The following is a 57,671-nucleotide window of genomic DNA, read 5'->3' on the forward strand; positions in this document are numbered from 1 at the left end:
CGGATTGGCGACCAGATTCTCGTAATTGCCCCCGGAAACGCTGGTGATGCTGTTGGTGACTGGTGCGTGCCCTTGGTAGACGTCGTTGCTCACAGCACCGGTGGCCGTGCCGGAGCTTTGGCCGACTGGGATGGTGATGGTCTGGCCGTTGGCCAGGGTGACCACCACCGGACTACCGGTGACCGGTGCACCAACACACGCGGTGTAAATAATCGTGCCACCCTCGGCCACCGATGGCGTGGCGGTCAGGGTGACCGTGGTGGTGTCTTGAACATCGGTGACGGTGGTGCTCACCGGCGTCGGATTGGCGACCAGGTTCTCGTAGTTACCCCCGCTCACCCCGGTGATGCTGTTGCTGACCGGTGCCTGCCCTTGGTAGACGTCGTTGCTCACGGCGCCGGTGGCCGTGCCGGAGCTTTGCCCGACCGGGATGGTGATGGTCTGGCCGTTGGCGAGAGTCACCACGACCGGTGAGCCCGTCACTGGCGCATCGACCGTGGCGGTGTAGACGATCGTGCCGCTTTCGGCCACAAATGGGGTGGCGGTCAGGGTCACTGTCGATGTATCCCGGGTATCAGTAACGGTCGTCACCGCAGGTGTGCCGTTGATGGTGAGGTTCTCGAAGTCGCCGCCCGTGGCGCTGGTGATGCGCGAACTGACGACCCCGGCATCGATATAGCGATCATCGCTCGGCGCCGGCACGCTGACACTGCCTGAGGTCTGGTTGGCCGCGATGACGATGCTAACGCCATTGCTCAGGGTGACGGTGACCGCGGACTGGCCGGGGTTGCTGAGGGTCGCGGTGTAGATGATCTGGCCACCTTCGGCAACGTTTGGGGTTGCGCTTAGGGTAACCGTGGTCGTGTCCTGCACATCGGTGACCGTGGTGCTCACTGGCGTTGGATTGGCGACGAGGTTCTCGTAGCTACCGCCGCTCACGCCAGTGATGCTGTTGGTGACTTGCCCCTGCGATTGATACACATCGTTGCCCACCGGCACGCTGATCGTGCCGCTGCTTTGGCCAACCGGGACAGTGATGGCTTGCCCGTTGGCGAGCGTGACCACCACCGGACTACCCGTCACAGGCGCCGAAAGACTCGCCGTGTAGACGATGGTGCCGTGCTCGCTCACCGATGGTGTCGCAGTAAGAGTAACCGTGCTGTCGTCGGTCGAGTCGTTGACGACTGTCAGGGCAGGGGCCGGATTGACCTCCAGGTGTTCGAAGTTGCCTCCGCTCGCCGAGGTGAGGCTGGCACTGAGCGTCGTGCCGCCCTTGTACACATCGTTGGCGGTCTGCAGCGTTACGCTGCCACTGGTCTGTCCAGCCCCGATAGTGATGACTTGGCCGTTGGACAGCGTCAGTGTCACGGCCGTCTGCGCGGGGTTGCTCAAGGTTGCGGTATAAGTGACAGTCCCTCCCTCGGTGACCGCCGGGCTGGCAGTGAGGGTCGCGGTGGTGGTGTCCACCGTATCGACCACGCGCGTGGTGGCGGGGGTGCCATCGATGCTGACCGGCTGGCCACCTCCGCGGGTCCCGCTGATGCTCGCCGACACCGCGTGGTCATCGACATAAACCGTATCGTTGGCAGGAACCGCTACGCTCACCGAGCCGCTGGTTTGCCCGGCGGCAATGACGATGACCGCGCCATTGGACAGGGTCACTGTGAGGTCGCTGAGCGGTGCCTGGCCGACAGTGGCGACATAGACGATCGAACCCCCAGCCTCGCTGATCGAAGGAGTGGCGCTCAAGACTACGGCCGTGCCCGCAACAACTGGATCGGAAGGCGTCGTCGTATTCGAAGCCTGTAACCCTGCGAACTGCTCGAGGCTCAGCGCGTCGCTGAAGTCCAAGGGGCCGGTGGTATAACCCACGGTGGGTGCGACTGCGCCCGCAGTTGCCTCCAGCAGCACGAAGCTGTGTCCGCCACCGAGAGCGCCGCTACCGCCCGCGGCGCTTGGCCCGGCAGCGGTTGCCTCCAACGCAGTGGTCGGGTCGACACCAGCCTGGATCGCCTGCTGCAACTGTTCGACCGAGGGTGCTGCCTGCGCCGTTGCCTGGCTCAAATCGGTGCTGCTGTCTGGCGTTTCGGCGCTCCATTGGCTGTCACGCCCCAAGTCCACGTAGCGACCATCGGCCAGCTGCAAGGTGACGGCGCCACCCGGCCCGGTCAGCACTTGCTCACCCGCATACAGGCGGTCACCTTCGATCAGCAGGCGTCGGATGCCTTCTGGGGATACCGCGATGACTTGGCCAACTATGCTTTTGACGATGGCAACCACAGTGCTCATAGGGCTCTCCCGATAATCCCGATGCGTGTCTTCCATGACCGACCGATGGGTGAAATCAGCCGATGTCGAAGGTGCGGCGAAATGCAGTTAGTGTTTAATTATCAATGTGTCGAAGTCTTTCCCGTTCAAACGGCGGAACGTGGCGAACTATTGACTCCCCAGTCTCATCGCAGGACTTGGGCAATCTAATGTCATATCGTTAATTCGCTTGTTGCCAACTCTTACTTTTGTATTAGTTGGAATGTGAGCTCTTGGGCTTGGTGATCATTTAGTAACGACTTCCTGACCCGCACCCGGGTTGGTGCGCTGTATCTCAAGGGCGGCGATACCTTTTGTCATAGCGCTGTGTGGGCGATTTATATGTAACTTTTGGCTTGCGCCCATGGCGCCAGGCGTTAGTCTTTGAAGTAGTGTTGCCTGGCAACATGCGCCTGTACGAAATACTCAATGCACGCATGAACCTTTGGGTTGCCAAGGCGTCACCTGAAAGAACATCGGGCCATGGTTGACGGATTGTTACCCTCAACCACCAAGGAAGAGAGCGCCACGTGGAATCCGAAGTCGGTCGAGTCCAACTCAGTCACGATCCGCGTAGTCAGCACGACGATCCCCTGCTGGACTGTCTGCTGACCTTGTGTGTGTTGCATCAAAAGCCCGCCAGTCGGGTGATGCTGACCACCGGATTGCCACTGCCTGCCCAGCGCCTGTCCCCCGAGTTGCTACCCCGTGCCGCAGCCCGCGCCGGGTTGCAGGGGCGCTTGCTGCAGCGCAGGTTGGAGCAGATTCCCAGTATCGCCATGCCCGCCATATTGTTGCTCAAGGAGGGCCGCGCCGCTGTTCTGCTGGGCTGGGAAAACGCCGACACGGCACGCCTGCTGCTCAGCGAGAGCGACGGTGGCGAGGTCCTGGTCAGCCGCGAAGCATTGCTTAGTGATTACAGTGGCCGTGTGTTCTTCGCCCAGCCGCAGCACAAGTTCGATGTCAACCACGGCAACCTCATCCCACGAGCCCGCTCCTGGTTCCGCGATACGCTGCTGCGCAGCAAATGGCTTTACATCGACGCCATCGCCGCCAGCCTGGTCATTAACCTGATCGCTTTGGCCGCACCACTGTTCGTGATGAACGTGTACGACCGAGTCGTACCCAACCAGGCCACCTCCACCCTCTGGGTATTGGCGGTGGGCATCACCGGGGCCTATGTCTTCGACCTTATCCTCAAGGGATTGCGCAGCCTGTGCCTGGACCTGGCTGGCAAGAAGACCGACCTGATCATTTCGGCGACGCTGTTCGAGCGCATCGTCGGCATGGCGATGAAGTATCGCCCGGCGCGGGTCGGCAGTTACGCGCAGAACATCCACGAATTCCAAGGGCTGCGCGACTTCCTGGCCTCGTTGACGCTCACCAGCCTGATCGACCTGCCGTTCACCCTGATCATCCTCATGGTGATCGCGATCATCGGGGGGCACCTGGTATGGATTCCCGTCCTGGCCTTCCCGTTGGCCCTGGGTATCGGCTACGCCTTGCAGAAGCCCTTGATGGCAACCATGGAAAAGACCATGGCACTGGCCTCCGAGCGTCAGTCGAGCCTGATCGAGACCTTGGCGGGCCTTGACGCGGTCAAGGTCAACAACGCCGAAAGCGAACGTCAGTACATGTGGGAGCAGACCCTCGGCACCCTCAGCCGCCTGGAGCTACGGGTCAAGGTGCTGTCGGGTCTGGCCATGAACATCACCCTGTTGATCCAGCAACTGGCCGGGGTCGCGATGATCTGCGTCGGCGTCTACCTCATCATCGACGGCAGCCTCAGCATGGGTGGCCTGGTAGCCTGCTATATGCTCAGCGGCCGTGCGCTCGGACCGCTGGGCCAGCTTAACGGGCTGCTGGCGCGCTACCAGCAGGCGAAGGTGACCATGGCTGCCACCGACCAGATGATGGAGCTGCCTCAGGAGCGCAATTTCGAAGAGCGTCCGCTCAGGCGCCAGGTGCTGCAAGGCGCCATCGAGTTCCGTGGTGTTGATTTCACCTACCCCAACCAGCAGAACCAGGCACTGAAGAACGTCAGCCTTACCATTCGCCCAGGGGAGAAGGTGGGCATCATCGGACGCAGCGGCTCGGGCAAGAGCTCGCTGGCCAAACTCATCGTCGGCCTGTACGAAGCTTCCAACGGTTCGCTGTTGGTCGACGGGGTGGACATTCGCCAGATCGACGTCAGCGAACTGCGCCACAACATCGGCTACGTGCCCCAGGATATCCAACTGCTGGCCGGCACCCTTCGCGATAACCTGGTCAGTGGTGCCCGCTACATCGAAGACGAGATGATCCTGCAGGCCGCCGAGCTGTCCGGCGTGCATGAGTTCGCCCGCCTGCACCCCGATGGCTACGAGCTGCAGGTTGGCGAGCGCGGGCAGAACCTTTCCGGCGGCCAGCGCCAGAACGTCGCCCTGGGCCGGGCACTGCTGCTCAACCCGCAGATCCTGTTGCTCGACGAACCGACCGCGTCCATGGACAACACCGGCGAAGAGCGCCTCAAGCAGCGCCTGCAGGCGGTCATCGAAACCAAGACTGTGGTGCTGGTGACCCACCGCGCTTCGCTGCTGTCGCTGGTCGACCGGCTGGTGGTCATCGACCGTGGCCAAGTGGTTGCAGACGGTCCGAAAACCGCCGTCATGGATGCGCTGAAGAAGGGGCAGATCAGTGTCGCTTAGGCTCGATATCGGTCACCTCAAGGACCACCTGCGGCGTTACTTCAAAGGCTCGGATTCGCTCCGTGGGCAGCCGCTGCCCGAGGTCAACAAGGCGCTGATCGAAGATGCCCCGCGGGTGGTGCGCATGACCATCTGGGGGGTGATCACCTTCTTCATTTTCCTCATCGTCTGGGCCAGCTTCGCGCCCATCGACGAAGTGACGCGGGGCGAGGGCAAGGCGATTCCGTCGTCCAGGGTGCAGAAAATCCAGAACCTCGAAGGAGGTATCGTCGCCGAAATCTTCGCCAAGGAAGGGGAGATCGTCGAAGTGGGCGAGCCACTGTTACGCCTGGACGAAACCCGCTTCGCGTCGAACAAGGGCGAAACCGAGGCCGATCGCGTGGCCATGGCCCTGCGTGTCGAACGCCTGAGCGCCGAGGTTGAAGGCACGCCTCTGAACATCGACCAGAAACTGCGCGACGCAGCGCCCAGCCAGGCCGCGAGCGAAGAGTCGCTGTACCAGAGCCGACGTCAGCAGCTAAGCGATGAGGTGGGGGGCTTGCAGCAACAGTTGGTGCAGCGCCAGCAAGAGCTGCGCGAGTTCCAGTCCAAGCACGACCAGTACGCCAGAAGCCTGCAGCTGCTGCGTCAGGAAATCAGCATGTCCGAGCCACTGGTGGCCAAAGGCGCGATCTCCCAGGTCGAGATCCTGCGCCTGCGTCGTTCCGAGGTAGAAACCCGCGGCGAGGTCGATGCTACGGCCCTTGCCATTCCCCGCGCCGAGGCGGCGGTGAAGGAGATCCAGAGCAAGATCGAGGAAACGCGCGGCAAGTTCCGCAGTGATGCCCTGACCCAACTCAATGAAGCCCGGACCGAACTGAACAAAGCCACCGCTACCACCAAGGCGCTCGACGATCGAGTCAACCGCACCGTGGTCACCTCGCCGGTGCGTGGCATCGTCAAGCAGTTGCTGGTCAATACGATCGGCGGCGTGATCCAGCCGGGCAGCGACATCATGGAAGTGGTGCCGCTGGACGACTCCCTGGTCATCGAGGCCAAGATCCTGCCCAAGGACATCGCCTTCCTGCACCCGGGCCAGGAAGCCATGGTCAAGTTCACGGCCTATGACTTCACCATCTATGGCGGCCTGGAAGCCAAGCTCGAACAAATAGGCGCCGATACCATCCTCGATGAGGACAAGAAGACCACTTACTATCCCATTCGTCTGCGCACCGAGCGCAGTCACCTCGGCAGCGACGATAATCCGCTGCTGATCATCCCTGGCATGGTAGCCACGGTCGATATCAAGACCGGCAAGAAAACCATCATGAGTTACCTGCTCAAGCCGATCATCAAGGCGCAGACCGAGGCGCTGCGGGAGCGTTAGGCGCTGTGCAAGCGTCGGCGGAATGCGTTTGCGGGCGGCTGGCGAGATCTGGAATTACCGGCGAAATTTGACCTTGGTCACACAAATCGTTCGGCAAACGTGTGCGCCCGCGTCGTTACATATCATGTTGACACTACTTTTCCGAAGTGCTGTAGAATTGACGTCCTAAACCAAGCCTGCCTTCGCATATGTCGTTTTTTTGACGCCTCCTTTTCGTCATTAAGCCGCAGTTGCTCGTGTGCGGCTCTAACCCTCGAAATAGCTTCATCTAGAATTCAGAGTCAGAGTTTTGACGAAAAGCATTCCGTTGTTGGCTATTCCCGGATTAGGTGCCGAGCATAGTCAGTTTCATGAGCAAGGCCTGTATTGGTTGGCCTGTGACACCGCAGAAGACGCCACCACACTATGCCGGCAAGTCATCGAGGGCATGTCCGATCAGGGTCGGGCGGCTCTGATCGGTGACGGGCGTGGTGTGCGTGAGGTACTGGATGGGCTGGATGCGGCTCGCGGTCCAGCGGAGCTGGCACTGTACGAGGCCGAAGGCCAGGCTACCTTGCGCCTGCTCGATGACCTGCCCCGTATCGATATCCCCGGACGCGTTATCCTGGCCCTGGTACCCACCGACGTGTGGGAGGGTAGCAAGGTCGAGCGCTGGTGCCATGCGCTACGCCAGGCTGCCCTCAAGGATGGCGCATTGCTGCTGGTCGTCAGCACGGGGCAAAGCGTCTGGCTGGTGGAACGGCTTCGCGCGTTCAACCAGGCTATCGACGGGCTGGCACAGGTTTACCGTGGCAAAGGCGGCGTGCGGTACCTGCAGCATTTCTGGAGCAACATGCTCGGCGTGACGGGTACGCAGGACGTCGAGCTGGCGCGCCAGGAAGGGGGCTTCGCGGTTGCCGGTACCCTGCAATCGCTGCCTGATACCGGCGGCGATGAAATACTCTGCCTGGCCCAGCGCGAGGTGCTGGAAGGTGCGCCCGCGTTCTCCGAGCATTGGGAAGTGTTCGACAGTATCAGCGAGCTTGGCGCCAAAGCCAGTCGCGCCATCTCGGCCACCGTGATCTTCGCCATGGACGCTGGGCAGCGTCTCGATGTCCTGGCCCGTCAGCTGCATACCCTGCGCCAGTTGCGCGGTAATGCCCTGAAACTGGTCGTGCGCGAGATGGCCCCCACACTGCGCTATCAGGACGAACAGTTGCTGCTGGCCTGTGGCGCCACGCAGATCGTGCCGTTCGGTGCCAGCCTTTCGCGCTTCCTCACCATGGTCGACAGCATCCAGGGCTATGTCTGGCGCCGCAGCTTGCCAACCGATTTCGATGCCTTGCTTGCGCGCCTCCGCCCGCTCCCCGTGTGTGGTTTGGTTGCGCCCCGTACCTTCGCCGAGGCGGTGCAACAGATGTGGCATGGCGTGCGCAATGGTGAAATCGTCCACCAGTTGTTGGTGCTGCGCCCAGCGCCCGGCTTGAGTCCCTTGCAGGCGTGTTCGCGCACGGTGTTCCGCCGCGATGGCGACATAGCCTGTGTCGTGGGCGATGTGCTGTTCCTGTTCCTGTTCGCATGCCGCTCGGAAGGTGTTGAACAGGCGCTGGATCATATCTTCCAGCTGTCCTGGAAAGAGCTCTTCATCAGTCAGGATGTGTTGGTGGGTCTGGACAACCTGGCCACCCCGGCATTTCTCGACGAAACCATGCCGAAGCCTCCGCTGGCCGAATCGGTCGCCTTGCCATCGGCGCAGAAAAGGGCGGCCCTGGCGCCTCGTCAGATCGCCCTGCGTCAGTGGGGGGCAGTATGAATTTTGCGCAATTGCTGCAGGTCATTGGCCTCAGCGCACTGATGACCCTGCTGCTGGTTCTGTTCGTGATGCGTGTTCGCACCCTGGCGCTGGGCTGGCTGCGCCGTCATTTGCGCCCCCGCCACTTGCGACCGGTCGGTGTGCGCCGCCGAGTCGTGCGCCAGGATCCTGAACATGACTAGTTCGACACTCACCGCATCGGTACCCGCAGGCTGGCGCGGCCTGGGTGCCTGGAACCTGTATTTCCTGGCCAAGTTCCTGTTGGTCGCGCTTGGCATGCTCGACTTCCAGGCATTGCCGAACCTGCTGTTCGCGGCACTGCTGTTGGTACCGTTGCCGGGAAAGTGGCTGCGAATCGGTCGGCAGGTCGTCGCGATCCCGCTGGGTGCAGCGTTGTTTTATCACGACACTTGGCTGCCGCCGTTCCGCCGTCTGCTGGAGCAACCGGGGGTACTCGACTTTTCCTGGAGCTACCTGCTGGAGCTGATGGCAAGGTTCATCAATTGGAACCTGATCGGTGCACTGGTATTGCTGTTGGTGGGCTACCTGTTCCTGCGCCACTGGTTGCGCCTGAGCACCCTGAGCCTGGTCGGGCTCGCGTGGCTGGCCGTCGGCGGCCTGCCATCGCTGAACGTCGTGAGCAGCTCACCGACCCTTGCGGGAACCACCACGGCGGCTGCCAGTGCGCCCACGGCGGCGGTGGCTGACAATGCGACCCTCAATGCCTGGCTCGACCGCTTCTTTGCCAGCGAGCGCCAGCGGGTGACCTCATTCCCCGCTGTGAAAGAGGATGAGCAGCCGTTCGACTTACTGGTGATCAACGTCTGCTCGTTGGCGTGGGACGACCTCTCGGCCGTCGGCCTGCATGACAACCCGTTGTTCTCCCGGATGGACGTGATCTTCGATCAATTCAACTCGGCCACTTCCTACAGCGGCCCCGCCGCCATTCGTGTGCTCAGGGCCAGTTGCGGGCAGTCGTCCCATGCCGGCCTGTACCAGCCGGCTCCCGACCAGTGTCTGTTGTTCCAGAACCTCTCCAGGCTGGGCTTCCAGAGCCAGACCTTGCTCAACCACAGCGGCCGTTTCGACAATTTCATTGGCGACATCACTAGCCAGCACATGCCCCAACCTGGTTTCAGCACCGGCGATTTTCCAAGGGCGCTGGTCAGCTTCGACGGCTCGCCGATCGCTGGCGACCTGGATGTCCTGAGCGGATGGTGGGGCAAGCGCAAGGCCTCGGGAGAGCAGCATGTCTCGCTGTTCTACAACACCATCAGCCTGCATGACGGCAACCGCATGGTGACGGCCGACGGCGGTACACGCCCGGCTGACTATGCCACGCGGGCCAATCGCCTGTTCTCGGACCTTGGCAAGTTCTTCGATGAGCTCGAAGGCAGCGGCCGTCGGGTGGTGGTGGCCATCGTCCCGGAACACGGCGCCGCCTTGCACGGCGACCGCATGCAGTTGTCCGGTATGCGTGAGATTCCAACGCCATCGATCACCCACGTACCGGTCGGCCTCAAGTTCATCGGCATGGGCCAGCCTGCTCGTAGCGAGCCGCTCAAGGTCAGTTCGCCGACCAGCTTCCTGGCCTTGTCCGAGCTGGTGTCGCGCGTGTACGCAGGCCTCGGGGCTGGCCAAACCCTGGACTTGCCAAGCTTGCTGACAGACCTGCCGACCACCGAGCTTGTTTCGGAAACCTCCGGTGCCCAGGTCCTGAACTTCCAGGGCCATACCTACATGCGCTTGCAAGGCCAGCCGGATTGGCAGCCCATTCCCAAGGAGAGCCCGTGATGGCTGGTAAAGCTGACCCATCCGATCGCAGTGACGACATCGCTCAGCTTCGTCAGTTTCTGGACATGTCTACCCTGAGTTACCAGGACATCTCCATGATGGTGGGTGTGCAGCAGGCATTGCAGCGCTGGCCATTGCTGGGTGAAAGCTGCCGGGCTCGCCAGGAGCAGGCCCGGCATGATCGCGATCGTACAGTGCAGCCTGAGGCAGTCGTGCCATGATCAGCCTGGCGATGCACGGTTTGCGTGGTGGCCTCGGCCGCAGTGCTGTGCTTGCAGCGCTGGGTTATGCCCTGCGCGAATTGGGCGAGCGCGTGCTGTTGGTCGATCTGAGCCCGGATAATCTGCTGGGCCTGCATTTCAACCTGCCACTGGACCAGCAAGACGGTTGGGCACTTGCCGAACTGCAAGGGCGGCCCGTCGAAGAGCCTCTGTACGAAGTGCTCGATAGACTGTGCCTGATCCCCTTTGGCGACGTTGGCCACAGCCAGCTCAGGGGCCTCGAGGGTTACGACACGGCTGAGCGTTGGCGTCTGCGACAGGCCGTGCTGAGCAAGCATTTCGACTGGCTGTTGTTCGACCTTCCCCATCCTGTCAGTGCCGAGACCACCCGTGGTTTCGAGACGGACATGCGAATCTTGGTGGCCGAGGCCGAGATGGCAAGCCACGTCCTGCTCGGTCGCCAGCAGGTCGAGCGCTACGACCTGCTCATGGTCAATCGCTTCGACCCCGCGAGCAGCCTGCAGAGCGATGTATTGATGGTTTGGCGTGACCTGTTCCGCAACCGTTTGCCGATGCAGTTGGTGCACCGGGACGAAGCTTTCGTCGAAGCCTTCGCCTGCAAGGCGCCGGTGGGCCACTATGCACCGCAGAGCCTGGCATCCCGTGATGTGCAGAGCCTGGCGGTGCGTTGCCTGGCGAGGCGGCAAGCGTGAATCTGACGCCTCTTTCGGCCTACGACTACTTCACCGCTCGGGGCGCTCATCGCCCCGTCGCACTGCTGTTCACCCTGGGCGTATGGCTGGCATATCTGTTCCTGCGCCTTGAGTCGCCTGCCTGGCAAGCGTTGCTGGCTGAGCGTCAGCGACTGTTTCCGCAGTTCGTCGGCAAACGGCCCACGTTGGGCGACCCGCTGCGCCTGTTGATCCAGTGCCTGTGGTTACTGCTCAGACGCGTACCCTCACCTCGCAATCCAGGCCGATTGGCGCGTGGTTTGACCGCCGTGGCGAGTCGCCTGCGTAGCGTGTGGCAGGGTATACGCCGTTACCGCGCCCGATTGGCCGAAACCATGATGCAGGTCCCCGCGCGCTTTCGAGACAGTGCCTTGCAGCACGATGCGGCCCAGCGCTTGCGCCGCTTGAGCGTTTTCGGCAGGCGCCTGTTCTATACCGTTCTTACCCTGTGCGCCGTGGCGCTGGCCCTGCTGTGCGTGACGGAGCCCTTCGGGTATATGGCGCAGTTGGTGTTCATTTTCCTGCTGTGGGGCATCGCCATGCTGGTGCGCTACATGCCAGGCCGATTCCCGACGCTAATGCTCATCGTGTTGTCGACGATCATCTCGTGCCGCTACCTGTGGTGGCGTTACACCTCGACACTGAACTGGAACGACACGCTCGACCTGGTCTGCGGTGTGATTCTGCTGGCAGCGGAGACCTACTCGTGGTTCGTCTTGATCCTGGGTTATATCCAGACGTGCTGGCCGCTGCAGCGCAAACCCGCAAGCCTTCCGCAGAACCCCGGACACTGGCCCACCGTCGACCTGATGATCCCCACTTACAACGAGGATCTGTCGGTGGTACGCACCACCGTGCTCGCCGCACTCGGCCTGGACTGGCCACGTGATCGCCTGCGCATCTATATCCTCGACGATGGCCGGCGCGACGCGTTCCGTGCCTTCGCCGACGAAGTGGGTGTGGGCTACATCGTGCGCCCCGACAACAAGCACGCGAAAGCTGGCAACCTCAACCATGCCCTTGGTGTGACCGAGAGCGAGCTGATTGCCATTTTCGACTGCGACCATGTGCCGGTGCGCTCCTTCCTGCAGATGACCGTTGGCTGGTTCCTCAAGGATCCCAAGCTGGCGCTGGTACAGACACCGCATCACTTCTTCTCGCCCGATCCATTCGAGCGCAACCTGGGCTCTTTCCGCCGGCGGCCAAACGAAGGCGAGTTGTTCTATGGGCTGATCCAGGACGGCAACGACATGTGGAACGCCGCCTTCTTCTGCGGCTCCTGTGCCGTCCTGCGCCGCACCGCGCTGGAAAGCATTGGTGGTTTCGCCGTCGAAACGGTCACCGAAGATGCCCATACGGCCTTGCGCATGCACCGCCAGGGCTGGACCTCGGCCTACCTGAGCATTCCCCAGGCCGCCGGGCTTGCCACCGAAAGCCTGTCGGCGCACATCGGCCAGCGCATTCGCTGGGCGCGTGGCATGGTGCAGATATTCCGTACCGACAACCCATTGTTCGGCCGTGGCTTGAGCCTGTTCCAGAGGGTGTGCTACGCCAACGCCATGCTGCACTTCCTTGCGGGTCTGCCTCGGTTGATCTTCCTCACGGCGCCCTTGGCGTTTCTGCTGCTGCATGCCTACATCATCTATGCGCCTGCCGTGATGATCCTGCTCTACGTGCTGCCGCACATGATTCATGCCAGCCTCACCAACTCGCGCATGCAGGGTAAATATCGTCAGACCTTCTGGGGCGAGGTCTACGAGACGGTGCTGGCCTGGTACATCGCACGCCCCACCACCGTTGCATTGTTTGCGCCGAAGAAGGGCAAGTTCAATGTCACGGCCAAGGGCGGGTTGATGGAGCAGGAGCAGTTCGACTGGCGCATTGCCCAACCGTACTTGGTCCTGGCGGCGCTCAATGTCGTTGGTCTCGGGTTCGCCGTCTGGCGCTTGATCACAGGCCCTGCTGCGGAAATCGGCACCGTGATCGTCAGTTCGCTGTGGGTGATCTACAACCTGCTGATCCTCGGCGCCGCCTGCGCGGTGGCTGCCGAAGTGCGTCAGGTACGTCGGGCCCACCGTGTACAGATGCACTTGCCGGCTGCGCTGCTGCTCGAAAGTGGCCACGGCTTCCCCTGCACATTGGTCGACTACTCCGATGGCGGCATCGGCCTGCAACTGGGCGACGGTGTGACGCCAGCCCCAGGAGCGCGTGTACGCTTGCTGTTGACCCGGGGCCAGCGCGAGTTTGCGTTCAATGCCCGGGTCACCCGAATCGTCGGCCGTCACCTGGGCCTGACCTTCGACGGCCTGAGCCTGCAACAACGTATCGACCTGGTGCACTGCACCTTTGCCCGTGCCGACGCCTGGCTGGGCTGGCAGGACAAGCATGAAGTCGATCGCCCGCTGCGCAGCCTCGGCGAGGTGCTCAAGCTGGGTGGCATAGGCTACCTACGGCTGGTCGAACACGCCCCGGGCTGGCTCAGCGAGCGTCTGCAACCAGTGCGTGAACTGGCGCGTTGGCTGGCCAGCTACATGCCACGCACACCACAACCCCTTCCATCCACGAATCTTGTTGACCGAGACGCATGATGACTCGTTACCCCGCGCGCACTTGGGGCCTGGCGCTGGCGCTGCTCGCCTCCCTGTTCCAGAACGCAGCTGTCGCCTCCGTAGCCCCTCTCGTTATGCCGGCCGAGCCAACGGTCCCCAACTGGCCGGTGATCAAGACGTTCGAGCAACTCGGCCAAGCCTCCGACAGCCTGTTGCTGGGTGTGCGCAACAGCGAAAACATCGAGTTCGGCGTGCGTCGGGATCGGCTGGCCACCGAGGCGGTCCTGCAACTGGACTACACCCCTTCGCCAGCGCTGTTGCCGAACCTTTCCCACCTGCGCGTCTACCTCAACGACGAGTTGATGGGCGTGGTTCCGGTAGAGAAGGATCAGCTCGGCCAGCGTGTGCGGCGTCAACTGCCTTTGGACCCGAAGCTGGTGACCGACTTCAACCGCGTTCGCCTGGAGTTCGTCGGGCATTACACCGACATCTGTGAAGACCCGGCACACAGCGGCCTGTGGTTGAACCTCAACCGCAAGAGCCAGGTGCAGCTGCGCGAGCAGGCGCTGGCTGTGGAAAACGACCTCGCTTACTTCCCGCTGCCGTTCTTCGACGCGCGCGACACTAGCAAGGTCGAGCTTCCGGTGGTGTTCGCCGATTCGCCGACGCTGGGTGAGCAGCGAGCGGCAGCGATCCTGTCGTCATACTTCGGCAGCAAGGCCGGCTGGCGCAAGGCGACCTTCCCGGTATCGTTCGACAGCCTGCCTGCCAGCGGCGACAAGCCCAAGCCGGCCATCGTGTTCGCCAGTAACGAACGGCGCCCGGCGTTCCTCGCCGACCTGGAGAAATTTCCGCCGGTAGATGGTCCAGTGGTGCAACTGATCGACCATCCGACCGATCGCTGGAGCAAACTGCTGCTAGTGCTTGGGCGCAACGACGACGACTTGGTCAAGGCCGCCTCGGCGCTGGCGGTGGGCACCGAATTGTTCCGCGGGTCTCGGGTCAAGGTCGAGCAGATGGCCGCCCTTGAGCCGCGCAAGCCATACGACGCGCCGAACTGGACGCGCACCGACCGGCCGGTGCGTTTCTCCGAGCTGCTCGATTATCCGGAACAGTTGCAGGTCAGCGGCTTACAGCCACGGCCGATTACCCTTGACGTGAACCTGCCACCGGACCTGTTCGTCTGGCGCAACCAGGGTATTCCGTTGCAGACCCTGTACCGCTACACACCGCCGGCCGTTACCGACGAGTCGCGCCTGAGCATCAGCGTCAACGACCAGTACATCACCAGCATGCCGTTGGTGGGTAACGATCGTCGCAGCAGTACGCTCGAAGAAATGCGCTTGAGCGTGCTGTCCACCGACAGTACTGCATTGACCGAGCAATCGTTGGTGCCCGCCCTGAAAATCGGTGCGCGTAACCGCTTGCGCTTCGATTTCAGCTTCGCCAGCACCCTGGGCAGCGCCCAGCGTGACCATTGCCAGACCTCACTGCCCGTTGATGTGCGAGCGGCGATCGATGAGAACTCGACCATCGACCTGTCCGGTTACCACCACTACATGGCCATGCCAGACCTGCGCGCCTTCGCCCGCAGCGGTTTCCCTTACAGCCGCATGGCCGACCTTTCCGAAACCGTGATCGTCGTACCGAGCACGCCCACACCGATGCAGGTCGGTACCTTGCTCGACGTCGTCGGCAGCCTGGCTGGGCAGATCGGTTACCCCGCGCTGAACGTCCGCCTGAGTGACAACTGGAGAAACGTCGCGGATGCCGACGCCGACCTGCTGCTCATCGGCACACTGCCCGAGAGCCTGCACGACGTCCCCAACCTCGGGCTGTTGCTCAATGCCCAGCGAGACTGGATGGTGCAGGGGCGTACCCTGGATGTACCGGGCAGCCAGCGCTTCGATAACGCGCCGGTTGTGCCCAATAGCCGCGTCGAAGTCAGCGCGCAGGCGCCGCTCGCTGCAATCACCGGTTTGAAGTCGCCGTTCCATGAGCAACGCAGTGTCGTGGCGCTGCTGGCCCGTTCCGACGCCGATTACGCCTTGTTGCGCGACGTGCTGGCGGACTCCGGCAAGCTGGAAGCCGTGGCCGGTTCTGTCGCGTTGGTGCGCACCAGCGGCGTCAGCAGCCAGTTCGTCGGTGAGCATTACTTCGTCGGTGAGCTGCCATGGTGGCTGTTGCTGTGGTTCCACCTGTCCGACTACCCGATGCTGATCGCAGTGATCGCTACCGTCAGCGTGCTGTTGTTCGCCTTCCTTCTGTGGCGTGCGCTGCGTTGGGCCGGGCGTCGTCGCCTGGGTGAGGCTGACTGAACATGCGTCGGCTGCTGGGAGCATTGCTGGTGATGTGCTTGCCCACTGTCGCGGCGGCCTCGACGGCTTGTCCGTGGCCGGCCTGGGAGCGTTTCAAGACCGAGTTGGTCAGCGAAGATGGCCGGGTGCTCGACCGCAGTGACAAACGCTTGGTCTCGACGTCCGAAGGGCAGAGCTACGCGTTGTTCTTTGCCCTGGTGGGCAATGATCGCCAAGCCTTCGCCAACGTGCTGCGCTGGACCAGCAACAACCTTGCCGAAGGGAACCTCGCAAGGCATCTGCCAGCCTGGCTTTGGGGGCGTAGCCCGCAAAACCAGTGGCAGGTGCTGGACAGCAACAATGCCAGCGATGCCGACCTGTGGATCGCCTACAGCCTGCTCGAAGCAGGGAGGCTCTGGAGCGAACCCGGCTATGGCCAATTGGGCCAGAGCATGCTCTGGCGTATTGCGGCACAGAGCGTCCGCAAGCTTCCCGGCCTGGGCGTCATGTTGCTACCCGCGGACTACGGTTTCGAGAGCGACAAGGGCTGGCGGTTGAACCCCAGCTACCTGCCACCGCAACTGTTCGACCGCTTCGCCCTGGTCGACCCGTTGTGGGGCGAGATGGCCAGTAACGTTCGCCGAGTCTGGTTGCAGGCTTCGCCCAAAGGGTTCGCACCGGACTGGCTGTTGTGGACTCCAGCGGCCGCTATCCGCCCCGACCCTGAGCATGGAAGTGGCGGTGACTATGACGCCATTCGCGTTTACCTGTGGCTCGGCATGCTGGCCGAGGGGGCGGCGCAGCGCGACGAGATGCTGCGCCATTTCGCACCGATGGCTGCGTTGACCCTGCGCAGCGGCCTGCCGCCGGAAAGCATCGATGCCCGCAGCGGTCAGGAAAGTGGCCATGGCCCGATTGGCTTTTCAGCGGCCTTGCTGCCACTGCTGGCCAGCATTCCGAATGGCCAGGTGGCCCTCGAAGCCCAGCGCAAACGGCTGCATGAGTCACCGGCCGAGCCGCAAGCGTATTACAACCAGGTCCTCGCCTTGTTCGGCCAAGGCTGGGACGAAGCCCGCTATCGCTTCGACAAAGAAGGTCGTTTGCTGCCTGCCTGGAGTGCACCATGTTCCGAATGATCGGCGTGCTGACGCTGAGCGCGTTGTCCTGTGCCGTGGCCGCTCAACCGAAGGACAGCGACGGGCAGCGCCAATGGCTGCTTGAGCAGGTGCGAATCGGCGAGGCGTTGCACCGTGACGATCTGGTTCATAACGCCCTGGCCAGGTTGCGGTTGTTGGAGCCACGAAACCCCGACGCGTTGCTCGCCGCGCTGAGCCTGGCGCTGCGTGAGCAAAAGCCGCAGGAAGCAGAGCAACTGCGCGAAAGCATAAGCCAAGTCGCTCCCGGCAGCCCCCAGGAGCGCCAGGCCAGGCGTTTGCTGCAACTGCAGCAGCCGGAGCAGGTGCAACGCCTTCAGCAAGCCCGCCTCATGGCCGTGACAGGGCGCTATGACGAGGCACTGGTTGCCTATGACCAGTTGTTCGCGGGCGAGCCCCCTAGTCTGGAGTTGGCCCTGGATTATTGGCGCGTGCGAGGAAACCTCGCCGGTCAGCGGCCGGACGCGATCGAGCAGTTGCAGCAACTGGATCGACAGTACCCGGGCAACGCCGGTCTACGGCAAACCCTGGCCAGCTGGTTGTTCAGTGAAGGGCGCAACCACGAAGCGCTGGCGGTGCTCGAACAGCTGTCCCGCGACCCAGCGGCACGCGACGCTGCCGCGCAGCGCGAATTCGACTATCTGTCCGAACAACCTGTGAGCGCCAACAGTGTCGCGGGCTGGCAGGCTTTCGCCCAGCGCTATCCCGCTTCGCCGCTGTTGCCACTGGCCGGCGAAAACCTCAAGCAGCAGCGCACCCTCGTGGCTGACCCTGCCTGGCAGGCCGGCCAGCGGGGCAAAGCGTTGCTCGACCAGGAGCAGAACGTTCAAGCCGAGGCACAACTGCGCCTGGCGCTGCGTCGTTATGCGGACGATGCAAGCCTGCACGGGGCGCTGGGCGTCGCATTGATGCGCCAGCGTCGCTATGCGGAGGCGAACACGTCATTCCGCCAGGCGGCGTCCATCGAGCAGAACACTCGCCTGATGAGCAAGTGGAAAGACCTTGAAGCGTCCAGTCAGTACTGGGGCCTGCTGCAGAAGGCAGACAGCTTGCTCGAGAAGCAAGACCTGCGCGGTGCTCGTGCACTTTACCAACAGGCGCGTCAGCAACGTCCTGAAGACGAGTTCGCCTTGCTTGGTCTGGCCGATGTGGCATTTGCCGAAGGCGATCTGGCCGGTGCCGAGCGGCAGTACCTGCAAGTGCGGCGAATGGTGCCGGACAATGAAAGCGCGGTGCGCGGCCTGATGCGTATCTATCAGGCGCAATCCACGGCCAAGGCCGAAGCCTATCTGGACAGCTTGCCAGCAGCGCAACAGGCCCAGTTCGCCAGCCTGCGCCGCAGCCTTGTCCTTGGCCGCCTGCGCGAGCAGGGCGACGCGGCCCTACAGCGACAGGACTGGATCACTGCCAGCCAAGTGCTGGGGCAGGCTGTCGAGCTCGCACCGGATGAGCCATGGCTGGTTTATCAACTGGCCAACAGCCTGCGCCAGCAAGGGCGTGACGGCGAGGCGGACGCCGCGTTCGCAAGGTTGCTGCAGCGCCAGCCAGCGGATCCGGCTACCCGCTATGCCCATGGCTTGTACCTTGAGTCCAGCGACCGTGATGCATTGGCTCGCAATACCCTGCAGGCTGTCCCGCAAAGCGCCTGGACCGACGATATGCATGCGCTGGACAAGCGCGTGCGTCGTCGCATGACCTTGGCGCAAGCTCAGCGCTTGCAGGAGCAGGGCCGTACCGATGAGGCGACCGCCGTTCTGGAAGCGGGTCTGGCCCACGGCGAGGGTGACCCCGACGACCTCCTGCTGATGGCTGACTGGGCGGCAGAGCGGGGCGAGCATGGCAAGGCCCGTGGCTATTACCAGCGTGTGCTGGACGTTCAGCCGCAGCGAGCCGAAGCGCGCCTTGGCGTGATGGAGAGCTGGGTTGCCGAAGGTGACCTGGCGCGTGTGCGACAGGCATTGGCCGCACAGCCGCTGCAACTGAACGATCAGGAGATCGACTCCCAGCGGCGCCTGGCGACCGTCTGGGTCGCATTGGGTGAGAAGGACAAGGCCGCCAGGCTATTGGACCGGATTGCCGCGCGGCAGACCCAGCCCGACCCATTGCTGCGCCGAGATGCTGCCCGCCTGGTCGCGGCCAAGGACCCTCAGCGGGCGCTGGACTTGTATGCCGCAGCGATGGCCGACGCGCAGTTGCTCAGCCGCTCGGCGGTATCGCCACGCGACGACCGCGCCCTGACCTTGGCCAGTCGCGCCAAGGACGCGGACGACTGGTTGGTGCGCAGCCTGCGCAGCGATGTGGATGAGCTGTACCGCCAGCGCAATACCAACGTCACCCTGATGCATGACTACGGTTGGCGCAAGAACGACGGCACTCCTGGTATTTCCAGGTTGAGCACCCAATCGACCCTGCTGCATGTCGATACCCCCTGGGAAGACGGTAGGGCGTTTGCGCGCGTGGAGCGCATCGGCATGGATGCTGGTTCGTTCGATCTGGACGAGAATGGCAACAACACCGCTGATTTCGGTACTTGCCAGTTTGTCGGCGTCACCCGTAGCGGGGCGCTATTGCCGACCTGCCGCCCGGGCTCGCAAACGGCCAATGGAGGTGTTTTGGCGCTTGGTTGGCAGAACGAGCGCTGGGGCTTCGACCTGGGCACTACCCAAGGGTACGAGGTCAATAACTGGCTGGGCGGCGCAATCGTCAACGGCGACCTCGGACAGGTCGGTTGGTCGCTGGCTGCCTCGCGCCGGCCGATGAGCAACTCGTTGCTGTCTTTCGCAGGTGCTCGCGACCCGGCTACCAACGTCCGCTGGGGCGGTGTTACGGCCAACGGTGCCACCCTTGGCCTGAGCTGGGACCAAGGTGGGGACCATGGCGTCTGGGCAAGCCTCGGGCACCACTGGCTGTACGGTGAGAACGTTGCCGACAACCAGCGTACCCGCGCGATGGCCGGCTATTACTACCGTGCGGTCGAAAAGGCGGACGAGCGCGTGCGGGTCGGCCTGACCCTGATGCACTGGCGATATGACAAGGACCTGGGAGGCTACAGTCTGGGCCAGGGCGGTTACTACAGCCCGCAGCGCTATGAGTCGATCGGAGTACCGGTCAGCTATGCCTGGCGCAACTACGATTGGTCGTTCCTGGTGGAGGGGTCGGTCAGTTGGTCCCGTGCCCACAGCGACAGCAGTCGTGTCTATCCGAACGAGAGCCTGAACCGCAAGTTGCTGGCGCGTTACGACATCATCGCGTCGAACATCGACGCCATGACCGAAGCCAGCGACAGCAATGGCCTGGGCTACCGCTTGCATGGGGCGTTCGAACGGCGCTTGAGCGACCGCTGGGCATTGGGCGGTGGGTTCGACTGGCAACACAGCGATGACTACGCACCCAGCCATGCGATGCTCTATGTGCGCTACATGTTCGAACCATGGCGAGGCAACCTGGCGTTACCGGTCACCTCACTGGAGCCCTACAGCGAGTGGCGCTGATGGGCATCCAGCGCTTGGGGCGATGCATGAACGGCTTCATATGGTTATTCGTTAAAGATATTTAAATTATTTTTCTTATGCCCTTATAGTCGCTCCCACTGCGTACCCGCCGACCAATCGGCGCGCCGCACGACTTGAACCCACACGGGAAAACCCCGTGCGTTTCTGATCGTCGCGCGCCCTGAAGTCGCGCACTGCGTGGGAGTGAAACATGTCAGCCGCCTCGAACGCCTTGTCGTCCATCGACAGCGCCCAGCCGCAATTCTTCGAAATCCGTCCATTCTCCGGTGCCGTGGGGGCCGAGATCATCGGCCTGGACTTGGCCAAACCAGTCAACGCCGAAGATTTCCAGCGCATTCACCGTGCCCACCTTGACCACCATGTGCTGGTGTTCCGGGAGCAACGGATCAGCCCCGAACAACAAATCGTCTTCAGCCGCCGCTTCGGCGAGCTGCAGATTCATGTGCTCAAGCAGTTCCTGTTGGCGGGCCACCCGGAAATCCTGATCGTGTCCAACATCGTCGAGGAAGGTCGCAACATAGGCCTGGGTGATGCTGGCAAGTTCTGGCACTCGGACCTTTCGTACAAGGAACTCCCCAGCCTCGGCTCGATGCTCCATGCCCAGGAGCTGCCCAGCGAAGGGGGCGACACGTTGTTCGCTGACATGCACAAGGCCTGGGACGCGGTGCCCGAAGCCCTGCGCAAGGTGGTCGAGGGCCGCAGCGCTGCACACTCCTATACCGCGCGCTACGCCGAGACCAAGTTCGAAGGCAACTGGCGTCCGACCCTGACCGCCGAACAACTGGCTCAAGTACAGGAGGTCATCCATCCGGTGGTGCGTACGCACCCGGAAAACGGGCGCAAGGCACTGTTCGTCAGCGAGGGGTTCACCACCCGTATCGTCGGCCTGCCAGAGGACGAAAGCCGTGACGTGCTGCAGCAGCTCTACGCCTTGAGCGTGCTTGAGCAAAACATCTACCGCCATCAGTGGCAGCCCCATGACTTGGTGTTCTGGGACAACCGCTCGCTGATCCACCTAGCCACCGGCTGCCCCGCACACCTGCGGCGCAAGCTGTACCGCACCACCATCCAGGGCGATGCCCCGTTCTGACGACTGAGGAACCACATCATGCGCAAATCCATCAGCCGCCTGGCGGCGAGCATCGGCCTGGGCGCAAGCCTGGTCATCGGCAGCCTCGCCGCACCCGCGGTAGCCCAGGCCGAAGGCAAGATCCGCATCGCCGAGCAGTTCGGCATCGTCTATCTGCTGTTGAATGTGGTGCGCGACCAGCACCTGATCGAGAAGCACGGCAAGGAGCAGGGCATCGACATCGAAGTCGACTGGGCCCAGCTTTCCGGTGGCGCCGCGATCAACGACGCGTTGCTGTCTGGCTCGGTTGACATCGCAGGTGCCGGTGTCGGCCCGCTGCTCACTGTCTGGGACCGCACCAAGGGCCGGCAGAACGTCAAGGCCGTGGCTTCGCTAGGCAACTTCCCGTACTACCTGGTCAGCAGCAATCCTAATGTGAAGACCATCGCCGACCTTTCCGAGAAGGACCGCATCGCGGTGCCGGCCGTGGGTGTTTCGGTGCAGTCACGCTTCCTGCAGTACGCTGCCGCGCAGCAGTGGGGTGACAAGGAATACAATCGCCTGGACAAGTACACCCTGGCCGTTCCGCACCCGGATGCCACCGCAGCCCTGTTGGCGGGTGGCACGGAACTCAATGGACACTTCTCCAACCCGCCGTTCCAGGACCAGGTGTTGGCCAACAAGAACGTGCATGTAGTGCTCAACAGCTACGACTTGCTAGGGCCAAATTCGCCGACCTTGCTGTTCGCCACCGAGAAATTCCGCAAGGACAACCCCAAAACCTACAAGGCCTTCGTCGACGCGCTGGCCGAGGCGGCGGACTTCGCCCAGAAGAACAAGGCCGCCGCGGCCGATACCTACATCCGCGTGACCAAGGCCAAGATCGACCGTGACGCGCTGATCAAGCTCATCGACAACCCGCAATACGAATTCACCGTTACGCCGAAGAACACCTACAAGCTGGCGGATTTCCTCTACCGCGTCGGTGCCATCAAGAACAAGCCGGAGTCGTGGAAGGACTACTTCTTCCAGGATGAACGCCCGCTGCAGGGGAGCTGATCGATCATGACCGCCCCATTGCCAGGCCACACGGCCAGCAACCTGAGCCGTGCCGACGCACCCGCCTTGCTGCAGGTGAATAATCTCAGTCTCGAATACCGCACGGCGCAGCGCGTGGTGCGGGCTACCCACCAGGTCAGCTTCGAAGTCGATCACGCCGACCGATTCGTTCTGCTCGGCCCGTCTGGTTGCGGCAAGTCCACCTTGCTCAAGGCCGTGGCCGGCTTCATCGAGCCCCAGGAAGGGCAGATCCTGTTGCAGGGCCAGCCGGTCAAGGGCCCCGGCCCCGACCGCATCGTGGTATTCCAGGAATTCGACCAACTGCCGCCGTGGAAGACGGTGAAGCAGAATGTGATGTTCCCGCTGCTGGTGTCTGGTCAGCTCAAGCGCGCCGAGGCCCAGGAGCGCGCCCTGCACTATTTGAACAAGGTTGGCCTGGCGGCATTCGCCGATGCCTACCCGCATACCCTGTCGGGTGGCATGAAGGCGCGGGTGGCCATTGCCCGGGCACTGGCCACCCAGCCCAAGATCCTGCTGATGGACGAGCCTTTCGCCGCGCTCGATGCACTGACCCGTCGCAAGATGCAGGAAGAACTGCTGCTGCTTTGGGAAGAGGTGCGTTTCACCCTGTTGTTCGTCACCCACTCCATCGAAGAGGCGTTGGTGGTGGGTAACCGCATTCTGCTGTTGTCGCCGCACCCAGGGCGGGTGAGGGCGCAAGTGCACAGCCATCAGTACGACCTTGGCAGCCTGGGGGCTGCCGATTTCCAGGCCAGCGCCCGGCGTATCCATCGTCTGCTGTTCGACGAGGCGGACGCACCCGAGCAGGCGGCTGACCTCGGCTTCAACGATATTCGCATCGCCTACTGACAGGAGCTCAGCCATGACCACTACACCTGTACGCCAGGAATACGAGGTGCAGCTGGAGCCGCTGCTCAGTGTGCCTCTTGAACGTCGACTGCCACTGGCCCAGCGCCTTTGGCAACTGGGCGGGTTGCGCAAGGTGGTGATCCTGATCGCCATCGCCGCCCTGTGGGAAGCCATCGCCCGCTACCAGGGCAATGACCTGTTGTTGCCGAGCTTTTTGCAAACTGCAACAGCGCTCTGGGACGGCATGTTCAGTGGTGAACTGCCAGCCAAGGTCGGCGTGTCGCTGGTGGTGTTGCTCAAGGGCTACGTGCTCGGCATCGTCCTGGCGTTCGGGCTGACCAGCCTGGCGGTATCGACCCAGCTCGGACGCGACTTGCTCGGCACCCTCACCTCGATGTTCAACCCATTGCCGGCCATCGCCCTGCTGCCCTTGGCCTTGCTGTGGTTCGGTCTGGGGGACAACAGCTTGATCTTCGTGTTGGTGCACTCGGTCCTTTGGGCGCTGGCGCTCAATACCTATGCAGGGTTCCTCGGGGTATCGGACACCTTGCGCATGGCCGGGCGCAACTACGGCCTCAAGGGACTGCGCCTGGTGTTGCACATTCTGGTGCCGGCAGCGTTGCCGTCGATTCTGTCGGGGCTGAAGATCGGCTGGGCGTTTGCCTGGCGTACCTTGATCGCGGCGGAACTGGTGTTCGGCGCCAGCAGCGGCAAGGGCGGCTTAGGCTGGTACATCTTCCAGAACCGCAACGAGCTTTACACCGACAAGGTGTTCGCAGGCTTGGCCGTGGTGATCCTGATCGGCTTGCTGGTGGAAGGGTTGGTGTTCAACACCCTGGAGCGGCTGACGGTGCGGCGATGGGGAATGCAGCGGTAGATGACGGTGCAAACGACCTTTGCCAAGCCGCGCGGCGGGAGCCCCCTCCCTTGGCGCGACTGGCTTTGGCCTAAAGGCGCTCAATCCGCATCGGAGTCGAACAACCGCTCCAGCTCCATGCGCGCCTCCTTGGCGGTCTGCATGACTTTTGCCCGGTCATCGCGCACCTGTCCCTGAGCAACCAGCACTTCTTCATCATGCTGGGTGAATCGTTCGATGCGGTCAGTGGCCTGCTCTTCGCTCAAGCCCAACCCAACCAGAGCGCGGCGTGACATTTCCAGGCTCGAGTAGAACGTCTCGCGAATCGGTTCGGCACCCACATCCACCAGCTTGTGCACATGCTGACGGTTGCGTGCGCGTGCCAGCACCTTCAGGTGGGGGTACAGACGCTTCACGCGTTCCGCCGTGCGAGTGGTGATTTCCGGATCATCTGTGGTGATCACGAAGTACTCCGCTTCGCCGACCTTGGCCGCGTGCAGCACTTCAGGACGCAGTGGGTCGCCGTAGAACACCGGAGCCTGCTCGAACATGCGCGTCATTTCGATGGCGTCCACCGACGTTTCCAGGGCAATGAATGGGATCTTCTGGGCCCGCAGGATACGCGACACGATCTGCCCCATGCGGCCCATGCCGACAATCACCACGCGTGGCGTACCAGCATCGATGGACTTGTACTGCTCCGGCACTTCACGCGGTGGCTGCGGGCGTTTCAGTGCCCGAGCGCAACCGAGCATCAGCAGCGGCGTGATGGCCATCGACAGGGTGATGGTCATCAGCAGCAGGTCGTAAGTCTGGGCATCGAACAAGCCCTGGTCCTTGCCGAGCTTGAACACCACGAAGGCAAACTCGCCACCCGCCGCCAGGACCATGCCCAGGCGCAGGGCGCTGGCGCTGTTCAGGCCACCGGCCAAACGCCCCACCCCAATCAACAGCACCAGCTTCACTGCCACCAGCAACAGTGTCAGGCCCAGCAGTACCAGCGGCATGTCCAGCAGCAGGCGCAGGTTAGCGCCCATGCCCACGCTGATGAAGAACAAGCCCAGCAGCAGCCCTTTGAACGGTTCGATTTGCGATTCCAGCTCGTGGCGGTACTCCGAGTCAGCCAGCAGCAGGCCGGCAAGGAAGGCGCCCAAGGCCATGGAAATACCGGCTTGCTCCATCAGCCAGGCGGTGCCGATGACCACCAGCAGCGCCGTGGCGGTGGACACTTCCGGCAGTCCGGTACGGGCCACCGTGCGGAATACCGGACGCAGCAGGTAACGACCACCGACGATCACCACGGCGATACTGGCAAAAACCTTGAGGCCATGTTCCAGACTGTCGCCGTGGCTGGTGTCAGGGCCGCTCGCGGCCAACAGCGGTACCAAGGCAATCAACGGGATGGCGGCAATGTCCTGGAACAGCAGGATGGCGAACGCCAGGCGGCCATGGGGGGCATTGAGTTGCTTGCTTTCGGCCAGGCTCTGCAGGCCCAGGGCGGTAGACGACAACGCAAGGCCCAGGCCCAGCACCACGGCGGCGGGCAATGACTGGTCGAAGCCATACAAGGCAATGGCACCGATGACCGCGCCGGTCAGCAGCACCTGTGCAGTACCAACGCCGAACACCGATTTGCGCATCAGCCAAAGGCGCCGAGGTGACAGTTCCAGGCCGATGATGAACAGCAGCAGGACGACTCCCAGTTCCGAGATGTGGGCGACGCTTTCGGTGTCGCGAATCAGGCCCAACGCCTGCGGGCCGATGGCCACGCCGGCCAGCAGGTAACCAATGACGGCGCCCAGTTGCAGGCGCTTGGCCAAGGGCACGGCGACAACGGCGGCGAGCAGGAAGATGACGGCGGTTTGCAGCAGGCTGCTTTCATGTGGCATAGGCTCGGACTCCATGAGCTGCCTGGGCAGCGAGGTACAGGGTGAATACGCATTTTGCGGACTGTGGCCGGGTACGACAATCCCGCGGCGAGGGGACAGATTGTCCCATCATGGAAGACAATCAATGCCCGCCAAACTGCGCCCGATACTGCGCCGGCGTCATGCCGATTCGCTCGCAAAATACTTTGCGCATGTGCCGGTCGCTGCTGAATCCGCATTGTGCCGCCACGACTTTCAATGGCAGGTCGCTCTCTTCCAGCAGCTTGCGCGCCCGGTCTATACGGGCATTCTGCAGGTACTGCATGGGTGTGATGCCGACTTCGCGCTGGAAAGCACGGGCGAAGTTGCGGCTGCTCATGGCCACCCGCTCAGCCATTTTCTGCACCGTGAAGGGTTGCTCGATATGGTCGACGATGTAGGCCTGAGCGCGGGCGATGGGGGTGTCGTCCCGAGGTACAGCTGCCAACAGCGGCCCATACGGCGTCTGCCCGCCCTGGCGATGGCGGGCTACCAGCAACACCTTCGCCACCTCCAGGGCAAGCGACTTGCCGTGGTCTTCCGCCACCACGGCCAATGCCAGGTCGATACCCGCGGTGATGCCGCCGGAAGTGATCAAATTGCGGTCCATGACGTAGATCTGCTCGGTTTCCACTTTCGCTTCGGGAAAGGCCCGGGCCAGGCGCTCTACGTAGTTCCAGTGAGTCGTGCATCGATAACCGTCCAGCAACCCGGCACGCCCCAGCAGGAAGACGCCCGTGCAGATGGCACCGAACCGTCTGGCGCTACGCGCCGCCTGGGGTAACCAGCGCTCCAGTGCGGGCAAGGCGACATCGTAGGCCCCCGGTCCACCCGGCACCAGCAGCAGGTCGACCGCCTCGGGCAAGTCTTCGAGGGGCGCATCGGCCAGGGCCTTCAACCCACAGGATCCGCGAATCGCGGCGTGCCCTTCGGCCACCGTGATCAAGCGATAGTGTCGATCCTCCGGTAAGAACCGGTTGGCGATGGCAAAGGCATCCAGCGGGCCGGTGACATCCAGCAACAGCACATCATTGAACAACACCATGGCCACGGTGCGGTGAGCACGATTTTCCTGCATGCCTTTCTCGCCTTGATACGGGCCCGTTCAGGGGCCGACTACTGAACACGAAACTCATCTTAGGTTATCGGTCTGGCAGGGAGGGCCAGTAGTGCAGGTTTAAGAACTATTAAGGTTCGGCTCAGGACTTTGTCATGCTCCGGGCGCGAGACTTTCTCCATTGAACAGGAGAGTCGCCATGCACCCGGACCCTTGCCCTCCCGGCGCCCTGACCCCCGCCCGCCTGCATCAGGCCAAGGAGCTGATGCTGCGCAGCTCGTTGTCGATCATCGAGATTGCCGGGGTGTGCAACCTCACCCGCAGTCACTTCTCGCGCGCCTTCAAGGTCACCACGGGTCTCTCGCCCCAGGCATGGCGTTTGCTGGCGCGGATGGAAAAGGCCAAGCGCCTGCTGGCCACCGAGGCGCCGATCACCCATGTGAGCCTGGAGTGCGGTTTTTGCGATCAGGCCCACTTCACCCGTGCATTCAGCCGTCTGGTCGGACAACCGCCCAAAGCCTGGCGTCAGGCAGCCAAGGCCGAGCCCCTCGGCGCACATCCTTAAGCCGAAAGTATCCGTCGGTATAGCCACATAGGGACAGTACCGGCCCCGTTCACCCAACCCAAGGAGTCACACTCATGAGCCAACCAGACTACAAGCGCCTGAACAAAGACGACGCAGTCGTACTGCTGGTCGACCACCAGACCGGCCTGATCTCGCTGGTGCAGGATTTTTCCCCCAACGAGTTCAAGAACAATGTGCTGGCCCTGGGCGATCTGGCCAAGTTCTTCGGCTTGCCAACCATCCTCACCACCAGCTTCGAGCAAGGCCCTAACGGCCCGCTGGTGCCAGAGCTCAAGGAAATGTTCCCGGATGCTCCCTACATCGCACGTCCGGGGCAGATCAATGCCTGGGACAACGAAGACTTCGTCAAGGCGATCAAGGCGACCGGCCGCAAGCAACTGATCATCGCGGGTGTAGTGACTGACGTCTGCGTGGCGTTCCCGACCCTGTCGGCGCTGGCCGAGGGCTTCGAGGTGTTCGTGGTGACCGACGCCTCGGGCACCTTCAACGAAACCGTGCAGCAGGCTGCTTGGGTACGCATGACCGAGGCGGGCGCGCAGATGATGAACTGGTTCTCGGTGGCCTGTGAGCTGCACCGTGACTGGCGCAACGATATCGAAGGCCTGGGTAACCTGCTGTCGCAGCGTATTCCCAACTACCGCAACCTGATGAACAGCTATGCGGCCCTGAGCGCCCGCTGACCTTACCCAGTCGCCGGCTAGCCGGTGGCTACGCGAGGGGAGGCTGGATCGGTACGCTGAATCTGATCCGGCATCCCCCCAGCTCCGACACCAAAGCTTGCAAGCGCCCGCCGTGGGCCTGCACCACTGAATTGCAGATCGCCAGCCCCATGCCCAATCCACCCGACTTGGACGTGTAGAAAGCCCCGAACACACGCTCCCGTTCTTCTGGCGCTATGCCTGGGCCGTTGTCATCCACGCAGATTTCCACCGTATCGCCCACCACTGTCGAGACAATGCGTAGCACGCCGTCACTGCGGTAACCCGCCAGGGCTTCCAGGGCATTGGTGATCAGGTTGTACACCAATTGTTGCAACTGCACCGGATCTGCCATGACGCTCACTGCCGCGTGCAATTGGGTACTCACCTGCACCCCACACTTGAGGGCATCGGCGGAGGTCAGGCGGACCACTTCAACGACTAGCTCATCGAGATTCATGGCCTTGCGCTGCATCGGTGACTGTTTGGCCAACGAGCGCAACGCCTGGACGATGTTCGCGGCCCGCTCGCTGTCAGCACGGATGTCTTCCAGGCCGGCGATGGCTTCGGCCAGGTCAGGCTCACCGCGCTTGAGCCAACGAAGGCTGGCCGCGGCGTTGGAGGCTATGCCCAGCAGCGGTTGGCTGATTTCGTGGGCAATGGACGCCGACAGTTCGTTCATCACCTGCAGGTGCGCGCTGCGGGCCAGTTCGGCGCGCGACCGACGCAGTTCGGCTTCCATCTGGGCGCGGGCCTGATTGTCCTCGGCCAGGCGTGTATAGAACTTGGCGGTCTGCAGCGACACCGCCGCCTGTGAGGCGAGGATTTCCAGCATGGCCAGACGCTGGCTGCCGAACAGGTTGGGCACCAGACGGTTTTCCAGGTAGACCAGGCCGATCAGCACGCCCTGGATCACCAGGGGCAGGCACAGCACGGATCGCGCGCCGCGGGCCTGAAGCTCCGGGCGAAAGGCTTCCGGGCAATCGTTCGCTGCGTCGTTGAGCGTCAAGGGCTTCTTGGTACGCATGGTGGCATTGATGATCGACAGTGGCGCCTGGGTCCTGAACGTCTGGCAGTCATCCAGCCGGACATGCAGGCCCGCGTCGTCGATATAGGACAGTGCTGCCATCTGGAACTCGGCACCGCTGACGATCAGCAGGGCACCATGGTCGGCACCGGAATGCTGGGTCAGGTGGCCCATCAGGGTTTCGATCAGCCCTTCGAGCAGCACTTCTTCGGACAGCGCTCGCGCGGCTTCGATGCCCACTTCCAGGTCCAGCCGGGCCTGGCTGGAGGCGCGGTAGGTTTCCTGCACCGGTTGAGTTCGCAGGAATGGGTGCAAGGTCTCCAACTGGCGGACCTTGCCTGTCGCACCCCAAATGTGGAAGCAGTCGCGTGCAAGTCGCAGGTGCAGGTTGGCACCGGAGATCAGGCCGCTGGGGATGCACACTTCGGCCAACTGTTCGTGGGCGAGCGCCTGTTCGTGAATGAAGCCGGCGGCAGTGGCGGCGATCTGGGCCTGGTCGAAGCAGCGTATGGCTGCCAGGCCGTCACCGTTAAGCTTGGCGATGACGCCTTCGATCAACAACAGCTTGTTACGGAACGTGATGGGGTTGAACTCGGCCCATTGCGCGAAGCGCTCGCGCAGTTCGTCCAAGGTCTTGCGTTTCATCTCGGGTGTGCCAGGCGCTTCTGGGCTGCCCAGCGCCAGACCGCGAAACAGCTGGTAGTCGGCCAGGTTGATATGCGCCGGGGCAGCCCAGGCATGTGTTCCGGCTTCGTCCAGGCTTACGATCGCCTGGCGTATATCGCCCAGGTAGAACGCGGACATACCGTTGAACAGCGCCTGGAAGAACCGCGTCGTTCGGGAGGTGCCGAGTTCGTGCGTGAGGGTCGCTGTCGTGCCTGACGTCAAGCCACTGCGGCAAGGTTCGGCAGTGCTCATGTTGGCAACGAAGTGTTGTTGCGCCAGGAGGATGCGTTCGATATCCCGATAGCCGTAACGGCGCACGGTGTCGAGGCCCTGTTCTACCTCGGCAGCGACTGTTTGCAGATGGTGGCCCATGAACAGCGAATCCGACACCAGGTGGTTGCAGGCATAGCAGGCCATGGCCAGGTCGCCGCTCAGGCGCGCCGAATCGATGGCTTCGAGTGCGGTGCGTCGGGCGAACTCCATCGGGGCGGTCCAGGCACTGACTTGGTCCAGCGCGAGCAGGGCGCTGGTCAGGTCGGCCTCGAACCCCTGTCGCTCGATCAACTTGAGCGCGGCCAGGCAGTAGGCGTGCCCATCATGATAGGCGGCGAAGCGTTCGGCATTCATGACCCCGAACCAGGCCAGCCCATAAGTGCTGCCAGGGGCCACGCCATATGCCAGGGTCAGCTCCATGATCTTGGCCAGGTGCAGGCAGCACAGGTCATCCTCCACGAAGAACGACGAAGAGAGCGTCGCCAGCAGTTCTATCGCGACGATCGCGTGCTCGGCTTCGGCCTTGGGCAGCGATTCGAGGCAGTGGCGACCTTGCTGCTCGATCAGGCCGCGTATCCGTGCATATTCGCTCTCGACCATGTGCCTATCGTTGCCGCGTGCCAGCGAGATACCCAGCAGACCAAGGCCTGTCAGGGCTGCATCGATGGCGGTTTCATAGTCGGAACGCAAAGTGTGCAACCGTGCCTCCAGCCGGTAGGCGCGGGCGTGCAGCAGGGGTGTGCTGGCGCGTTGTCGGCATTGGGCGATGTGTGCTTCGGCTTCGGGCATGCGCGACATCAGCATGTCGCACTCCGCCGCCAGGGCGGCGAAGGTGAAGGCCTTGGCCCTGTACGTTGCTGATTCGCAGCTTTGCCTCAGCAGGGCTTCACCGGCTGCCAGGTAGCTGGCGGCTTGCGCGTATGAGGCGTCATCGCGGGCCCGAAGCGCGGCGTCCTCCAGCATCGTCAGGAACGTTGAGTATTCATCTGCTTCGAAGGCCTGCAGGCTGGCGCGTTGCACCTGGTTGGCGATATCGAGCACGGCATTGTGCAGGTCGTCCTGCCAAACCTCGCGCATGGCCTTGGCGATACGTGCATGTTGCGCAGCTCGTTCGCACTCTGGGGTCAGTTCGTAGGCAGCTTGCATGACCCGGTCATGGGCGAAGCACAGGCCTTTCTGGCTGGGCAGCAGAAAGCCCGCGTCGACCAGTGCCTTTAGCCGTTCACCGAGACGGGGTACGCCGCAAGGCAGCGTCTTTTCAAGCAAGCGCTCGTCGCAACGGCCGCCTGCAGCACTGGCAAGGCGCAGCACATCGCGTTGGGCAACCGGCAGGCGTGTCAGGCGATCGACCATCAGGTCGGCGACGTTGTCGGCGTAGCGATGCTGCGACACGGCCTGTAAGGACCACGTCCAGCGCATGGTCTGGGTGTCGAAGGTGAGCAGGCCATCTTCGACCATGACCTGCAGGATCTGGTTGATGAAGAACGGGTTGCCGGCGGTCTTGGCGTGCACCAGTCGTGCGACCTGTATCGCCTCTTCGGGCGGCACATGGTAGCGCTCGCCGATCAGATCCGACACCGCCGCAACGGAGATCGGGCGTAGCTCGATGGTCGTGATGCGCACTTCCTCGGGGCGAGTCGGTAGGGCATGGGCGGGTGCTGGATCGTTGCGCCGGGCGAGGATCAACAACAGGCTGTCGGGCGGCTGCGCGAGCAGTTCTGCTAAAAGGTGCAGGGTTGCGCTATCGGCCCACTGCGCATCATCGAAAAACAGCACCAAAGGCTGGCCGGGCCGGCTGAACACCCCTAGAAACTCGACCACCGCCCGCAGCTCTTTCTGCATCGCAAGGCGGGTGGGTTTTTCCGGCAATTCCGCCATGGGCCCGATGATCAATTGCAGGTCAGGGGCGAGCTTGCCCAGCAGCCGTCCGCGTCCCTTGAGGCGACGCAGGATCTTGTGTCGCAAGGAAGCCAGGTCTTCGCTGTTCTTGGCCAGCAGCTGCGTGGCCAACGAACCCAGTATGTCCAGCCACGGCGCATAAGGCGCGCCTTGTTCCAGGCAGGTGCACTTGCCAGATGCCCAATACCCCTCGGCGTAAGTCTTCAGTGCGGCATGGACCAGGCTGGACTTGCCCATGCCGGTGGCACCGTTGACGAACAGCACTTGGGGCTTGCTGTCCCGGCGCAGGGCCCTGAACAGTAGGCCGATGGTTTTCAGCTCGGCCGTGCGTCCATGAAGTCGCTCGCGGGTGGGTGATATCGGTTCGGCGCAGCCAGGCGTGAAGTGATCGAGGGGCTCTTTGGCTGGGTAATGTCGGCGGCAATGGGCAAGGTCGATCGCCAGCGCCCGTGCACTCTGGTAGCGGGCATCGGGTTCCTTGGCCAGCGCCTTGTTCAGCACTTGGCTAAGTGCCCGTGGCACCTTGGCGTCGACTTCGCAGGCCGTTCTGGGCTGCACGCCAGCATGCAGTTGGCGCCAGTGCGACATGTCACGGCCTAGCAGAGGCAGTTCGCCCAGCAGCAGCTGGTAGAGGATTGCGCCCAAGGCATAGATGTCGCTGCGCCGGTCGCTGACGCTGCCATGGGGGCAGACCTGCTCTGGGGCGAGGTAAGCCCAACTGCCTACCGGTGTCTGCTGTTCGCCGACCAGCTCCGGTGGATCGGCATGGAAGCCGCCGATCTTCACGCCCAGGTCGTGCTGGACGAACACATGCTGAGGTTGCAGGGCACCGTGCAGCACGTTGCGCTCGTGGGCCTGAGCCAAGGCCGTGGCGGCGTTGGTCGCCACGTCGAGGAACGTCGATAGCGTGATCGGGCCAAGCTCCGCAAGGTCATTGATCGAGCGACCTGCCGGATAGATCAGCAACGGGCCTTCTGCGGAGCGGACGAAGGCTGAGGGAAGTACAGCCCATTGCGGGTCCAGCTGAAGGCGGTAGTTGCGTTCGAGGCGCCGGCAGGCGGCAGGGGCTGCGAGGGCCGCGCGAATCGCTACCCAGGCCTGTCCCGTCGCACTGTCGCGCAGACGGAAGTAGGTCAGGTCGCCTTCCTGCCCCAAAGGCGTGATGTCGCAGCGGCCCAGCCAGCCGTCGTCGATCGACTGGTCATAATCGATGGGCCTGTAGGCAAGGCGTTCATCGAGCATAAAGCACCCCTGCTAGCGACATCCAAGGGCGCGAGTATACGCAGCGCGAATGCCCCGCACGCTCTGGCTGGCCGGTTTGGCAGGATCGGGAACCATCTTGACCGTAATCGGCCCCAGGGTGGCGGCGCTGGCTTGTATAGTCCAAAGGCCAACCTATCCCTCGGGATAATTGTATGAATGTGGATGCTGGCCTAGATTGCACGGGGCTGCGCAACCGCCCGGACTCGCGAGATTCGAAAAGATCATGATCCGTATAGGCAATGCCCAGGTGTCGCTGGAGCGGCGGGAAGTGTTTCTGGACGGCAAACCGCTGCCCTTGGGTGGGCGTGCGTTCGAGGTGCTGGCGACGCTGATCCGGGCCAACGGCCGGGTGGTGTGCAAGGACGAGCTGTTCAGCCAGGTCTGGGCCGGCACAGTGGTGGAAGACAACAACCTGCAGGTGCAGATTTCGCTGCTGCGCAAAGCCTTTGGTGACCGGGGCCTGATCCAGACCGTTCCCCGCAGGGGTTACCGGCTGGCGGCGCAAGTGTCCAGCGATGTGGCTGCGTTGGCGCCAGGCAGATCGCCGCTTTCAGCCACTGCTGGGCCGCCGCAGGACGACATCGAAGCCGTGATGGTGCTGGTGGTCGATGACGACCCGTCGGTACGCACGGCCCTGGGCCGGCTGTTCCGTGCCGAGAATATTCCTCATCGGTTGTACGCCTCGGCGGAGGAACTGCTCGAACAACCCTGCGACACACCCTACGCCTGCCTGTTGCTGGACATGAACCTGCCGGCTGCCAGCGGCCTGGACGTGCAGCAGGCGCTGCGCAGGCTCGATGTTCCCTGGCCGGTCGTGTTCATGACCGGTTACGGCACCATCCCTATGACCGTTCAGGCCATGCGTGCGGGTGCTGTTGAATTTCTCACCAAGCCGTTCGATGAGTACGAGCTGCTGACGCTGCTGGGGTCGGTACGTGCGCGCGCCTTGGCGCAGGGGCGCAAATGGTGGGATACGCGTCAGGTCCGGGAAAAGTACCGGCGCCTGACCCAGCGCGAGCGGCAAGTGTTCTCGCTGGTGGTAGGGGGGCTGACGCACAAACAGATCGCCAAGACCATCGGTACCAGTGAAGTGACGACCAAGGTTCACAAGAAGAACATCATGAACAAGATGCAGTCGCGCTCGCTGGTCGAGCTGGTCGCCATGCACCATGTCATCGATGCCGGCCCCCGCCTTGAAGACCAGGGCGTTGCATGAGCGCAACGGTATGCATCGTCGATGACGATGCTTTCGTGCGCAGAAGCCTGGCCAACCTGTTGCGTTCGGCCGGCTTCGACACCTTGCTGTTCGGGTCGGGTGCGCAGCTGCTGGCTTCGCCCCAGGCGCGTGGGGCGGGGTGTGCCTTGCTGGACTTGAGAATGCCTGGACTGACAGGTTTGCAGGTCCAGGGCGAGCTGGCCCGGTTGGGTTGGCAGCTGCCCGTGATCTGCATGTCGGCGCATTGGGATGATGCGGCCTTGGAAGCTTCCCAGCGCAATGGCGCGGTAGCCTGCCTGGGCAAACCGTTCAATGAAGACGTACTGCTGAAGGCGGTCGAGGCTGCGTTGGCCTTGAACGTGCGTTGAACGTTCACGAGCCAGGCCGCCCAAGCGGCCTGTCCGTGCGCGTCGCCTCAATTCTGGTTGGCCAGGTTGGTGTTGGGTTGGCTGTAGCTCAAGGAGCGGACTTGGCCATTGCTGTCGCGGTAGGTCAGGGTGGCTTTAGTGGTGTGGCCTTGAGCGTTGGCTGGCGTTTGCACGGCGATCACCTGGGCAATATCCAGCGCCATGCCGTAATGGTAGGGCGTGGCTTCGACGGACTGGGCGAAAGCGCCGGTGCTGGTGACCAAGGCGAAGGTGGCGGCGGTGAGTGCTTTGCTGAGGGTCATGATCGTTCTCCAGGTTCAGTGAGGTGGGTGACGACTGCTTGCTGCCTGGAGTTAATATTGCGCTCAATTAATTAGCGCGCAAAATAAAATACCACTATGGCCTGCATTGACTTCGCCCATCGGCGAATCTGCACACGTCGATGAGTCAGGTGCCAGGGCGATACTGGAGGGCTTCGGCCAAATGAGCCCTGGCTATCGAGTCGGTTCTGTCCAGGTCAGCCAGCGTCCGCGCGACCTTGAGTAGGCGGTGCGCAGCCCGTAGCGACAGGGTCAGCCGTTCGCAGGCGCTTTCCAGCCAGGCCTGGTCAGCTGCAGTGAGCTCGCAGTGACGGCGCAAGCCATCGAGGTCGAGGAAGGCATTCGCGCAGCCCTGGCGGCGCTGCTGCCGTTCGCGGGCCTCAGCCACGACACGGGCGACCTTGGCGCTGGTGTCGCCACAGGGGTGGTTGTCGAGTGTGGTGGCTTCGCGCGCCACAGTCAGGTGCAGGTCGATGCGGTCGAGCAACGGGCCTGACAGTTTGTTGCGGTAGCGCTGGATCTGCTCTGTGCTGCAGCGGCAGCGGCCTGAGGGATCGCCGAGGTAGCCACAAGGGCAGGGGTTCATCGCCGCTACCAGTTGGAAACGGGCAGGGAAGCGCACTTTGTCCTTGGCACGGGCGATGACGATCTCGCCGGACTCCAAGGGTTCACGCAGAACCTCAAGCACCCGTCGCTCGAACTCTGGCAACTCATCGAGAAACAACACACCATGGTGCGCCAGCGTGATTTCGCCGGGTTGCGGCCGGCTACCGCCGCCTACCAGCGCAGGCCCGGATGCTGAGTGATGGGGGTGGCGGAACGGACGCTGCGGCCAGCTTTTCAGGGGCGTGTGCCCACTGATCGACTGGATAGCCGCGACCTCCAGGGCTTCGTGCTCGTCCAGCGGCGGCAGCAGCCCTGGCAAGCGACTGGCCAGCAAGGTCTTGCCGGTACCGGGTGGCCCGGTGAACAGCAGGTTGTGCGCGCCAGCGGCTGCCAGCAGCAGTGCCCGTTTGGCCGCGACCTGGCCTTGTACTTCGCTCAAGTCGGGGTAGGGCCGACTTTGCAGCAGCAGGCCATTGGCGGCATATGGCGGCAACACCACCTGGCCGTTGAGGTGGGCGACCAACTCTAGAAGGTGCCCCACTGCGTAGACCACCAGGCCACCCGCCAGACTGGCTTCTTCAGCGTTTTCCTGCGGGACCACCAAGGCCCGACCTGCTTCGCGCGCTGCCAGGGCGGCCGGCAGTATCCCCTGCACAGGCCGTAATTTGCCGGACAACGCCAGCTCACCCAGGCACTCGATGTCGTTCAAGGCGTGCACCGGTACCTGGCCGTTGGCGGCGAGTATCCCCAAGGCGATGGCCAGGTCATAACGGCCGCCATCCTTGGGCAGATCGGCTGGGGCAAGGTTCTGGGTGATACGCCTGGCGGGATAGTCCAGGCCGGAATTGACGATGGCGCTGCGTACTCGATCCTTGCTCTCCTTGACCGTGGTTTCGGGTAAGCCGACCAGAGTGAGATTGGGCAGGCCGTTGGCCAGATGCGTTTCGACACTGACTGCAGGTGCCTGCACGCCCACCTGGGCGCGACTGTGGACGAGGGCTAGGGACATGGACGCTCCGTTGTCGTTTAAGGCGCCGCATCCTGCGGCATCTGCCAAGCATAGTGAGCCGGCGCAGGAGAGGCGGCAGAAGAGTGCGTCGAGGTTTTGCAGGGTGGCCGAGCACCTGCCGGGCCACGATAGGTTGCCTGTGCCGTCGTGGCATTCGGCAGGCACAGCAATGTGCTCGAAGGAAAATCGAAATGAACCCTCACAGCTGGCCGGGACTCAATCGAATACATGCCAGCAGGAGAGTGCTTATGGAAATCGGAACGATCTGGATCATTGTCGCGGCCTTGGTCATCATCCTTGAGATCTTTGCCATCTGGCACATCATCGGCAGCGACCGGCGCGCAGAGCGCAAGATGCTGTGGATCGTGTTCGTGGTCTATGCACCGTTCCCAGGGTTGCTTTTCTGGGCCTGGCGGGGGCCGCGGGCGGTGAAGGGCAGGGCGGTGCTGCAGGAGAAATGATTGAGCGACCAGGATGAAATCCCTTGACCCGGTAGCGCAACGCCATGAGCAAGGCTCAGCAGGCTCTCTCTTAGGGCTCGCTATGCTCAGTTACTTGCTTGACCGCTTCGATCTTGAATGCTTTGGGGTTGCGTTGACCCGTCATGACACCTCCTGGGCCTCATCATGTGGGCCTGGAGTCTCCGAAAGTCAGGGCGTTTTAATCCGCAACTTAAGGATCCAATAATTTTGCGCAGGGCTTGCCAATGGCTTAGTGTTCAACGATCACTGACGTTGTCACCGGACGACAACGCGGCTTCGTCAAAATGGACTTACAAGGTAAAGCCCTGTGCAAACGCTCACTCGCACCCGTCAGGACATCCACGAACTGGTGCAGGCCAATGCATTTCCTGAACTCAACGATTACTTAAACGTTCTCGAAGCGCGCTGGTTGCAGGCGTCCCCTGGTGAGTGTCCTGCTTATCTGGAGGCATTCGAATGGCACCTGCAGGCCCGTTCGGGCATCCAGGGTGGCAAGGCTCTCACCCAGTTCCTCAAGGCCTGGATCCAGGCCTGCCCCAATGCCTATCACCCGCGGGTGGCCATGGGTTTTCACTGCCTTGATCGTGCCCGCCATGTACAGGGGGGCGATGGCACCGACGAAGTGAGCGAAGCGCGTTGGCTGGCGGCCGAGCAGGTCTGCGAAATCGGCGCGGTGCACCTGCTGCGGGCCATGGCGCTGTCCAACGTGCCGGTGGCAGCGGCCATCTGCATGCTGCACATGAGCGCGCATTTCCGTGAACCGGGGTGGCTGAACGAGCTTCTACATGGCAAGCCCGCACGCTACAGGCCCAGTGCCCACCCTGACGTGGAGATCCAGGAGGCAGCGGCACCGTTTCTGGTCCGATTTGGCTTCGCACCTTTAGTCGACCTGCCACAGTACCTGCCACCCTGCCTGGCCATGCGGTCTGCGCGCTGGGACGAAAGTGCGCAGCAGTATTGGCTGGGCCATGCTCTGCGCTGGTTTGCCGGCTGCTTCGAGGCGGTCGAGGCATATGCAACCTACCTGCTACCCCGTTGGGGTGGGAGCCTGCAGGCGCTCGAAGATTTGGTCAGCGGCCCGTTTTGCCAAGGTTGGGGGGACGCCCAACGTAACGCCATCCGCGCGCTGCAGTTCGAAGGCGACTTCCGGCTATCGGGCCCCCTGCAGTCTCAGGAGACCGGCCAATGGCAATGTATCTTCGACCACTGGTGGCCGCGTGAACTCAGGCCGAGGGAGCGTGCCATGCTTCTGGCACGACGGGGTACATGGCGCTGGCACACGTCGCGTGACCATGCCGGTGCCATGGACGACTTCGTAGCCTGTGTCGACCTGAGCCCTGACCACTGCTTCGAGCGCGGCGGGGCGCAGTCGTTCTACACCTTCGCCTGCCTGGTCGTGCAGCACGGCATGCAGGACGACAGGCAGTCGCTGCGCATCGCCATCGAGCATCTGTGCGAGAGCCGCATGTTTGCGGCCGCCTGTGCGCTGCGGGCTGTAGGGTGTCAGTTCGGGCTGTGGGGCTTTGTCCGGTCCCTTGAGCAGGCCCGCGAATGGTTGGAGGCCGCTGTAAACCGGCAATCGGAATGCCAAGGGCAGGGCTTCGACATGCAGGAAGTACCGCGTCTGTTATGGGCAGCCCGGTTGTACGAGCCCGCGCGTTTCTTCGACGAGCAATGTGCCGAATGCGGGCTGTCGGACGCTGCCATGCGCCTTCACGATCTGCATCGGGGAGGGCTGGAGGGCACGCCGGAATGCTATCTGGACGCCGGGGCCGCGCAGCGCTGGTTGATGCGTGCGCTGGCCTTGGGCAGCCCGCGGGCTAGCTACGAGGTGGCTTGTCGGCGCATGGCTGATGAGGACCTGAGTGAGCGCGGTGCGATGCTGTCGGTCAAGCGATTGTTGCTCGATGCCATGGGCCACGCGCAGACAGATGCCCATGCGCGGCTGCAACTGGGAAGCTTGTTGCGCCAGTTCGGTGAACCTGTCGAGCGCGAAGAGGCCGTCGGATACTTGCTTGAACTGGTACAGCACGAGGATCCCTGCATCGCCGGGCGTGCCTGCGCGCACATGGGGCTGGCCTGGATGCAGGGACACGGCACACGCAAGCAAAGCCGCTTCGCCGCCATCGAGTGGGTAAGCAGGGCGGCCGTGCTGCAGCCGGACGACCCGGAAGTCGAAGGTATCCGCAGCGCGATACTCAACTCGCACAACGTGTTCAGGACACTGCTCACGTTCTGCGGCGCAACGCTGTTTCGCGGAACGCTTTACCCCAACGAGTTACCGCCTCCGGCATCGACCGCCAGGCGCGAGCGCACGCGCGCCTTGGTGTAGAGCAAGGCCAGCAGGGCTGGCCGGGGGTTATTCCTGGGCGTTAGACGCCATGCGGGCTTCCAGCTCGGCGACCTGCTTTTCCAGGGCCTCCAGGCGAGCACGGGTGCGTGCCAGAACGACCATCTGGCTGTCGAATTCGTCGCGGCTGACCAGGTCCAGCTTGCTGAAAGCGCCTTGCATCAGCACCTTGAACTGGCTTTCCAGTTCGGCGCGGGGTTGGGCAGTGTCGCTGTTGAACAGGCGCGAGGCCTGGTCGCTCAGTGCGTCGAGAAAAGCTTTTGGCGCGAGCATGTTCGGCTTGTCCGGTAATCGTCGAGAAAGAGCGGCAGTGTAGCACGCGGGCGTTTGGCTGCTTCAGGGCGCCGTCGATCGCTGCCGAGCATGACCCAACAGAGGGCGGGGATGAACTGCTTGGGTTGCACGCTTTTTGCGCAGTGTGCGAGGGCTGCGCGCACCGAAATTGTGCATCTTTTTAGTGCTGGCGACTGGCCAATTCCGACTGTTTTACGCAACACGCTGTTTTTTGGCGGTTTATCGGAACTGGCAAGGTTTCTGCAAAGACCACTGCGAGCCATGCACTGATGCAGTTCCTTGTGACCAGGCAGTGCGCACGCGGAGCCGGAAGGTCTTGCGTCACAACCGAAACGTCAGTCGGTTGCAAGAACGAGCCGACGACGCGTTACAAAGCCAACCGCTGCGCTTAGACTTGAGACGGGTTTGTTTTCCTGGGGCAAGTCCACCAAATCGGGAGAGAGTTTCATGAAGCTAGTCACAGCCATCATCAAGCCGTTCAAGCTGGACGACGTGCGCGAGTCGCTGTCGGAAATCGGCGTGCAGGGCATCACCGTCACCGAGGTCAAGGGCTTCGGCCGGCAGAAAGGCCACACCGAGCTGTATCGCGGCGCCGAGTATGTCGTCGACTTCCTGCCCAAGGTGAAGATCGATGTCGCCATCGACGACAAGGACCTTGATCGAGTGATCGAGGCCATCACCAAGGCCGCCAACACCGGCAAGATCGGCGACGGCAAGATCTTCGTTGTGAATCTGGAGCAGGCGATCCGTATCCGTACCGGCGAAACCGATACCGACGCGATCTAAAGCGACAAAAAAAGCCTCACCAAACCCAACGCCCCAGGAGAAAACAAATGACTCTGCGTAAGATCGCAGGGCTAGGAGCCCTATTGTCCCTCGTAATGCCCGGTCTCGCCCTGGCAGAGGAGGCTGCCCCAGTGCTGAACTCCGGCGACACCGCGTGGATGCTGACCGCGACGGCGCTGGTGCTGTTCATGACCATCCCAGGCCTGGCCCTGTTCTACGGTGGCATGGTGCGTTCCAAGAACGTGCTCTCGGTGATGATGCAGTGCTTCGCCATCACCGGCCTGATGAGCATTCTCTGGGTCGTCTACGGCTACAGCATGGCCTTCGATACCACAGGTATGGAAAAGGGCGTGCTCAACTTCAATTCCTTCGTCGGCGGCTTCTCCAAGGCGTTTCTGAGCGGTGTCACGCCCAGCAACCTGACCTCGGCCGCTGCGCTGTTCCCTGAGGCAGTGTTCATCACCTTCCAGATGACCTTCGCCATCATCACCCCGGCGCTGATCGTCGGTGCGTTCGCCGAGCGCATGAAGTTCTCCGCCATGCTGATCTTCATGGGCGTCTGGTTCACCCTGGTCTATGCGCCGATTGCGCACATGGTCTGGAGCGGTGACGGCGCGCTGATGTGGGACTGGGGCGTGCTGGACTTCGCGGGCGGCACCGTGGTGCACATCAACGCCGGTATCGCCGGTCTGGTGGCCTGCCTGGTGTTGGGCAAGCGCAAAGGCTACCCAACCACTCCGATGGCACCGCATAACCTGGGCTACACCCTGATGGGTGCTGCCATGCTGTGGGTCGGTTGGTTCGGCTTCAACGCAGGCTCCGCCGCCGCTGCCAACGGCACTGCCGGCATGGCCATGCTGGTTACCCAGATCGCTACCGCCGCTGCCGCGCTGGGCTGGATGTTTGCCGAATGGATTGGTCACGGTAAGCCGAGCGCCCTGGGCATCGCCTCGGGTGTGGTGGCTGGCCTGGTGGCCATCACCCCTGCCGCCGGCACCGTTGGTCCGATGGGCGCACTGGTGATCGGCCTGGTCGCTGGCGTGGTCTGCTACTTCTGCGCCACCACCCTCAAGCGCAAGCTGGGCTACGACGACTCGCTGGATGCTTTCGGTGTGCACGGTATCGGCGGCATCATCGGTGCACTGCTGACCGGTGTGTTCGCAGCCCCGGCCCTGGGGGGCTTCGGCGCGGTCACCGATATCGGCGCACAGCTCTGGATTCAGGCCAAGGGCGTGATCTTCACCGTGGTCTACACCGCTATCGTCACCTACATCATCCTCAAGGTGCTGGACGTGGTGATGGGCCTGCGGGTCAACGAAGAAGAAGAGTCGGTCGGCCTCGACCTGGCTCAACACAACGAGCGCGGCTACAACCTGTAACCGCGACGCTGGAAAAACTTGCCCGGTTCGCCGGGCATTTTTTTGCCTGAAATTCGTCATTTCCAGCAGTGCAAACGGTTTATCGTTCACGTTCGCGACGTAGGGCGAATACTTACAAGATGCAGGGCATTCATGGTGCTTTGCTTTTTCTGCGAGCGCGCTAGAATGCGCGCCGAAGGGTGTTTGACGAGCAGTCCACACGCTTCGCCAGCCTTTGCTAGGCTTGCCAATAGCGTGTGGCCAGCAGGGTCCGGAAGAATTTGTCAGTCCCTGCCAGGAGTAGGGTCTGTTTGGTACCGCCTCCCATCAGGAGCGGGTGCCACAAGGGCAGTGGCCAACCCACGGCCAGTTGAATTTTCACTGGTGACAGCCGGTCTACGGCTGCGCACTGGTCTATAACTAACCTGCTTTTCGCAAGTCATGAGGTAGAACATGAGCGACGACGATCTGGAAAACGATGACCTCGAAGTAGGCGACGAAGACGAGGGTGATGAGGGCCTCGAAGCTGCGGCTGACGATGGCGCCGAAGATGCTGGCGATGACGACAGCAGCCCGGCACCCACTGCCAAGGGCAAATCCTCCAAGTCGGCTGTCTCGGTAGACGAGATGCCGAGCATGGAAGCCAAGCAGAAGGAACGTGACGCCCTGGCCAAGGCCATGGAAGAGTTCCTGGCCCGTGGTGGCAAGGTTCAAGAGGTCGAGGCCAACGTGGTCGCCGATCCACCCAAGAAGCCGGACAACAAGTACGGCAGCCGCCCTATCTGAGTGGCTGACGCAAAAAAGCCCGCCGTCGCTGCGGGCTTTTTTGTGGGCCGTGGTCAGGCCTGAAGGCGCGGGCGAGCGTCAGCGCCAGCGCGCGATCACGTCGGGCAACTGCGACAGTCGTTGAATTTCGGCATCCGGTGCGTTTTCTCCGGCCCAGGTCTTGCCCTGCGGGTTGAACCACACAGCGCGCAATCCAGCACGCTGAGCCCCGGCAATGTCATCGCCTGGGTGGTCACCGATATGCACCGCCGCGCTCGCGTCAACCTCGCCACGGCGCAGCGCTTCCACGAACGGTGCGGGGTCCGGCTTGCCGATGCCAAGGTCTTCGGCGCACAGGGCAAACTTGAAGTAGTCCGCCAGCCCCAGGCGGCTCACGTCGGCATTGCCGTTGGTCACCACTCCCAGGGTGTAGTGGTGACGCAGGATTTCCAGCACGGGCTGCACCTCGGGGAAAACCTCGACCTGGTGCCGCGCGTGCAGGAACACTTCGAACCCTTCGTTTGCCAGCTCCTGGGCGTGCTTTTCGCTGTAGCCGACTTCTTCAAGGGCATGGAACAGTACGCGCCGACGCAACGCGCTGATGCGGTGCTTGAGGCCTGGTTCGGCCGCCACCAGCCGCTCACGGATGGCGAACAGGTGTTCTACAGGCACACCGCCGAGGATTGGGGCATTGGCTTCGAGCCAGTCGCGCAGGACCACCTCCGCGCTGGCGATCACCGGCGCGGTGTCCCACAGAGTATCGTCAAGGTCGAAGGTGATCAGCTTGATGCTCATGAGTCTGTGCCTGTGCTGCGTTTGGCCCGAGGGTGGGCGCTGTCGTAGACCGCGGCCAGGTGCTGGAAGTCCAGGTGGGTGTAGATCTGCGTGGTGCTGATGTCGGCATGGCCGAGCATCTCCTGCACCGCGCGCAGGTCCTGGGACGACTCCAGCACATGGCTTGCGAAAGAATGGCGAAGCATGTGCGGATGCAGGTGTTGGCCAAGCTCGCGCTCGCCAGCGGCTTTTACCCGCATCTGGATGGCTCGTGGGCTCAGGCGGTTACCTTGACGCGTGATGAACACCGCGCCGTCGCGAGGGTTGCCGATGCCGCGCAGTCGATACCATTCCTGCAAGGCCTCACGGGCCTTGCGGCCTACCGGCAGTACGCGCGCCTTGCCGCCCTTGCCGAGCACTTGCACTAGGCCGGCGGCCAGGTCGAGGTGTCCGAGGTCGAGGTTGGTCAGCTCGGACAGGCGCAGGCCAGAGGAATAGAACAGCTCGAGAATGGCCTGGTCGCGGCGGGCGATGAAGTCATTGTCCACGCCTCCTTCCAGCAACTGCAGGGCGCGGTCGGTGTCCAGTACCTTGGGCAGGCGTCGCTCGGTCTTGGGCGGTGCCAGGCCGTTGGCGGGATCGTGCTGGCACAGGCCTTCACGGACCAGATAGCGATACAGTCCGCGCACCGCTGAAAGCAAGCGCGCCAGGCTGCGTGAGGATTGGCCATCGTGATGCAGGCGTGCGATCAGCTGTCGAAGCTGCTGGATCTGTAGTTCATTCCAGCTGGCGATGCCTTGGTTCTTGCAGTATTGGATGACCTTGGCGAGGTCGCGGCGATAGCCCAGCAGGGTGTGGTCGGACACTTGGCGCTCGTTGCGCAGGTACGCGCAATAAGCCTCCAGCTGGCGCTCCATCAGCGCACCGGGCGCAGGGTCTGGGTGACACGGGGAACCACGCGGCCAAGCACCTCAGCGATGTAGCCGAGGAACAGCGTACCGACACTACTCTTGTAGTGTTGCGGGTCACGGCTGCCGATTGCCAGGACCCCATGCAGCCCCTGGTATTCAAGGGCGGCCACGGCGCTGGAGCCGACTTCGTGACGCTGCTCCTCACCGAACAGAAAGGCCAGTTCGTGTTCGCGCAGGTTGCCGCTGACGGTCTTGCCACCGCCCAGCAGCCCGCCAATGGCCTGCTGGGCCTCGGCATTGCTGACCCAGCGTCCGACTGGGGCGACGTTTTCCCCGAACAGGATCAGGCTCACGAAGGGCACCTGGAATTCCTGGCGCAGGCTGTCTTCGACGGCCATCACCACTTCTTCGAGGCTGGCGGCATCCAGCAAGTCGAGGATCAGCCGACGGGTCTTGTCGAACAGTCGGTCGTTGTCCCGTGCCACGTCCATCAGTTGCGACAGGCGATGGCGCATCTCGATGTTGCGGTCGCGCAGCAGCTTGAGCTGACGCTCTACCAGCGACACGCTGTCGCCACGCTGATGCGGAATGCGCTGCTCCATCAGCAACTCATCGTGCTCGGCGAAGAAGGTCGGGTGGGCGCGCAAATACGTGACCACCGCTTCGGCATCGAGCTCGCTGGGTTGCTGGGGTACAACGTTAGGCTGTTCGGTCATGGCGGTTACTCGTTTAGAGACGAACCTGTCCTTCGTAGACACGCACGGCGGGGCCGGTCATCAACACAGGCTTGCCGGGGCCGGCCCATTCGATGTTCAGGCGTCCACCAGGCAGGTCGAGGGTGATCGGAGAATCCATCCACCCCTGACTGATTGCAGCGACCGCCGCAGCGCAAGCACCGGTGCCGCAGGCCTGGGTTTCCCCCGCGCCGCGCTCCCACACTCGCAGGTTGGCACGATGACGGTCGATGACCTGGAGGAACCCGGCATTGACCCGTTGTGGGAAGCGAGGATGATTTTCGATCTTCGGCCCCAGCTCATGCACCGGTGCCGTTTGTACGTCATCGACACGCAGCACCGCATGGGGGTTACCCATGGAGAGGGCGGCAATCGAATAATCGCGGCCGTCGACCTCCAGCGAGTAGCTCAGCGCCTGTTGCTCGGCGATGAAGGGAATCTCGGCCGGGATGAACCGTGGCGGGCCCATGTCGACGCATACCTGGCCATCGTTCTGCACGTCCAGCTCGATGATCCCGCCTTTGGTTTCGACGCGGATGCGCTTCTTCGCAGTCAGGCGCTTGTCCAGCACGAAGCGGGCGAAGCAGCGCGCGCCGTTGCCACACTGTTCAACCTCGGACCCGTCAGCGTTGAAGATGCGGTAACGGAAATCCACTTCCGGATTGTTCGGCGCCTCGACGATCAGCAACTGGTCGAAACCGATGCCGGTATGGCGGTCACCCCATTGCTTGGCGTGCTTAGGCTGGATGTGGGCGTGCTGGCTGACCAGGTCCAGGACCATGAAGTCGTTGCCCAGCCCATGCATCTTGGTAAAACGCAGCAGCATGGGCTCACTCCGGCAGCAGGCTTTCGCCAGCGTACAGTTCGGCGATGGTCTCGCGGCGGCGGACTTCGAAAGCCTGATCGCCGTCGACCAGGATTTCCGCGCAACGGCCACGGGTGTTGTAGTTCGAGCTCATGACGAAACCATAGGCGCCCGCGGACTGAACGGCCAGCAGGTCGCCCTCGGCCAGGTTCAGCTCACGGTCCTTGGCCAGGAAGTCGCCGGTTTCGCAGATCGGCCCGACCAGGTCATAGGCCCGGCCTTTGCCCTCGCGTGGCTTGACCGCGCTGACACCCATCCAGGCCTGGTACAGGGCGGGGCGGATCAGGTCGTTCATCGCCGCATCGATGATGGCGAAGTCCTTGTGTTCGGTGTGCTTGAGATATTCCACGCGGGTCAGCAGGACACCTGCGTTGGCCACGATGTAGCGGCCCGGCTCGAACACCAATGCCAGGTCGCGGTCGCCCACGCGCTCACGGATGGCTTTGATGTAGTCGGCCACCCGCGGTGGCTCTTCGTCACGGTAACGCACGCCAACACCGCCGCCCAGGTCCAGATGGCGCAGGTGGATACCACACTCGGCAAGGCGGTCGACCAGCACCAGCAGGCGGTCGAGGGCATCGAGGAACGGGTCGACGGTGGTCAGCTGCGAACCGATATGGCAGTCGACGCCGACCACTTCCAGGTTCGGTAACTGCGCGGCGCGCACGTAGATGGCTTCGGCATCGGCAATGGCGATGCCGAACTTGTTCTCTTTGAGGCCGGTGGAGATGTACGGGTGGGTACCGGCATCGACGTCCGGGTTGACCCGCAGCGAGACCGGGGCGACCTTGCCCATCTCGGCGGCCACCACTTGCAGGCGTTCGAGTTCGTCGGTGGATTCGACGTTGAAGCAGTGCACGCCGACTTCCAGTGCCCGGCGCATGTCTTCGCGGGTCTTGCCGACGCCAGAGAACACCACGCGATCGGCGCGGCCGCCCGCGGCCAGCACACGCTCCAGCTCACCGCCGGAAACGATGTCGAAGCCCGCGCCCAGGCGCGCCAGGACGTTCAGTACGCCCAGGTTGGAGTTGGCCTTGACCGCGAAGCACACCAGGTGCTCGACGCCTTGCAGGGCATCGGTGTAGCTGCGGTACTGAGCCTCGATATGGGCGCGCGAGTACACGTAGGTAGGGGTGCCGAAACGTTCGGCAATGGCCGACAGGGCCACGCCCTCCGCGAACAGTTCACCGTCGCGGTAGTTGAAAGCGTTCATCTGATTTCCTTACTGCTCTGGCGTCTGCTCGGGCTCGATTGGCTGCTCTGGCTGCTGCTCTTGCATTGGCGCAGGTTGAGCGTGCTGGTGCTGATGCGATTTGTGGCTGCCTTTGCCGTCCTTGCCTTCTTCAGGCAGGTACAGAGGGCCTTTCTGACCGCAGGCCGAAACGAGGCAGGCAACAGCGACCAGCGCCGCAAGTGAGGAAATCAGGCGCTTCATGGGTGAAATCCTTTGAAATAAGCAGTATTGCGACCGAGTATACCGAGCGACCAGCGGATTGCCTATGCAAGAGCCGGTCCGTCGGGCGGGCTATCCTTGTGTGCTGCCGGTGCCGGAAATCGCCTTGCGCAGGCACTGTAGGAGCCGGCTTGCCGGCGATGAGGCCAATGAAGGCCACGGCAAACCTTTGCATTCAACGGCAAGCGCCCGTATCTTGCCCGCCTTGCCTGTAAGCAGCCAATTTCGAGGTTCCTGCAATGAGTTTGAGCGAAGCGCGTTTCCATGATCTGGTCGACGCGACCCAACAGGCCCTGGAAGACCTGTTCGACGAGAGCGACCTGGACTTGGACATGGAGAATTCCGCAGGGGTGCTGACCATCAAGTTCGACAACGGCAGCCAGCTGATCTTCAGCCGCCAGGAGCCGCTGCGCCAATTGTGGCTGGCCGACCGTTCCGGTGGGTTCCACTTCGATTATGACGAAGAGAGCGGCAAGTGGGTCTGCGAGAAAAGCGAAGAGCTGCTCGGCGAGATGCTCGAGCGCATTGTCTGGGAACGGGCCGGCGAGAAGCTGGACTTCGACGAGATCTGACATGAGCGCCCAGGTGCGGCCGCCCAAGCCGCTGTACAGCAATGTCAGTCCCGCAGTGCCGTCGCCATGCATCAGCGTTTGCCGACTGGATGAGCACAAGGTTTGTACCGGCTGCCACCGCCATGTCGAGCACATCCGTGAATGGCGCTCGGCGGACGACGAACGGCGCCGGCAGATCTGCCGCGAGGCCCAGGCGCTGCGCGAGCAGGCACAGGCACATTGACCCCACGGGGTTGAGTATTTGCCCGTCTGTGGTAGTGTCGGGGTCTGCGTCGGTGACGCCAAAGCATCCACAAACCCCGCCCTTGGGCGGGGTTTTGCTTTATCTGTCCGATGAAAACAGCCTGTTCACAAGGAGCCTGACTGGATCATGAGCACCAAGCCTTCCCTCATCCTCACCCGATTGGACGTACAGCGTCTCGAGCGCCTGATCGACAGCCTCGACGAAAGTACCCCGGGTGTGCTCGCCCTCCAGGGCGAGCTGGACCGCGCCGAGCAGGTGGTCGGTCATGAGGAAGTGCCAGCCGGCGTGGTGACCATGAACTCCCGCGTGCATTGCCGCGAGGAGGCCAGCGGCAAGGACTACCACCTGACCCTAGTGTACCCGAAGGATGCCGGTGCTGACGGCAAGGTCTCGATCCTGGCGCCCATTGGCTGTGCGCTGTTGGGCCTGTCGGTGGGTGAGCAGATCGACTGGCCGGCGCCGGGTGGCAAGACCCTCAAACTGAAGCTGCTGGCAGTCGAGTACCAGCCGGAAGCTGCGGGCGACTTCGACCTCTGACGTTCATCGCGGCCGTTCAGGGCTCCAGGGCCGCCTGTAACTGTGCCAGGCCCTCGTTAAGCGACTGTTCCAGTTGGCGCTTGTAGCGCAAGTAGAGAATGGTCGACCCTAGTTCGTCGCCGAGCAGCTCCGAGAGGTCCAGGTCGGTGATGTAGCACCGGTACTGCCCGGCGCTACGACGCTGGCCGAGAATCTGTCGGGCGACCACGGCATACAGCTCATCGCCGTGGTCCAACTCGGAAAATTCCAACTGGTCGCAATAGAGCGTCACATGCACGTCGTTGTCAGTGCCTGCCTGAAGAATGGCCTGGACTTCGTAGCAAGGCTGATCGAGGCCTTCGTTCGGTGCGGGTCGTGGCTCGATGCCGCGTGCCTTGCCAGGCCCGGACGGCAACAGCTGCGCATAGTGGATTTGCAGCGGCACTTGCCTTGAGTAATCCAGGGGTAAGCGGGCATCACGGCGCATCACCACCGAACGCAGAAAACGCTGCAAGGGCAGCAATAGATGACGCTCGTCCTGCAGCGGCAGGCGTTGCTGCCACAGGGCGTTGTACTCGTCGAGCACATACAGGTCAGCCCAGCCATCGAACAATCGGTAGAACACCTGGATGCAGTCGGGGCGGCCTTGCTCGAGCACCAGTGGCAGATCGTGGTCCTGCAGGGCATTGGCGTCCAGGTACAGTGGGCTGTAAGCGCTGCGTTCCTCGCCCAGGTAATCGAGCACGGCCTCCTGGCTATCCAGCGTGACCAGGGCGACTTGGCCGGGTTGCAACTCCAGGGCATGCGTATGCTGTGCTACTTGCAGCAGGTAGCGATGGTTCTGGCCTTGATCGAGCAGCAGTTGCACCGTGTCGAAAATCTCTTCGACCCGCTGGCTGATGGCCTGGGCGCGGTTGTGGCAGAAACAGCGCACCCGCACCCGTGGTCGATGGCTGCGCTGGCCGAGTGTGTTGAGGAAGTCGCGTAGGCAACGCAGCAGCGCATGCTCGCCGTCGTAACGCTGCACCAGCACTTCGTTCCAGCTATTGAGGGTGATTTGGTCAACGGTCAGCACCAGGTTCTCGCGCACCCCGGCGTAGCTCAACGAGTCGGTGCGCTCGGTGGTCATCAGGATGTTCAGGTCACGGTGATGGCGCAGCGGGTCGACCCCGACGTTGACCAGCAGCAGAATTTCATCGGCAACGCTGGGTTGCAGCAGGCGCACCTCGCTGACACTGCCCAACGGCAGGGGGAGGCTCTGCTGCAGGCTGCCCAGCAGGTTGAACAGCTCGAATTCCGTCAGGTCGCTGACCCCAGGGTGCAGCGCCAGGCGCGTGCTGCTGTCGATGACGCCGTTGCGGTGGGCCCAGGTCAGCAGTTCGAGCAATTCGCGGCAGCGCTTGATCGGGCTGAAGTGTTCCCACTCGTGCACACCGAGATTGCCGTTGTACAGGCCCCAATGGTGGCTGCCAGGCTCCTTGCGATTGGGCGACTGGACCAGCGTCAGGGTGTCCTCGGCCAGGTCCGGGGCAATGCCGGGGTTGATTACCTCGATCTTGCCCGCCCGGCGCTCGAAGGCGGCATACAGGCGTCGGCCGAGCACGTTGAGGTCGCGCTGGTCAGCGCGGCTGCTGGCATTCTGGTTGTGTGCGAACTGGCTGAGGAAGCGGTAACTGTGGTTGAGTTCGGCAACCAGTTCGCGGCGTTCGAGGGCGACCTGGCGCACTTTCCACTGGCTACGGCTGTCGAGCATGGCCAGTTGTCGTTCGTCCCAACCCCACTCATCGGTCAGGCGCTGCAATAGCCGACGCTGCCAGCCACTGTTGCGTGAGCGGTCAAGTGTGCTGATTTTCTTGTTTACCTTCAGGTAGAGGCTGCGCCGCACCAGTTCGAGGCGGGCGGTTTCTCCCCGTTGCAGCAGATAACGCTCGATTCGCCGGTACACCATCACGTAGGGGTCCAGTTCATCGAGGTTGAGCTGATTGGCGAAGACAGATTGCTTGTAGTCCAGGCTCAGGCAGCGCCCGCTCGGGTGTTCACTGGCATAGACCTCGGTCAGCAGTAACTTGAGCAAGGATTTGTAGGGTGAGTCGATCCCCTTGAACAGCTGCCACAGGCCGGCGCCGACAAACTCACCGGGCGGAATGTGCGCCAGGTTGCCCAGGTCCAGGGCATCGGTGCTACGAATGAATCGCTTGGACAACAAGGTTTCGGTGTAGCCGCGATAGTTGTGTTCCTCATACACGGGCACGAGCCACCACAGCGGCGTACGTCCGGCCAACCAGATAGCGGTGCGGTAAAATTCATCGAGCAGCAAAAAATGCTGGGTGGTACCGCAATCGTCCGAGCTGAGCTGGCTGTCTCGCTGGCCCTGGGCGAAACCTTGCGGGTCGATCAGGAAGAAGTGCGCTTCGGCGCCCTGGCTGTCGGCCCAGGTTTCGAGCAACTGGCATTTGCGCCGCAGCTCCTGGAGCTGATGGTCGTTCAGGCCTGGTGCATGGCACACCCAGAGGTCCATGTCGCTCTGTTCGGCCTGGGCCAGGGAACCCAGGCTCCCCATCAGGAACAGGCCATGAATCGGCCGATGCGGGTTGCCCAGGCGCGTCTTGTACGAGAACGAGCGGGCCAGTCGTTGGCCCTCGGCGACCAGTTCTGCATCGGGCTCGAAGCCCGAGACACCGGCCGGTGTGCTGCCGGAGACATAACCGGGCAGCAACGGATGGTTGACGTGAAACAACAGCGGCAGAAGGGTCAGCACCTGTTGCTGGCGCGTCGAAAGCCCGTCCTTGGCGCGCTGCAGCCTGCCTTCGTTGACCTGCAGGAACCGCGCACGCAATTTCGCCAGCACCTTGCGGTCGATGCCTTCGTCCAGGTCGGGGCGGATTTCGTGGGGGTGGTTCATTCAGCGCTCAGAGCAGGCCAGGGTAGCTGCGGCGAGTTTAGCCTGAGTATCGCAGTCGGATAAGTCGAAAAGCGCAAAATTTGACGCCATTTTGCCAGCGCATGGGCCCCCACCAGCGGCGCGCCGCTGATGGGGCCCATGCCATCAGGCCGGTTGCGCAGTCTTGAGGATGGTCAGCAGCTGCTGGACACTCTGGGCGGCATCGAGCCCCAGGCTAGTCAGGTAGCCGCCGTCAGGCTGGTCGGTCAGTTGTTTGTCGAACAGCCGCTTGGCTGCCGCGACAAGGGCGGGCGACGCGTTGCTGTGGACCTTGATGCCTTCCTGATGGCTGTCCAGGTTGAACAGGGCGAGGACTTCCAATTCGGCGATCAGTTCGGGGGTGAAGGACATGGCGACTCCTGACTTCCAGACGAGGATGGCGGCACCGGCAGCGGTGCCTGATCCTGGAGTGTAGTCGGCTTATTCGTCGTCGCCTTGATACGCCTCAGGGGGAAGCTCCGGCAACGCGCGCAAGGCTGTTTCGTACCACTCACCGTCGAACGGACGGTCTTCATCGAGCATGTTGTCGATTTCAATGGCCAGCACATGGGCCATGAGGTTGAGGATGTCTTCGCGCGCGTAACCCACCAGGGTCAGCTTGTTGAACGTGGCCTTGGCAGCGGGCGGCTCGCCGCTTTCGATCTGGTTCTCGATAGCCTGGGTCAGCGTCGCTTCGGCGAACGCTTCTTCGTCGTCATTGTCGATGTCGGTGGGCTCGCTCATGGCGGTACTCCTGTAGTGGGGCGTACAGTTTGCCACGCCTTGGCTGGTCATGCCTGGCTGTTCAGTCTATAAAAGCCGGGCCAACCCCACACGGCCTGGAGGCTGTCAACCAATGCTCAAGCTTCATGGATTCTCGGTCAGCAACTACTACAACATGGTCAAGCTGGCGCTGCTGGAGAAAGAAATCCCCTTCGAAGAGGTGCCGTTCTTCGGCGGCCAGCTGCCCAATGCCTTGGCCATCAGCCCGCGTGGCAAGGTGCCGGTGCTGGAGACTGAGCACGGTTTCCTGAGCGAAACCAGCGTCATCCTGGACTACATCGAGCAGACGCAGGGCGGTAAGCCATTGCTGCCTGCCGATGCGTTTGCCCAGGCCAAGGTGCGTGAGCTGCTCAAGGAAATCGAGCTGTATATAGAGTTGCCCGCGCGTACCTGCTATGCCGAGTCGTTCTTCGGTATGGCGGTCGAGCCATTGATCAAGGAGCGTGCGCGCGCCGATCTGCTGGCGGGGTTCGCCACACTCAAGCGCAACGGGCGTTTCGCGCCCTATGTCGCGGGCGAGCAGATGACCATCGCCGACCTGATGTTCTGCTTCTCGGTGGACCTGGCTTGTGCCGTGGGCAAGAAGGTGCTGGGCATCGACTTCCTGGCGGACTTCCCGCAGGCGAAGGCGTTGCTGGGTCAAATGAATGAGAACCCGCACATGGCGCGGATCGTGGCGGACAAGGAGGCGGCGATGCCGGCGTTCAGGGAGATGGTGCGCAGCGGTAAGCGCTGAAAGCAATCGCCGGCAAGCCGGCTTCTACAGGTCGCACATCCACTGTAGGAGCCGGCTTGCCAGCGATCGAGTGCCTTAGCGCGAAGCCAGCAGGGCCTTGCCGCGCGCCACCGCAGCACGCACCTGGGCAGGTGCGGTGCCGCCAATGTGGTTACGGGCATTCACCGACCCTTCCAGGGTCAACACGGCGAACACGTCCTGTTCGATCTGGTCGCTGAACTGGCGCAGTTCGTCCAGGCTCATCTCGGCCAGGTCCTTGCCAGTGTCGACGCCGTACTTCACGGCATGGCCCACGATTTCGTGGCAATCACGGAACGGCAAGCCGCGGCGTACCAGGTAGTCCGCCAGGTCGGTCGCGGTGGAGAAGCCGCGCAGCGCCGCCTCGCGCATGATGGCATGGCGTGGCTTGATGGCCGGGATCATGTCGGCGAAGGCACGCAGCGAGTCGCGCAGGGTGTCGGCAGCGTCGAACAGCGGCTCTTTGTCTTCCTGGTTGTCCTTGTTGTAGGCCAGCGGCTGGCCTTTCATCAGGGTCAGCAGGCCGGTCAGGGCGCCGAACACACGGCCGCTCTTGCCGCGCACCAGTTCCGGCACGTCCGGGTTCTTCTTCTGCGGCATGATCGAGCTGCCGGTGCAGAAACGATCGGGCAGGTCGATGAACTGGAACTGGGCGCTGGTCCATAGCACCAGCTCCTCGGAGAAGCGCGACAGGTGCATCATGGCCAGGCTGGCGGCGGCGCAGAACTCAATGGCGAAGTCGCGGTCCGAGACGCCGTCCAGCGAGTTGCCGGCCACGGCCTCGAAGCCCAGCAGCTTGCAGGTCAGTTCGCGGTCGATCGGGTAGGTGGTGCCGGCCAGCGCCGCGCTGCCCAGGGGCATGCGGTTGGTGCGCTTGCGGCAGTCGACCAGACGCTCGTAGTCGCGGCTGAGCATTTCGAACCAGGCCAGCAGGTGGTGGCCGAAGGTAACGGGCTGGGCCGTCTGCAGATGAGTGAAGCCGGGCATGATGGTTTCGGCTTCGCGCTCGGCCTGCTCCAGCAAGCCCTGCTGCAGGCGGGTGATCTCGGCCAGGATCAGGTCGATCTCGTCGCGCAGCCACAGGCGAATGTCGGTGGCGACCTGGTCGTTGCGGCTACGGCCGGTGTGCAACTTCTTGCCGGTGATGCCAATACGATCGGTCAGGCGAGCTTCGATGTTCATGTGCACGTCTTCCAGGTCGACGCGCCAGTCGAAGTTGCCGGCCTCGATTTCAGCCTGGATGGTTTTCAGGCCATCGACGATGGCATCGCGCTCGGCATCGGTGAGGACGCCGACCTGCGCCAGCATGGTGGCGTGGGCGATCGAACCCATGATGTCGTGGCGGTACAGGCGCTTGTCGAAATCGACCGAGGCGGTGAAACGGGCGACGAAGGCGTCGACGGGCTCACTGAAGCGGCCGCCCCAGGACTGATTGGTCTTGTCGGTGCTCATGGATTCACTCATTGAAGGCGTGAACGAAAAAAGTGGCGCCGATGATAACAGGGTTGGGCTGGCCGCCGTAGGACGCCGGTCGAGAGAAATATCGAGAAAATACCCGCAGGCGGGGAGGCCAGCGATATTTGACGATTGAACGGCAGTGTTCCACGGACCGTCTACAGTTGGACAAAGGACTGGCAACGAATATGCCGGCCTAGTGAATCTTTGGCCATCGCACCGGTCTAGAGCGTGACCGCAGTGTCGCTCGAACCATACCTGTCTACGCTATACCTGTGCGAGACTCACTCAGGAATCCAGCGCAATTATGAATGTCCTGATCGTTGATGACGAACCCCAGGCCCGCGAACGCCTAACACGGCTGCTTGGCGAACTGGAGGGTTACACCGTGCTGGAGCCCAGCGCCACCAACGGCGAGGAGGCCTTGGCCCTGATCGAAAGCCTCAAGCCCGACGTGGTCCTGCTGGACATCGGCATGCCAGGCCTTGACGGCTTGCAGGTGGCCGCCCGCCTGTGCGAGCGCGAGGCTCCGCCGTCGGTGGTGTTCAGCACCGGCGACGATGAATACGGTAGCGAGGCGTTCAAGGGCAGCGCGCTCAGCCATGTGACCAAACCGATTCAGCCCCAGGCGCTGCGCGAGGCGCTGCGCAAGGCCGAAAAGCCCAACCGCGCCCAGTTGGCAGCGCTTACCCGACCGGGCAGCGAAGGGGGCGGCCCGCGCAGCCATATCAGTGCGCGAACCCGCAAGGGCATCGAGCTGATCCCTTTACCCCAGGTCATCTACTTCATTGCCGACCACAAGTACGTCACCTTGCGTCATGAAGCAGGCGAGGTGCTGCTCGACGAGCCCCTCAAGGCACTCGAGGACGAATTCGGCGAGCGGTTCGTACGCATTCACCGCAACGCGCTGGTCGCCCGCGAGCGTATCGAGCGCTTGCAACGCACGCCGCTAGGGCACTTCCAGCTGTTTCTCAAGGGGCTGGAAGGCGATGCCCTGACAGTCAGCCGCCGCCATGTCGCTGGCGTGCGCAAGATGATGCAGACGCTCTAAGCGCGTCTCGTCGGCAAGTCGGCTGCGACCACGCCCAAGCCGGCTTGCCGACGATAGCCCCGCAACAGGCAGCGCCAGACGAGCGATTGACCCGCATCTGCTAGCGAAGCCGGCGGAGCTGTTATCATCGGCGGCATTTCTCTGGTTCGGGGCGTTCCATGTCCACTCGCGAAATCCGCATTGCCACCCGTAAAAGTGCCTTGGCCCTGTGGCAGGCCGAATACGTCAAAGCCCGTCTGGAGCAGGCCCATCCAGGTCTGCTGGTTACGCTGGTGCCCATGGTCAGCCGGGGCGACAAGCTGCTCGACGCGCCTTTGGCGAAAATCGGCGGCAAGGGCCTGTTCGTCAAGGAGCTGGAAACCGCCTTGCTGGACAACGAGGCCGACATCGCCGTGCATTCCATGAAGGATGTACCGATGGATTTCCCCGAGGGCCTGGGCCTTTATTGCATCTGCGAGCGCGAAGACCCGCGCGATGCCTTCGTTTCCAATACCTTCGCCAGCCTGGAGGCACTGCCGGCCGGCAGCATCGTCGGCACCTCGAGTCTGCGCCGTCAGGCGCAATTGCTGGCGCGTCGTCCTGACCTTCAGATCCGTTTCCTGCGCGGCAACGTCAATACTCGCCTGGCCAAGCTCGACGCCGGTGAGTACGACGCGATCATCCTCGCCGCGGCGGGTCTGATTCGCCTGGGCTTCGAAGACCGTATCACCTCGACCATCAGCGTCGATGACAGCCTGCCGGCAGGCGGCCAGGGCGCGGTTGGCATCGAATGCCGCAGCGCCGACAGCGAGATTCATGCTCTGCTGGCACCGCTACACCACGTCGACACCGCTGACCGCGTGGTGGCCGAGCGGGCCCTGAACAAGCGACTCAATGGCGGTTGCCAGGTGCCCATTGCCTGCTACGCGGTGCTCGAAGGAGAGCAGTTGTGGCTGCGCGGGCTGGTCGGCCAGCCAAGCGGAGGTACCTTGCTGGTGGCCGATGCCCGTGCTCCCCGCTCCCAGGCCGAGACGCTCGGTGTTCGGGTGGCTGAAGACCTGCTGGGCCAGGGTGCCGAGGCAATTCTCAAGGAAGTCTACGGCGAGGCGGGTCACCCGTGAGCCCCTGGCGCCTGTTGCTGACCCGGCCCGAAGAGGACTGCGCGGCACTGGCGCAGAGCCTGCTTGCCGCAGGAATAGCCAGTAGTTGTCTGCCGTTGCTAGCGATCGAGCCAGTTGCGCTGGATGACGGTCGACGTCAGTTGCTGGCCGATCTGCACCGTTACCAGGCAATCATCGTGGTCAGCAAGCCGGCGGCCCGGTTGCTGCTCGAACGGTTGGCGGAGGTCGGCTTGCCCCTCCCGGAGCGCGGCTGGTTCACGGTAGGCGAGGCGACCGCTCAGGTGCTGCGCGAGGCGGGGGCGTACGTGACTTGCCCGCCACGGGGCGATGACAGCGAGGCCTTGT

At 62.8% G+C, this 57,671-nt stretch carries 48 protein-coding genes (1 of these 48 running past the window's edge); 31 read left to right on the forward strand and 17 right to left on the reverse strand.

Annotated elements, in window-relative coordinates:
* Positions 1 to 2,289, reverse strand: a 2,289-nt coding sequence (locus H620_RS25990) for a retention module-containing protein (protein WP_155950814.1), incomplete at its 3' end; no start/stop codon positions are given.
* 548 nt (positions 2,290 to 2,837) lie between these two features.
* On the opposite strand from H620_RS25990, the gene H620_RS0118965 reads away from it, so the two are divergent.
* From H620_RS0118965 to H620_RS0119035, 15 genes are all read left to right on the forward strand, one after another.
* Positions 2,838 to 4,994 (forward strand): type I secretion system permease/ATPase, encoded by a 2,157-nt coding sequence (locus tag H620_RS0118965; RefSeq protein WP_023378075.1) that lies wholly within the window; start codon positions 2,838 to 2,840, stop codon positions 4,992 to 4,994.
* Positions 4,984 to 6,360 (forward strand): HlyD family type I secretion periplasmic adaptor subunit, encoded by a 1,377-nt coding sequence (locus tag H620_RS0118970; protein ID WP_023378076.1) that lies wholly within the window; start codon positions 4,984 to 4,986, stop codon positions 6,358 to 6,360. The genes H620_RS0118965 and H620_RS0118970 overlap by 11 nt, the downstream gene beginning before the upstream one ends.
* A 301-nt stretch (positions 6,361 to 6,661) precedes the next feature.
* Positions 6,662 to 8,152, forward strand: a complete 1,491-nt coding sequence (locus H620_RS0118975) for a BcsE family c-di-GMP-binding protein (RefSeq protein WP_027907871.1) — start codon at positions 6,662 to 6,664, stop codon at positions 8,150 to 8,152.
* Positions 8,149 to 8,334: a cellulose biosynthesis protein BcsF gene (gene bcsF, locus H620_RS0118980; RefSeq protein ID WP_023378078.1), complete on the forward strand. Its 186-nt coding sequence runs from the start codon at positions 8,149 to 8,151 to the stop codon at positions 8,332 to 8,334. The genes H620_RS0118975 and bcsF overlap by 4 nt, the downstream gene beginning before the upstream one ends.
* Positions 8,327 to 9,946 (forward strand): cellulose biosynthesis protein BcsG, encoded by a 1,620-nt coding sequence (gene bcsG, locus H620_RS0118985; RefSeq protein WP_027907872.1) that lies wholly within the window; start codon positions 8,327 to 8,329, stop codon positions 9,944 to 9,946. The genes bcsF and bcsG overlap by 8 nt, the downstream gene beginning before the upstream one ends.
* Positions 9,943 to 10,167 carry a cellulose biosynthesis protein BcsR gene (bcsR, locus tag H620_RS0118990; RefSeq protein ID WP_027907873.1) on the forward strand — a complete coding sequence of 75 codons (225 nt, stop codon included), beginning with the start codon at positions 9,943 to 9,945 and terminating at the stop codon, positions 10,165 to 10,167. Before bcsG ends, bcsR begins: the two co-directional genes overlap by 4 nt.
* A complete protein-coding gene (bcsQ, locus tag H620_RS0118995; protein ID WP_027907874.1) occupies positions 10,164 to 10,880 on the forward strand; it encodes a cellulose biosynthesis protein BcsQ in 717 nt (238 codons plus the stop codon). The genes bcsR and bcsQ overlap by 4 nt, the downstream gene beginning before the upstream one ends.
* Positions 10,877 to 13,486: a UDP-forming cellulose synthase catalytic subunit gene (bcsA, locus tag H620_RS0119000; RefSeq protein WP_023378082.1), complete on the forward strand. Its 2,610-nt coding sequence runs from the start codon at positions 10,877 to 10,879 to the stop codon at positions 13,484 to 13,486. The genes bcsQ and bcsA overlap by 4 nt, the downstream gene beginning before the upstream one ends.
* Positions 13,483 to 15,765: a cellulose biosynthesis cyclic di-GMP-binding regulatory protein BcsB gene (gene bcsB / locus H620_RS0119005; protein WP_081669736.1), complete on the forward strand. Its 2,283-nt coding sequence runs from the start codon at positions 13,483 to 13,485 to the stop codon at positions 15,763 to 15,765. Before bcsA ends, bcsB begins: the two co-directional genes overlap by 4 nt.
* 2 nt (positions 15,766 to 15,767) lie before the next feature.
* A complete protein-coding gene (gene bcsZ / locus H620_RS0119010; protein ID WP_027907875.1) occupies positions 15,768 to 16,880 on the forward strand; it encodes a cellulose synthase complex periplasmic endoglucanase BcsZ in 1,113 nt (370 codons plus the stop codon).
* Positions 16,868 to 20,389: a cellulose synthase complex outer membrane protein BcsC gene (bcsC, locus tag H620_RS0119015; RefSeq protein WP_027907876.1), complete on the forward strand. Its 3,522-nt coding sequence runs from the start codon at positions 16,868 to 16,870 to the stop codon at positions 20,387 to 20,389. The genes bcsZ and bcsC overlap by 13 nt, the downstream gene beginning before the upstream one ends.
* Positions 20,390 to 20,600: 211 nt before the next feature.
* The gene (locus tag H620_RS0119020) at positions 20,601 to 21,500 is read left to right on the forward strand and encodes a TauD/TfdA dioxygenase family protein (protein ID WP_023378086.1); all 900 of its coding nucleotides are present in this window, start codon (positions 20,601 to 20,603) and stop codon (positions 21,498 to 21,500) included.
* Between the two features lie 18 nt (positions 21,501 to 21,518).
* Positions 21,519 to 22,538: an ABC transporter substrate-binding protein gene (locus H620_RS0119025; protein ID WP_023378087.1), complete on the forward strand. Its 1,020-nt coding sequence runs from the start codon at positions 21,519 to 21,521 to the stop codon at positions 22,536 to 22,538.
* A gap of 6 nt (positions 22,539 to 22,544) precedes the next feature.
* Positions 22,545 to 23,408, forward strand: a complete 864-nt coding sequence (locus tag H620_RS0119030; RefSeq protein ID WP_023378088.1) for an ABC transporter ATP-binding protein — start codon at positions 22,545 to 22,547, stop codon at positions 23,406 to 23,408.
* A gap of 13 nt (positions 23,409 to 23,421) precedes the next feature.
* Complete coding sequence (locus tag H620_RS0119035) at positions 23,422 to 24,285, forward strand: ABC transporter permease (protein ID WP_023378089.1); 864 nt, start codon at positions 23,422 to 23,424, stop codon at positions 24,283 to 24,285.
* Positions 24,286 to 24,365: 80 nt separating this feature from the next.
* Here the strand turns inward: H620_RS0119035 and H620_RS0119040 are convergent, their stop codons facing one another.
* Entirely contained in the window at positions 24,366 to 26,153 is a 1,788-nt protein-coding gene (locus tag H620_RS0119040; protein ID WP_023378090.1) for a monovalent cation:proton antiporter-2 (CPA2) family protein, read from the reverse strand.
* Between the two features lie 121 nt (positions 26,154 to 26,274).
* A complete protein-coding gene (locus tag H620_RS0119045) occupies positions 26,275 to 27,249 on the reverse strand; it encodes a GlxA family transcriptional regulator (protein ID WP_023378091.1) in 975 nt (324 codons plus the stop codon).
* Between the two features lie 160 nt (positions 27,250 to 27,409).
* Between H620_RS0119045 and H620_RS0119050 the strand changes: the two genes are divergently transcribed.
* The gene (locus H620_RS0119050; protein ID WP_256584464.1) at positions 27,410 to 27,793 is read left to right on the forward strand and encodes a helix-turn-helix domain-containing protein; all 384 of its coding nucleotides are present in this window, start codon (positions 27,410 to 27,412) and stop codon (positions 27,791 to 27,793) included.
* A gap of 74 nt (positions 27,794 to 27,867) precedes the next feature.
* Positions 27,868 to 28,494, forward strand: coding sequence for an isochorismate family cysteine hydrolase YcaC (gene ycaC, locus H620_RS0119055; RefSeq protein WP_023378093.1), 627 nt, complete (start codon positions 27,868 to 27,870; stop codon positions 28,492 to 28,494).
* A 28-nt stretch (positions 28,495 to 28,522) separates the two neighbouring features.
* Here the strand turns inward: ycaC and H620_RS0119060 are convergent, their stop codons facing one another.
* Positions 28,523 to 33,619: a trifunctional serine/threonine-protein kinase/ATP-binding protein/sensor histidine kinase gene (locus tag H620_RS0119060; RefSeq protein WP_027907877.1), complete on the reverse strand. Its 5,097-nt coding sequence runs from the start codon at positions 33,617 to 33,619 to the stop codon at positions 28,523 to 28,525.
* A 244-nt stretch (positions 33,620 to 33,863) separates the two neighbouring features.
* On the opposite strand from H620_RS0119060, the gene H620_RS0119065 reads away from it, so the two are divergent.
* Positions 33,864 to 34,856 carry a response regulator gene (locus tag H620_RS0119065; protein WP_023378095.1) on the forward strand — a complete coding sequence of 331 codons (993 nt, stop codon included), beginning with the start codon at positions 33,864 to 33,866 and terminating at the stop codon, positions 34,854 to 34,856.
* Positions 34,853 to 35,224, forward strand: coding sequence for a response regulator transcription factor (locus tag H620_RS0119070; RefSeq protein ID WP_023378096.1), 372 nt, complete (start codon positions 34,853 to 34,855; stop codon positions 35,222 to 35,224). Before H620_RS0119065 ends, H620_RS0119070 begins: the two co-directional genes overlap by 4 nt.
* Positions 35,225 to 35,271: 47 nt before the next feature.
* On the opposite strand, the gene H620_RS0119075 is transcribed toward H620_RS0119070, so the two are convergent.
* The gene (locus H620_RS0119075) at positions 35,272 to 35,526 is read right to left on the reverse strand and encodes a DUF2790 domain-containing protein (RefSeq protein ID WP_027907878.1); all 255 of its coding nucleotides are present in this window, start codon (positions 35,524 to 35,526) and stop codon (positions 35,272 to 35,274) included.
* 145 nt (positions 35,527 to 35,671) lie between these two features.
* Positions 35,672 to 37,159 carry a YifB family Mg chelatase-like AAA ATPase gene (locus tag H620_RS0119080; RefSeq protein WP_023378099.1) on the reverse strand — a complete coding sequence of 496 codons (1,488 nt, stop codon included), beginning with the start codon at positions 37,157 to 37,159 and terminating at the stop codon, positions 35,672 to 35,674.
* A 248-nt stretch (positions 37,160 to 37,407) separates the two neighbouring features.
* Between H620_RS0119080 and H620_RS0119085 the strand changes: the two genes are divergently transcribed.
* Both H620_RS0119085 and H620_RS0119090 read left to right on the forward strand, forming a co-directional pair.
* On the forward strand, positions 37,408 to 37,620 hold the full coding sequence (locus H620_RS0119085; protein ID WP_023378100.1) for a PLDc N-terminal domain-containing protein: 213 nt from the start codon (positions 37,408 to 37,410) through the stop codon (positions 37,618 to 37,620).
* 328 nt (positions 37,621 to 37,948) lie between these two features.
* A complete protein-coding gene (locus tag H620_RS0119090; RefSeq protein WP_027907879.1) occupies positions 37,949 to 39,973 on the forward strand; it encodes a DUF4034 domain-containing protein in 2,025 nt (674 codons plus the stop codon).
* A gap of 27 nt (positions 39,974 to 40,000) precedes the next feature.
* Here H620_RS0119090 and H620_RS0119095 read toward each other — a convergent pair whose 3' ends face one another.
* A complete protein-coding gene (locus H620_RS0119095) occupies positions 40,001 to 40,264 on the reverse strand; it encodes an accessory factor UbiK family protein (RefSeq protein WP_027907880.1) in 264 nt (87 codons plus the stop codon).
* A 468-nt stretch (positions 40,265 to 40,732) separates the two neighbouring features.
* Here H620_RS0119095 and glnK point away from each other — a divergent pair, with 468 nt between their 5' ends.
* The 3 genes from glnK to sutA all read left to right on the forward strand — a co-directional run bounded on the left by glnK (position 40,733) and on the right by sutA (position 43,215).
* Positions 40,733 to 41,071, forward strand: a complete 339-nt coding sequence (gene glnK / locus H620_RS0119100; RefSeq protein ID WP_002555808.1) for a P-II family nitrogen regulator — start codon at positions 40,733 to 40,735, stop codon at positions 41,069 to 41,071.
* A 47-nt stretch (positions 41,072 to 41,118) separates the two neighbouring features.
* Complete coding sequence (locus tag H620_RS0119105; RefSeq protein WP_023378103.1) at positions 41,119 to 42,450, forward strand: ammonium transporter; 1,332 nt, start codon at positions 41,119 to 41,121, stop codon at positions 42,448 to 42,450.
* A 432-nt stretch (positions 42,451 to 42,882) separates the two neighbouring features.
* Positions 42,883 to 43,215, forward strand: a complete 333-nt coding sequence (gene sutA, locus H620_RS0119110; protein WP_023378104.1) for a transcriptional regulator SutA — start codon at positions 42,883 to 42,885, stop codon at positions 43,213 to 43,215.
* 78 nt (positions 43,216 to 43,293) lie between these two features.
* On the opposite strand, the gene H620_RS0119115 is transcribed toward sutA, so the two are convergent.
* From H620_RS0119115 to lptM, 6 genes are read right to left on the reverse strand one after another with little or no spacing between them, the layout of a single operon-like run.
* Complete coding sequence (locus tag H620_RS0119115; protein ID WP_023378105.1) at positions 43,294 to 43,989, reverse strand: HAD family hydrolase; 696 nt, start codon at positions 43,987 to 43,989, stop codon at positions 43,294 to 43,296.
* A complete protein-coding gene (gene xerC / locus H620_RS0119120) occupies positions 43,986 to 44,885 on the reverse strand; it encodes a tyrosine recombinase XerC (protein ID WP_023378106.1) in 900 nt (299 codons plus the stop codon). Before xerC ends, H620_RS0119115 begins: the two co-directional genes overlap by 4 nt.
* Positions 44,885 to 45,595, reverse strand: coding sequence for a DUF484 family protein (locus tag H620_RS0119125; protein WP_027907881.1), 711 nt, complete (start codon positions 45,593 to 45,595; stop codon positions 44,885 to 44,887). Before H620_RS0119125 ends, xerC begins: the two co-directional genes overlap by 1 nt.
* 13 nt (positions 45,596 to 45,608) lie before the next feature.
* On the reverse strand, positions 45,609 to 46,439 hold the full coding sequence (dapF, locus tag H620_RS0119130) for a diaminopimelate epimerase (RefSeq protein WP_027907882.1): 831 nt from the start codon (positions 46,437 to 46,439) through the stop codon (positions 45,609 to 45,611).
* Between the two features lie 4 nt (positions 46,440 to 46,443).
* Positions 46,444 to 47,691, reverse strand: coding sequence for a diaminopimelate decarboxylase (gene lysA / locus H620_RS0119135; protein ID WP_023378109.1), 1,248 nt, complete (start codon positions 47,689 to 47,691; stop codon positions 46,444 to 46,446).
* A gap of 9 nt (positions 47,692 to 47,700) precedes the next feature.
* Positions 47,701 to 47,913 carry an LPS translocon maturation chaperone LptM gene (gene lptM / locus H620_RS25995; RefSeq protein WP_023378110.1) on the reverse strand — a complete coding sequence of 71 codons (213 nt, stop codon included), beginning with the start codon at positions 47,911 to 47,913 and terminating at the stop codon, positions 47,701 to 47,703.
* 257 nt (positions 47,914 to 48,170) lie between these two features.
* On the opposite strand from lptM, the gene cyaY reads away from it, so the two are divergent.
* The 3 genes from cyaY (at position 48,171) to rnk (ending at position 49,284) form a co-directional block, all read left to right on the forward strand.
* Positions 48,171 to 48,503 (forward strand): iron donor protein CyaY, encoded by a 333-nt coding sequence (cyaY, locus tag H620_RS0119145; protein WP_023378111.1) that lies wholly within the window; start codon positions 48,171 to 48,173, stop codon positions 48,501 to 48,503.
* Between the two features lies 1 nt (position 48,504).
* Positions 48,505 to 48,726, forward strand: coding sequence for a DUF1289 domain-containing protein (locus tag H620_RS0119150; protein ID WP_023378112.1), 222 nt, complete (start codon positions 48,505 to 48,507; stop codon positions 48,724 to 48,726).
* Positions 48,727 to 48,873: 147 nt separating this feature from the next.
* Positions 48,874 to 49,284, forward strand: a complete 411-nt coding sequence (rnk, locus tag H620_RS0119155) for a nucleoside diphosphate kinase regulator (RefSeq protein ID WP_023378114.1) — start codon at positions 48,874 to 48,876, stop codon at positions 49,282 to 49,284.
* A 16-nt stretch (positions 49,285 to 49,300) separates the two neighbouring features.
* Here the strand turns inward: rnk and H620_RS0119160 are convergent, their stop codons facing one another.
* From H620_RS0119160 to H620_RS0119170, 3 genes are all read right to left on the reverse strand, one after another.
* The gene (locus H620_RS0119160) at positions 49,301 to 52,165 is read right to left on the reverse strand and encodes a class I adenylate cyclase (RefSeq protein ID WP_027907883.1); all 2,865 of its coding nucleotides are present in this window, start codon (positions 52,163 to 52,165) and stop codon (positions 49,301 to 49,303) included.
* A 144-nt stretch (positions 52,166 to 52,309) separates the two neighbouring features.
* A complete protein-coding gene (locus tag H620_RS0119165; protein WP_023378117.1) occupies positions 52,310 to 52,555 on the reverse strand; it encodes a TIGR02647 family protein in 246 nt (81 codons plus the stop codon).
* Positions 52,556 to 52,624: 69 nt separating this feature from the next.
* Entirely contained in the window at positions 52,625 to 52,927 is a 303-nt protein-coding gene (locus H620_RS0119170) for a hypothetical protein (protein ID WP_023378119.1), read from the reverse strand.
* A gap of 112 nt (positions 52,928 to 53,039) precedes the next feature.
* Here H620_RS0119170 and H620_RS0119175 point away from each other — a divergent pair, with 112 nt between their 5' ends.
* Positions 53,040 to 53,702: a glutathione S-transferase gene (locus H620_RS0119175; protein WP_023378120.1), complete on the forward strand. Its 663-nt coding sequence runs from the start codon at positions 53,040 to 53,042 to the stop codon at positions 53,700 to 53,702.
* A 75-nt stretch (positions 53,703 to 53,777) separates the two neighbouring features.
* Here H620_RS0119175 and argH read toward each other — a convergent pair whose 3' ends face one another.
* Positions 53,778 to 55,172, reverse strand: coding sequence for an argininosuccinate lyase (gene argH, locus H620_RS0119180; RefSeq protein ID WP_023378121.1), 1,395 nt, complete (start codon positions 55,170 to 55,172; stop codon positions 53,778 to 53,780).
* 310 nt (positions 55,173 to 55,482) lie between these two features.
* Here argH and H620_RS0119185 point away from each other — a divergent pair, with 310 nt between their 5' ends.
* From H620_RS0119185 to H620_RS0119195, 3 genes are all read left to right on the forward strand, one after another.
* Positions 55,483 to 56,226 (forward strand): LytR/AlgR family response regulator transcription factor, encoded by a 744-nt coding sequence (locus tag H620_RS0119185; RefSeq protein WP_023378122.1) that lies wholly within the window; start codon positions 55,483 to 55,485, stop codon positions 56,224 to 56,226.
* A 158-nt stretch (positions 56,227 to 56,384) separates the two neighbouring features.
* Complete coding sequence (gene hemC, locus H620_RS0119190; protein ID WP_023378123.1) at positions 56,385 to 57,326, forward strand: hydroxymethylbilane synthase; 942 nt, start codon at positions 56,385 to 56,387, stop codon at positions 57,324 to 57,326.
* Positions 57,323 to 57,671, forward strand: partial view of a uroporphyrinogen-III synthase gene (locus H620_RS0119195; protein WP_023378124.1) — the 5' portion only. It continues 419 nt past the right edge of the window; 349 of the gene's 768 nt are visible here — the first part of the coding sequence; it begins with the start codon at positions 57,323 to 57,325; its stop codon lies off the right edge, out of view. The genes hemC and H620_RS0119195 overlap by 4 nt, the downstream gene beginning before the upstream one ends.

The organism is Pseudomonas taiwanensis DSM 21245, assembly GCF_000425785.1.
Lineage (GTDB): Bacteria > Pseudomonadota > Gammaproteobacteria > Pseudomonadales > Pseudomonadaceae > Aquipseudomonas > Aquipseudomonas taiwanensis.

What these genes read in the sequence shown, in the direction of transcription:
- bcsF (WP_023378078.1), top strand. Translation starts at nt 8,149, where the DNA reads ATGAATTTTGCGCAATTGCTGCAGGTCATTGGCCTCAGCGCACTGATG.
- bcsG (WP_027907872.1), top strand. Translation starts at nt 8,327, where the DNA reads ATGACTAGTTCGACACTCACCGCATCGGTACCCGCAGGCTGGCGCGGC.
- bcsQ (WP_027907874.1), top strand. Translation starts at nt 10,164, where the DNA reads ATGATCAGCCTGGCGATGCACGGTTTGCGTGGTGGCCTCGGCCGCAGT.
- bcsB (WP_081669736.1), top strand. Translation starts at nt 13,483, where the DNA reads ATGATGACTCGTTACCCCGCGCGCACTTGGGGCCTGGCGCTGGCGCTG.
- bcsZ (WP_027907875.1), top strand. Translation starts at nt 15,768, where the DNA reads ATGCGTCGGCTGCTGGGAGCATTGCTGGTGATGTGCTTGCCCACTGTC.
- bcsC (WP_027907876.1), top strand. Translation starts at nt 16,868, where the DNA reads ATGTTCCGAATGATCGGCGTGCTGACGCTGAGCGCGTTGTCCTGTGCC.
- H620_RS0119020 (WP_023378086.1), top strand. Translation starts at nt 20,601, where the DNA reads ATGTCAGCCGCCTCGAACGCCTTGTCGTCCATCGACAGCGCCCAGCCG.
- H620_RS0119025 (WP_023378087.1), top strand. Translation starts at nt 21,519, where the DNA reads ATGCGCAAATCCATCAGCCGCCTGGCGGCGAGCATCGGCCTGGGCGCA.
- H620_RS0119030 (WP_023378088.1), top strand. Translation starts at nt 22,545, where the DNA reads ATGACCGCCCCATTGCCAGGCCACACGGCCAGCAACCTGAGCCGTGCC.
- H620_RS0119035 (WP_023378089.1), top strand. Translation starts at nt 23,422, where the DNA reads ATGACCACTACACCTGTACGCCAGGAATACGAGGTGCAGCTGGAGCCG.
- H620_RS0119040 (WP_023378090.1), bottom strand. Translation starts at nt 26,153, where the DNA reads ATGCCACATGAAAGCAGCCTGCTGCAAACCGCCGTCATCTTCCTGCTC.
- H620_RS0119045 (WP_023378091.1), bottom strand. Translation starts at nt 27,249, where the DNA reads ATGCAGGAAAATCGTGCTCACCGCACCGTGGCCATGGTGTTGTTCAAT.
- ycaC (WP_023378093.1), top strand. Translation starts at nt 27,868, where the DNA reads ATGAGCCAACCAGACTACAAGCGCCTGAACAAAGACGACGCAGTCGTA.
- H620_RS0119060 (WP_027907877.1), bottom strand. Translation starts at nt 33,619, where the DNA reads ATGCTCGATGAACGCCTTGCCTACAGGCCCATCGATTATGACCAGTCG.
- H620_RS0119065 (WP_023378095.1), top strand. Translation starts at nt 33,864, where the DNA reads ATGATCCGTATAGGCAATGCCCAGGTGTCGCTGGAGCGGCGGGAAGTG.
- H620_RS0119070 (WP_023378096.1), top strand. Translation starts at nt 34,853, where the DNA reads ATGAGCGCAACGGTATGCATCGTCGATGACGATGCTTTCGTGCGCAGA.
- H620_RS0119075 (WP_027907878.1), bottom strand. Translation starts at nt 35,526, where the DNA reads ATGACCCTCAGCAAAGCACTCACCGCCGCCACCTTCGCCTTGGTCACC.
- H620_RS0119080 (WP_023378099.1), bottom strand. Translation starts at nt 37,159, where the DNA reads ATGTCCCTAGCCCTCGTCCACAGTCGCGCCCAGGTGGGCGTGCAGGCA.
- H620_RS0119085 (WP_023378100.1), top strand. Translation starts at nt 37,408, where the DNA reads ATGGAAATCGGAACGATCTGGATCATTGTCGCGGCCTTGGTCATCATC.
- H620_RS0119095 (WP_027907880.1), bottom strand. Translation starts at nt 40,264, where the DNA reads ATGCTCGCGCCAAAAGCTTTTCTCGACGCACTGAGCGACCAGGCCTCG.
- glnK (WP_002555808.1), top strand. Translation starts at nt 40,733, where the DNA reads ATGAAGCTAGTCACAGCCATCATCAAGCCGTTCAAGCTGGACGACGTG.
- H620_RS0119105 (WP_023378103.1), top strand. Translation starts at nt 41,119, where the DNA reads ATGACTCTGCGTAAGATCGCAGGGCTAGGAGCCCTATTGTCCCTCGTA.
- sutA (WP_023378104.1), top strand. Translation starts at nt 42,883, where the DNA reads ATGAGCGACGACGATCTGGAAAACGATGACCTCGAAGTAGGCGACGAA.
- H620_RS0119115 (WP_023378105.1), bottom strand. Translation starts at nt 43,989, where the DNA reads ATGAGCATCAAGCTGATCACCTTCGACCTTGACGATACTCTGTGGGAC.
- xerC (WP_023378106.1), bottom strand. Translation starts at nt 44,885, where the DNA reads ATGGAGCGCCAGCTGGAGGCTTATTGCGCGTACCTGCGCAACGAGCGC.
- H620_RS0119125 (WP_027907881.1), bottom strand. Translation starts at nt 45,595, where the DNA reads ATGACCGAACAGCCTAACGTTGTACCCCAGCAACCCAGCGAGCTCGAT.
- dapF (WP_027907882.1), bottom strand. Translation starts at nt 46,439, where the DNA reads ATGCTGCTGCGTTTTACCAAGATGCATGGGCTGGGCAACGACTTCATG.
- lysA (WP_023378109.1), bottom strand. Translation starts at nt 47,691, where the DNA reads ATGAACGCTTTCAACTACCGCGACGGTGAACTGTTCGCGGAGGGCGTG.
- lptM (WP_023378110.1), bottom strand. Translation starts at nt 47,913, where the DNA reads ATGAAGCGCCTGATTTCCTCACTTGCGGCGCTGGTCGCTGTTGCCTGC.
- cyaY (WP_023378111.1), top strand. Translation starts at nt 48,171, where the DNA reads ATGAGTTTGAGCGAAGCGCGTTTCCATGATCTGGTCGACGCGACCCAA.
- H620_RS0119150 (WP_023378112.1), top strand. Translation starts at nt 48,505, where the DNA reads ATGAGCGCCCAGGTGCGGCCGCCCAAGCCGCTGTACAGCAATGTCAGT.
- rnk (WP_023378114.1), top strand. Translation starts at nt 48,874, where the DNA reads ATGAGCACCAAGCCTTCCCTCATCCTCACCCGATTGGACGTACAGCGT.
- H620_RS0119160 (WP_027907883.1), bottom strand. Translation starts at nt 52,165, where the DNA reads ATGAACCACCCCCACGAAATCCGCCCCGACCTGGACGAAGGCATCGAC.
- H620_RS0119165 (WP_023378117.1), bottom strand. Translation starts at nt 52,555, where the DNA reads ATGTCCTTCACCCCCGAACTGATCGCCGAATTGGAAGTCCTCGCCCTG.
- H620_RS0119170 (WP_023378119.1), bottom strand. Translation starts at nt 52,927, where the DNA reads ATGAGCGAGCCCACCGACATCGACAATGACGACGAAGAAGCGTTCGCC.
- H620_RS0119175 (WP_023378120.1), top strand. Translation starts at nt 53,040, where the DNA reads ATGCTCAAGCTTCATGGATTCTCGGTCAGCAACTACTACAACATGGTC.
- argH (WP_023378121.1), bottom strand. Translation starts at nt 55,172, where the DNA reads ATGAGCACCGACAAGACCAATCAGTCCTGGGGCGGCCGCTTCAGTGAG.
- H620_RS0119185 (WP_023378122.1), top strand. Translation starts at nt 55,483, where the DNA reads ATGAATGTCCTGATCGTTGATGACGAACCCCAGGCCCGCGAACGCCTA.
- hemC (WP_023378123.1), top strand. Translation starts at nt 56,385, where the DNA reads ATGTCCACTCGCGAAATCCGCATTGCCACCCGTAAAAGTGCCTTGGCC.